A 56,227-nucleotide genomic window follows, 5' to 3' on the forward strand; every position below is an offset into this window, starting at 1 on the left:
CGGAGAGAACTGCATCATCGCGGGCTTCATCGGGGACAATTGCGTCATAGGCACCGGATCCAGCGTCTTCGGTTCGCTTGTGCACCGCTATGATCATCCCGGTCCCGAAAAGTGGGATGTCACCGATGAGCAAGGCCCCACCTTGGGAAGGAATGTCATCATCGGTTGGGGCGCGGTCATTGTTGGGCCGATCAGTTTAGGTGATGGTGCGCGCGTATTTCCCAACGCTGTACTGACGCGCAATTTGGGCGAGGGCGAAGTCTATGGGGGTGGGTGAACAGCTTACGACCTACGAAGTGTTGAAGGACGAGGTGCGGGCTCAGTCGTCGTCCCATATCTTTATGCTTGTGGACTTGGCTGACTCAACCTCATTCAAGACCAAACATCAGGAGATAGAATGGCTCGCGCGCCTGAAGCGCTTCTATGATACCGTCTCGGAATTGACAGCCTCACTCGGCCGACGGAAGCTTCTCGGGGACGGCGTACTTATCTCTGTCATCAACAAGGAGTCGTCGCCTTCTGAAGTTATCTCCATCGCACAAGGCATCATCGATCGCCTGCATGAGACGAGCACCAAGTTGTTTCGGGGAGATCACAAACTTGTCGCCCGTATTATCCTAAATTATGGCCCGGCATTTTTTTTTGAAGAAGACGATCCGCAAGGCACCGTCATCGACAAGCTCTTCCGGATGGAGAAATTCGTCCCTAACGGCTGCATCGGCGCGACCGAAGAATTCGCAGAGTTTGCGAACCGCAAGGAACGGCCAGTCGCCCGGTTTCCCTTGAAAGGTCTGCCCGACCCACCCCATCACGGACTTATACTGCTACCCCCGGTTCCGGAGCAGCGCAAAATTGCAGATCTGGAGGTCAAGTCACTGGCGAGCTTGTTGTGGTCGTTTCCGGATATTGAGCCTTTGAACCTTGTCGGCGGCTATATCCGGACTGAGGATTTTCATCACGTTCATGTCGGCGACATGAATGCGAAAATCAATGCACTGCACGCCGTTGCGCATAATTCGGTAACCAATTCGAGTAATGTGTGCATTTGCGATAGTTCGGAATTTCGTGACGCGGCCTATCGCCAGAATATCATCTCGATAGGCGGACCATGCTTCAACGAAATCACCGGCAGGCTCATGGATGGCCTTCGGCTAACATTCCTAGACACGTCCGATGAATTGGACCTAACCCCGTTGCTTGATGAGAGGGAGAACCGTCAGTTTTGCGCCGAGCGGACCGCTGGCGCCTTGACCAAGGATTGGGGATTATTTATGTCCCGACAGAATCCGGCAAATCCGAATTGCCGAATTGTCGTGGCGTGCGGGATCGAAAGCCCAGCGGTGGATGGCATCGTGAGGGCATTTTCTCCCATTACGAACCCCAATTTCCTCGATCTTATGAAGGGCGTTGTTTCCGGTAGAGGAGACGTTGGTGATCGATTGCCAGACTTTTATTGTGTTATGCCCTTCTCGGTCGAGGCGAATGGTCATGCGCAGCTGCCTTCCATGCGCGAACAGACAAACTACATACGGCCGCTTTGACAGGAGCCGCCATTGATCTCGATAGTCACCTGCATCTACGACCAAGATATCGACCTGTTCTCTGCGTGCGCCAAATCTGTGGCGGCTCAGACGGGGAAATTCGAGTGGATCATCGTAGATGACGGTTCACGGAAGCCCAAGATCGATGAATACCGTGATGTGTTGGCGCAATTGTCGCTGTGGCGATCGACTGAGATAATTGAACTCGACGTCAATGTGGGCCTATCCTTGGCACGGAATGTTGGAATCCCAAGAGCTCGCGGGTCCTGGATTGTAGTGCTGGACTCAGATGACGAGTTGGGAAAAGCGACAGTGGAAACGCTTTCCTCGCTTCCTTCCGCCAGCAGGCTGGCTTGTTTCGACGTCGATTACGTGAGGTCGAACGGAGGCGTAGAGAAACGACGCATGCGCCGATGGTCAGAGCTGTATCGACAGTATGGAAGAACGGTCGCGGACCCATTCCTGTGGTTTGATTTTTACTATCACGGAATGATCGCTCGGCGGGATGTCTTCAACAGTATTGGTTTGTATGACGGATCTTTCCGCGTGGGAGAAGATCAGGACGTTCTCTTCAAGGCATGTGAGCTCATCGAAATGGACCAATTGCAATTCATCGAGGAGGTGGGTTACATCTATATGGAAAATCCGAAGGGTGTGTGTGCTACAGAATGGGCTCGTGTCGAAGCCAATTATGCAAAGTCGATGCTGGATGCGATGCGCAGAAGGGGAACACCATTCGAAACGTGTCGATTGGTGGGCGCCAAAGACATCGAGGGTGCCTTCATCGACGAATACGAGTATTCGGTTGATGGTCAATGGATAAGCTGGGAGAGTATAAGTGCGGGACTTTAGCGATATCAAATCGGACTATGATAATGCCCGGTCTGCTGCTGAAAGAATGGATGCTATCACAAGTCTTTTGGAGGTCCGCGCTGCGGAGTTCTCGAAGCCGACGACATTTTTAATGAACGTCCTGCGCGATGATCGCGATCCGATCGTCAGACATGAGGCCGCCTTTGTGTTGGGCGACTGGCGGGCGAAGCAGTTGATCGCCGACGAGCCGGCCGCATCCAGCCTATGCAAAGTGGTCGAGGGCGATCCATCAGCGGTCGCGCGCCACGAGGCTGCGGAAGCGCTGCGCTGGTTTGGCGGTGCCAATGTGGACCGCGCGCTCGACGCGGCCGCGAATGATCCGGTTGAAGATGTGCGCCTTACGGTTGCAATGACAATTGCAAAGAGGGATCGCTTGTACCAAACCTATGGTTAGACGGCGATCGGCGTAGCGGCCGAAAGCCGAGGAGAGGATCGCGTTGCCGCGCGCGCCGGCTCGGCAACTCGCACTGACGGTTTTCATCTTCCCGCCTGATCAAATCAGCTCCGCGACCGGTCATCTCGATATTGGCCTTTGGCCTGATCAGGTCCGACGCTCGCGATGACATCTTCTTGTCTTGAAAATCCGCGAGTTCGGATGGATAGTTGGATCAAGTCCTTGGCCATCATTATTCCGAGGAAGACGATCATGGCGATCCAGATCGTGATGGACAGTACTGGCGACAGCCGTCACTTTTTCAATCCAGACGATGCACGAGAGCTCGCAAAGGCGCAGCGGCGGTTCTACGAACTGACCGACGCCGGCTTCACCGCGGCGGTCCGGACGGGTCCGGCTCAAGTATCGCAAATGCGATCGTTCGCCCCCAACGCGGAAGAAACCGTCTTCCTCCCCAGGCTGGTCGGCGGGTGATCGGCTCGCGCATGTTCGGCTTCAGATCACCTCACTCGCGTGAACGCCGGCGCGCGAGAGCTATTCGGGTTCTCTTCATCAGACACGGCGCCGAGAGGGGGCCTGACAAGAAGGTCAGTACTGCCGTTAGCAACGCTAAGCCAGAGGCACAGAGCTTGCGCGGTTGCGGCGACGGCTTGCTGCGACCAGCACTCCCATCATTCGCATGCAAGCGAGATGAAGCACAACGAACGTTAATCCGTGTAACGGCTGTATCAACGAGAGCAGCAACACGGAGGTGGTCACGCCCGCTACAGACCAGTGGGCGATTCCGGCGCAGCTGCCAAGACAGCCGCGCCACGCACGCCAAATCTGTCCAGGAGTGCTGGACCGGCGAGCATGAACACCAACACTTGAGCAAACACCGCTTCCGACTACAGGAAGCTAATCGTGGAAGTGCTGATGTCCGCATTGCTCCACCTGATAACTGCAAATGCATCGTGCTCTGCATGACTGCCATAAATCAGGGCTGATGCGATAATCATGTCGAAACTGCGACATGCTGATCAGCGCTTTCATCTTTGACAAGCAAAGGACGGCGACCTCTGCGATCGGGCTTGCCCAGGTAGCAATGCAGTGGCGCCAGTGGCGGCGATCAGGAAAGCAGCGTTCATCCAAATAACCGGCGTGAGATCGCCTGGGCTTACGAGTTGTCCGGCGATCAGTATTCCCAAGACGAAAGCCGCGGATGCAGCCCTCGTATCCAACCGTACTCAAATGGCCTTCCGGCGAACCGAGGCCTCACTGTATTGACCGATAACGCATCGGCGATCGAGGTGGTGGGGGCGAGAGCGGCAGCCTGAACCAACGTGACATGAAGCAACACCCAGAATGTATCAGCCCAGAGCAATGCGACGGCTGCTGGGGCCGACACGGCAGCACAGCCTGCGAGCACGAGGCGCAAATGACCCGAGCCAATCCGCCAGCATAGCGACTAACGGTCCGGAAACGAGCCGCGTCAGCATTGCGGCAGCGAGGATCAGACCGATCTGCTAGCGACGCTAGAGCTCGCGTTTCGAAAAATTGTTGCCAGAACCGAGATGCGGCGCCGAACGCGGCGTCGAGGGCAACGTACAGGACTATATAGGCGATTGGTGCGGGAATGCGCACAGGGGCCCTACATCGTTACTGTATTGCCTGCACGCCCTTGGGGACGGTTTCAGGCTAGGGACGCAAACGAATCGGAGAACCGGCTGCGAAAGCGAAGTCTGGCCGTATCGCACCAGGCGGATCAAGTCGATCCGCGCTGCTCGGTTCGCCAAGTGACGGGCGCCTTCTCAGTTGTACCAGCACTCCGGACGACGCCCAAAAAAACGAGTCCTGTAAGTCAGTTATGCCGACCAACGCCGATTACGGTCCGCTCAGCGAGTGAGGACATACCTTGAGTCGCTGACCTCGAGGATCACGTCGCGGTCACCCGAAAAAATTATACCGCATCTTGCCGAAATGTAATTGGGCGAACCGGCTCTTGAATGGAGGCGATCATGGAGAGTTCTGCGTTCTCCGCGTTCCCACGCGGCATAATTCCGCGCTGTCCAATCCCGCTCTTGCCGCCAATCCTCCAAGTCGGCTTCCGTCCGCTTGGACAAGAAAACTGCCCACTCCGCCGTGAACGCGGTGCGTGCGCCCTCGAAACTCGCAGCGGTGCCGGAGGTGCATTCGCCGGGGCCTGATCCGGGATAGAAGCCGCAGCGCCATTGCCATGGATCGCTCTCGGTCGGATTGCCAGCGCGCAGGCCACGTACACGACAGCCGAACCCGTCGAGCTGGGCTAGGCACTGACGGGAGCGCAACGACGTTCGTGGTGAGCTCTTAGCCAGTGTTTCTGACCGCCTCAGCCAGAATGGCGTGAAGCTGCTGCTTGCTGAATTCCTTAGGCTGCTGCCTCTCTGCTGGCGCGACTGGACGGGCGCAGGCTGCCGACGACGGCCTCAGCTTCGGGGCCGATCTTATCTTGGGCCGTGCTGTGGGCGGCTTGTGGCCGCGCTTCAGATTCAGACGGGTCAGCATGCCGCAGACCGCGTTACGACTGCACCCGAGACGGTGTGCAATCTGCGCCGCGCTCTGTCCTGCGGACCAGAGCTTTTTGAGAAGCGCTATGTCTTTCCCATCCCAGCCCATGGCAGATATTTATAGCGCCGACTGCCAGGCACGGGCTAGTCTAGTCTTCGTCCGGCTCGCGCACGACCGCCGGTTCGTCAGCAGCATCTTCCTCATCGTCGTCTTCGTCCTCCTCGTCTTCATCGGGATCCCGGGGCGGCATCGCGGTGCCCATAAGCATGAGCGGTGTCCAGCCGACAGCTGTGGTGGAAAATGCTTCGGAGGTGTGTTGCTTCATGTCGTTTCTGCTCCTCGAAAAGCACGCGCAGTCGAATATTCCTGACGGGCGGCACGCGCATGTCCAGGGCGCGATGGTTGCAAAAGCGAGTTGACATCAGGTCGATTACAGAGCGAGCGGCGGCACCCGCCACGCCACTGGTGACGTTTGCCGCTACTTCATGCCTGAAGACCCACTAGGCTCTATGTTCACCAAAACCTCGCCGGTGGTGACTTCGGGTATCCCAAGATCGAGGTCATGTAGACTCGCCTGAATAAACGCCAGTATCTTGGCGTTCGCTGCGTTGGCGCTTTCGCGGTCGTCAAATATCATCACGGCGATACCGACACCGTCGCCCGCATCCAGCACATGGTAAGATCTGAATCCCTGCGATTGCCTTAGGATCTCACCGACGCCGCTCTTGGCGCGACGAGCGGCGTCCGCTACCGAACGAACCTTAGTGTACTTGCGAATAACCATGTACATGGGGCTACCACGCGCCACACGCCCTCTCGCATCAAAGCATATCGGCCCCTGTCGGACTAGGGCCAACTCGCGAGATGGGCCACAGTGTCCGGTTGGGCGGACCGCGCAACGCGCATTTTCCAATGAGCCATCCTCGCCCCGCAAGTGGGCGAGGTGCTGAGGCTCAGGAGCCCTCGAACTTGAACGATACGTTGAGCTTGGCGCGATAGGCCTCGACTTTTCCCTTGTCATCCAATTGCATATCGAGCTTGACGACCTCTGCAACGCGAAGATCTCGGAGCGAGTTTGCAGCTTGCTCGACCGAATTGGCGGCCGCCTGCTCCCATGAATCGGTGCTGGTACCGACCAGTTCAATGACCTTATAGACGCTATCGGGCATGTCGGCCTCCTATTCGGTAGGAGCAGGAAATCTAGCATCACGATCTCGACGCTGATACGTCTCGGAATGCCACCGAAAGGGTCCGATTGGCTGTCGCTTTCCTGTTTGACCAAAAGAAGAACTCGGGCGGCGCCCTCCGGGGGGATTCGTTCGCATTTCAGCCCCCAGGGACGCTCACATGGAATCTCCTTCCCGCCAGTTGGCTTCAGCATATATTTTTGCCGGCCACGGTCGTCTTGCCGCTGTTCTGACCCATGAAGCGCTGGCATCACATCGGCATCAGCAGCATGGTTATCGCCATGGGTCTGGTATGTGCCGATGCCTGGTGGTCAATCAATCGCGCGTGCCGTCAGAAGCCATAGCGTCATCGTAATACGTACTCCGGAGCTTATGGAACATGGCCACGAGAACGTTGAAAGCGTGCAAGGCGTCGGCGGTGGAGCGTCAGCGCTGCGCCGACTCGCGCAAGCGCGAGCTGACCGCGAGCCGCTTTCATAGAAGACTTCTAGCTCGTGCTCTTGCAGGCTTTCGGCGAGCGCCTTCGTGAGCTCACGCCTTTCCCCGGCGAAGGACAAGGCGACGTCACACTTCGAGCGGAACTCGATGGAAATGAAGCCGACCTTCTTAACGAATTTGCTCCATAGCAAATTTCGCATGAAGTACATGAACTTCGGATCCTCAACCGCGAAGACACGTGTGTAGGGATCGCAGTGAAAAAAATTCTGTAGGTCTTTGTCTTCTTCCCTCAAGAATGGCTCTAGATACTCCTTATCGATGACCTGGCCGAGCGAACCGCGGATTTTGGAGTTACTCGCGATCACGTCGTCAACCTTGCACGTCCACTCGTTGACGTAGCTAGGTAGCGGAGTAAGTGGAGGTAAGGTGCGCGGCCTTCGCGCCGAAACCGCTTGCCTCGTGCGAAGCTTGGCTAGATTGCACGGGGAAATTGAGCACGTGGGCCCGCGAACTGCGGCGAGTGACAACACGAATGGATGGCATGCCTCTTCGTCGCACGCCTACGGCGTCGAGATCAACCCACGACCTGTTGCAACTATCCAGCGGTTGCCCCAACGCACGATAGAATCGATTCGCCCGATGCCGGGGATCACGTCCCCCCGTGCTGCCATTCGAATCCCATCGGGCCCTTCGAGCACTGCCGTTCCGCCGCGAACGTCAAGGACTGCCCACCCGCCAATAGTTGTTGGTCTTGTCTCCGGGACCGACAGGAGCGGCCCCGCAGCCTCGAGCGAGCCGGTCACGGACATGTCCGCCTCCAAAACCGAAGAAGCTGGGTTCGAAGCTTCCGCCGATTGCGCCCCACCCGACGCTTTGGCCAGAGGCTTCGGAGCAAGGCTCGCGCTGACTGTGGAGGGCTGACCTAAACCGGGCGGTGTTCGCGAGCTTGCTGCTGATGCTATCTTTCGGGTGCTTTCGGCCTTACCGCCTGACTTTGTGTCCGGCATGCGGCGCGAAGCCGGTTCTATCCGAGCATTTGGATTGAGAGCCGAGATGGTTGCAGGAGCATACCAGGCACCAGCCCATCCCAATCCAAAACCTCCAGCCAATGCGACCGCGACGAGCCAAATAGTGGGTTTTGAATGACCGCTTGGCGCCAATAGCGCCAGGACCTCATCTCGGTTGGAGGGCGAGAAATCCGATCGGCCGAGCGTGACGGGCCACGTCGCGACCTCGCCACTACCCTGATCCGCGACCGTCTCGATTATTTCCAAGGTATTGGCATGGTGCAATTGCATGCTCGGGTCCCTTGTGGTCCCCAATGATCATGCCGGGAACTAAACCAACCCTTAACGACCGATGCACCTCAGCACGAATAAGACAGCGGTTGATCGCGCAGAAAAACCCAAGGAGTGATGTCCGGCGGCCGCCGCGACTCGACCACATGACGGTGGGGCTGTGTTTGCAACCTTGAGCGGCTGGACCGGATTTGTATTCGGACCCGTGGCGCACGTCAGGAGCACAATGAATCCATGGCCCCGCCAGATTTGAGCCGCATGGCCGCCTATGTCGATACGAAGGGTCATGCCGGGCGGGGCGCAACACCGGGAGTTTTCGATGTCCGGTTATTTGCGAATGTGCTTCGTCAGTTTGGTTCTAGTTGAAACTCTTTCGATGGGGCCTGCGTCTTCCAATCCTCTTGCGGATATCTTCAATGCTGCTGCACCCCAACCTACGGTGACCTCTCCACCGCAAGCGGAATGCTTGGGGCGCCCCGGCAACTCGACCCCCGATAGCCAGCATTGGGTCTACCGAATGGACGGGCACCACAAATGCTGGTTCCTGACCGAGGGTGTGGCGAAGGTGAAGAAGACCGTTCGTCGGCGCGTGGCGAAAGATACCACCGCCAGTTTGGACGAGAACGGGACCGTGCGGTCGAGGCAGACCGGGGTCGTTGACGCGCGCGCAGAGTTGCTGAGCTCCGCACCGGCCGAGCCGTCTCAGCCGCCTCACGCCGAAGTCAAGGTAGCTGATGCTGCTTCCGATCTCGATACGGGCACCACTCTGATGTCGGCGGCCCTCATCGCTGAGCACGGCCGCTGGCCCACGCACTCCGTGCCGAGCCAAGTCGATGTTGAGCAACTTCTCGCGGCCGCGCCGGCCAACGATATGGTGACTTCGTCCGAACCTCCGACTATCCCGATCGGCGTGCTCGTGCTCACTGCAGAGGCTCGTAACGAGGCGCCGAGCCGGACGGCAACTTGGCTTGGCGTCCTACTGATGATGCTGGGGATGCTCTCCATCTTAAGCTCGAGCCGCTCGCTTCGGCACGCGATGAGATTGCGCCACTGAAGCGCACCTGTTTACCTGATCCGTCGTCGCGCCGTCGATGAGGTCTGGCGAGCTGGTATAGCGGAATTGCCACACGTACAAAGGTTCCGCGCGCATGCATTGAAGTTTGGCGCGGCGTTAGACGGACATTCGAGTACGGTCACGGTCCCCCTTTGGGATGGGACTGCATCATGCGGTACAAAATGTTCGTGGTGGACAGCAGCCGGCACGTGATTTGCGCCGCAAAGCTCGACTGCATTGACGAGCAGGCGGCGAGACGTCGAGCCGAACAAATGTCTGGCGAGCACGATGTTGAGCTTTGGGAAGGTGATCGCCTCGTTGCTGTATTTCGAGGTGCAACGTCGGACGAACAATCGAGGCGACCGCTCCGTCCTACATAGATGGCCGGTCTCACCGCCGGGTAGTTCGAACATTAGCCATGCCGGTCTAGCAGGTTGCCGACATGTCGCATCGAAGCTCGATGAGCTAAAGCCGCAGCCGCCAGATGCTCCCGGTACCCTGCCTCTGCGGGCAGTTTCCAATGCTGCTTACTAGGATCTTGTTGAGCGTTTAAGCGCATCTTCCCACCATGGCGCGCGTGTCCAGGAGCGTGCGGAAGACAACGCATTCATGCGCAGCTCGGAAGCAGGCGTCCCAATGTCGGAATCCGAACCGACCGAGCGCGAGCACTCTTCTCTAATTGGTGGTTGCTGAGAACCGAACCATATTGGCGATCAGCCCGGCGCCAAGGCCCAGCTTGTTCGTCGCGCTCAGTGCTGCTTCCCGTTCAATTCTCTCAGTAAGGCATGCAGGAAGTCGCTGGCATGATCGTATTCGACGCGGCCATCGGCACGCGAGCGCGGGGACATAGGACATTGCCAACAATCTCGGGATCGAGCGTGTTGACGCGCTCAGACCACAGCTCAAGTAGACCGTCAGGTATGTCGTCGCTGGATCTGAACAGCTTCGTGAGGCAATGCTCGCCGTCGTGCCTCTGATCGTGGTGCGCTTTGGCAGCATAAAAGGCGAACAGACCGCGGAATGCTTCGCGGGAAACAGCGATCCTGGCCATTATTTCCCCTAAATCACTGAAGTGTCGCTACATTCTAGCAATCTAAGAAAGTAACCTAAAATAACACAAGGCCGGATCGGGAAAAATAGGAAAGTGCGTCAGCAAAGTTGCCGCAAGGTGGTAGCTCGCCCATTCGCGTAGATGGAAAGTCGGAGTTAGCGGGGCACTTCCCCTTCTTTCTTGGGCTGGGACGGCGCTTGAGAAACAGCTCCGTCACATCCCCCGCTGATAGCGTGCTCTAGGAGTGAGTGAGCTCTGAAGCGAGACCGTTGATGCTACCCACAGCGGTTCTGACGGCTTGGTTTCCTGTGCCGTTACGGGCGAACGTATCGCACGGAACGAAGCGCAGATGGATCACCGTCCTCCCGATCGCGACCCTTGGAAAAGGTCTCCGCTGAGGGCACCAAGGCCTCTATCGCTGTGGGGCAGATTGCTCCGCCCCCCGGAATGGTCATTAAACGTGAAGCGACCTCGTCCCGTCTGGCGCGCATGCGTAGTCCTTTCTCCAGTTCTGCTATTTGCTCCGACAGGGCCGCCGTATGCTTCATGAGATTCTGGCAAAGGGTCCGGGCAGACGTCATATCCTGTCCCGGCCCCATAGCAGCCAACACAATGGGGTGCTTTCCGTGCCGTTCTCGGAAAGCACCGCTCGGAGCGGAACGAACGCGATGGCGATCGTCGGTCCGCGCCGATCAGCTCCGGCCGTAAACTTCGGCACCGCCGCCGCGCGCAGGGCCGGCGGTAGGATCGACGCCTTCAGGAAGATCGACGACGAGCGAATGGGTCGTCAGGATCAGCTTGGCCACCGACACCGCATTCTCGAGAGCGGCGCAGGTAACCTTGACGGGATCAATCACGCCGGCTTCGAACATGTCGGTAAATCTGCCGCTCCTGGCATCGAAGCCCGTGCCGGGTTGCTCGGCGGCGACCCGTGTCACGATCATAACGCCATCCTGTCCGGCATTGCCGGCGATGATCGCCAATGGGCGCTTGATCGCGTCGCGGACCAGCATCGCACCGGCTTGCGCGCCATCAACCTCCTGATCCACCAACGGATCGAGCCGCGCTGCGACCTGCGCGAGGGCGGTACCGCCACCGGCCACCACACCTTCGCCACGGGCAGCCCGGGCTGCGTTAAGGCCATCTTCGAGCAGTTGCGCCGTGCGTTTTTGCTCGACCGGCGTGGCGCCGCCTGCGAGCAGGACTGCGGTCCCGCGGGTGAGCTTTGCTAGGCGATCGGCCAGCTTGTCGCGCTCGATATTCTGCGGTGCCTCGTCCCACAGCTTCTGGACCAGTTGCCGCCGCCCGTCGATGGCCGCTTTGTCGCCATTGCCGCCCAGGATCACGGTCGCGGATGCGGATACCCTCGCGCGCGTCGCATTGCCCAGATCGGCGATCGTCGCCTCCTCGATCCGGGCACCCAGGTCGCGCGCGATCACCCGGCCACCCGTCATGATCGCGAGATCCTCCATCATCGCCTTGCGCCAATGGCCGAATTCCGGCGGATTGATCGCGACGACGGTGCCACGTCCCTGAAGCCGAGCCTGCATCACGGCCGCGATGACCTCAGGCGCGATCTCGTCCGCTACCAGCAGCAGCTGACGCCCGCTTTCCTTGAGCTGGTCGAGGATACGCAGGATCGGCTCGGCCGATGGCACTTTGTGGTCGGTCAGCAGGATCGCCGGATTGTCGAGTTCGGCGGCCAGGCTCGAACTGTCGGTCGCCATATGATGCGATACGAATCCGCGATCGAGCACGAGCCCTTCGTCGACCTCCAGCCGCGTCGGTGAGCCCGGCAACGCATATTCGACATGGACGACACCTTCGATGCCGACCCGCTCAAGCGCTTCCGCTATAAGCTCTCCCAGTGACGTCTCGGTGGCCGCGACGCTTGCAACCATGCGCAATTCGCCCTGACGCAGCGGCCGAGAGCCCTCTCGCAGTGCTTTGATGACCAGATCGCGGGCGTGGTCCATGCCGGCGACAACGTCGACCGCCTTGTGCTCGTGCTCGACCAGTTTCACGCCATCCTGCACCAGCGCATTGGCGAGCGCTGTCGCGGTCGTGGTGCCGTCACCGGCGATCTCATTGGTCTGGGCGGACACCTCGCGAACAACCTGCGCGCCCAGATTCTCGAACCGGCAGGGTAACTCGATCTCGGCCGCGATGCTGACACCATCGCGCGACACCAACGGCGTCCCGATCGGGCGATCCATGATGACGTTGGTTCCCTTCGGGCCGAGCGTACCGACGACAGCGCGGGCAAGCTGGTCCACGCCGCGCGCAAGCGCCGCCCTAGCTTCAGCATCGTAGAGCATGATCTTGGCCATCTATCGTCTCCTGAGCGCGCCGCCATCCGTTGGGCGTAGCCTTGTCATTCCGGTCTGGCTAGTAGGATGGCACGCGCCGGCGGCGCGGCCAACAGCGCGTGATCGTGTCATTCGTATTGGAGCGCCTCGTCCATGTCCCCGAAGAGGATCACGGTGTTCTCGTCGATCATCACCATCCGGCCGTAATGGGTGGCGGTGGAAATCTCGAAGATGTGCGGTGTCATCTCGCGGCCGAGCGCCTCGCTGATCTCGGCCATGTCGAAGACGATCTTACCCTCGCCGTCCACACGGATCATCGCCGGCAGGTAGGTGACCTTGACTCCTGGACGCTGTTCCATGATCTCTGCGATGCAGCGTGCCTCGACGCTGTCGTTCATCGTCACCCCGCATTGATGCGAGATGGTGCGTTCCTGGGTGATGTCCTTGAGCGGCGTGAAGAGCTGCTGCTCGGTGGTAACGGCCATGGTGTCGGTTCCTTTCGTGGCGCGATTATTCGACGGGCTCGGCGACCTGCAGCTCCGGCATCGGAATTTGCGTCGAGAAGACGCCGATCTCCGACACGATCGCCTGCAGGCGGTTGATCGCCGACGCATAAGATTCGGCGAACTGCGCGGATTTCACCCGCGGCTGTAACCAGATGGGTTGCAGATCGAGCGCCGCCTGGGTCGCGATCGGCGAATATTTGTCGAACCAATCGTGCAGCAGGCGCCGATTGTCCTCACCATGCGCGGGATCGCGCACGAGGGTCGCAAACAGCTCAACCGTATTGGCAAGGTTGCGCTCGTAATCCGCTTCCGCCGCTGAGATGACGACGGGCGACGAATAGTCGCTCTGTGTCGCCGCGACCTGCATGACGAAACCAGAGCGGAACAACTCGCCTACCAGTGGCTCGAATAGCACGTTGACGATGAAATACTGCTCCAGGAAATCCTCGGCGCCGCGTGCAGATTCCACGAGTTCGCGAGCCTTCTGCCAGATCGAGTTCTCCAGCCAATTTCGCTTGCCGGCGTCGACGTCGAAGCCTTCGATGTCGAGCGCGATCTCGGCGAGATAGAGCGTTAGATCCTGCGCCAGCCGCAGCTTGTAGGACGAGTTGGTCAGGATCGCGTTGTTGACCATTTGGGTATAGCCGTAGCGCTGCGCGCGCATCAGCGCGGTGCCCAGGCCATATTCGGCATGCTTGAAGGCACCCAGATGATCTTGCAGTATTTTCACCCACGCCTTGTCGAAGCGCCTCGGTGCGCCGGCGCGCCGCGCGTTGTCGATTACGTTCTTGATCATGCCGCAGATGGTCGACTGGCGTTGATAGTGCGTCCGTTCCCATTCCTGGTCGGGCGCGCGATAGAGGTGCCAGTCGCTGCTCTTCAGCGCGGTCCACTCCTTCGAGTATGTCGGCGTGCCGTCCCCGAAGGAAATGATCCAATTCTGGAGGAGGTAGCGTTCGGGGTCCGGCTGGACGTCAACGGTGACGTCCTCGTAATGCGTCGCCCGACGCCCCTTCGGCTCGAAATAATTATAGGCTCGGCTATCCGATCCCGGAAAGGTCTTGGCGCCCGCCGCTGCGGACCTCTGCTCCTGCTCCATCGCTCGTCCAGACATCGTCTTCTCCCTCTCTCTCTTGGGCATTCGGCCTCATGCTTGGGTGGCTTGCGTGAACTTGTCGAAATACATCCTGGCCGGGTCGATATCGGCCATTTGCAGGATCGGCAGTGCGGCATCGATCATCGGCGGTGGACCGCAGCTATAGGCGTCCGCTTCCTCGGTATTCTCCATGTCGAGCAGGTGGCGGCGCAGCACGTCGTGGATGAATCCGGTTTCGCCGTTCCACTCCGAATCCGCTTCGACATGTGACAAGGCGGGAATGAACTTGAAGTCGGGCATCCGCGCTTCAAGGTCGGCGAAGATGTCGAGCGCGAACAGATCCTGCGTTGTCCGGGCGCCGTAGAAGAAGCGAACCGGGCGCGTCTCGCCGCTTGCCGCCTGGTCGAGCAGGATCGACAGCAACGGTGCCATGCCCGATCCGCTGCCGACCAGGATCATCGGCCCGTCGCGCTGCTCGCGACGGAAGCAAGAGCCATAAGGCCCCTTCACCGTGATCGGATCACCGATCTTCGCCTCGCCGATCGCGGTCGAGAAGGCACCGCCGGGATAACGCTTGATGATGAACGCCAGGCGATCGGGCTCACTCGGTGGATTGCCCATCGAATAGGAGCGCGTGATCTCCGCGCCATGGAGCGTCAGGTCCGCAAACTGTCCGGCCCAGAACTTCATCGGTTCGTCTAGGTCGATCGCGATGCGAACGATGTCGTGCGTCAGCGGCTCGACGCTCGCCAGCTTTCCGTTGAACGCCTTGACTGCGATCGAGCGCGACAGCAGGTCCTCGTCATAGTTGAGCAGCTCGACCTCGACGTCGCTATAGACGAGCGTCCGGCACAGCAGGACCTGACCGCTTTCCTTCTCCGGGTCGGAGAGCGCGAAGGTCGAATATTTGAGCATCTCGACATCTCCTTCGTTGAGGATGCATTTGCACGCGGAGCACTGCCCTTCCTTGCAGCCGTGCGGCAGGGTGACGCCCTGGCGGAAGGCTGCGTCGAGGACGGTCTCACCTTCCTCCACTTCCATCTCGACCCCGACCGGCTCGAGGCGCACCTTGTGCACCGCCGGCCTGCGCTGAGGCATTTCCTGTCCCATGACCATTCTCCGTGAGGCAGTCGCAGCGGATGCCGGGGGAGGCGGCGACACCACCTCCCCGGCCGCCGGTGGGGGGTCAGATCCGGCGGATCTTGAAACCCTTGCGATAGTCCTCGACATGTTTGGCCCGCGCCTCGGGCTTCAGTTCGCGCAGCGCGAGCAGCGGGCTGCGGATGGTGTGGCCTCGGACATGGTCAAGCGTCCACATGTCCTTCTCCTCGAACGACACGTGCGGCTGAGCGATCAGCGTCTTGCCGTCAGGACGCACGAAGCCCATGTCAACGATGGCGTCGGCGACATCCCAGCCGTCATAGACCTCTTCCCACTGGCGGCGGCCCGAGAAGCGGCCCATCGCCGGGGTCGGACGGCCCTGATATTCGGCGGCGAACGCTTCCTTGTGGGTCCAACGGTCGACCTCGCTGGCATAGGTGAACAGCTCGCCGTCCACCTCGTCGACGCAGAAGTCCTCGCGGACGACGCATGGCACCAGGCTCGACCAGCAGCGATGCGGATAAACGTAGCCGGTGTCGGCGAAGGTGATGATCTCGCTGCCGGGTTTGGAGAGTTTCTCGTAATTCTCCCACCAGGCGCCGAACTCGTCGTACCAGCCCGGATACTTGGCCTCGAACCATTCGAAGTCGCGCTCGGTCTGCGCCTCGATCCGCCAGAAATTCGCCCACCAGCCGGCCGAGATGGCCTGCGCGACCTTGTGGACATAGCCCTTCTTGACGATCGAATCGAACGCCTCATGGACGTCGTCGTGGTGGATCTTGATGCCGTATTGTTCGAGCGGCAGCATATAAGTGCGATAATAGTCCTCGAAGATCCAGCGGTGCCACAGCTCCGCGTAGCTCTCCTTATTCTTGTCGCGATTCTTGGTGCCATATTCGATGATCGTACCGATCATCGCGTCAACGAACATGTGGTTCTGCCAGAAGGAATAACGAATATCGCGTTCCAACAGCAGATGATTATCTGGCTCCTTCAGGACCGACATCAGCATCGAATGGCCGTTGCCGATATGGCGGCTTTCGTCGCTTTGGACCGAGAGGAACACGGTCGGCAACGCGTAGTCGCCGTTGCGTGCGGCCTCCGACGGCATCGCCACAAATAGCGTGTTGGTGAACGCCGTCTCGGCGGCGACTTGGAGATAGATATTCGATGCGGTGATCGCATCACCGGTCAGGAAGGCCTCGCCAAACTGCCGCCCGATCGTCGTCGCAGCGCATTTGCCGAACGCCTTCTCAGTGATGTCGAACCCGGCCGGATCGATATAATTCTCCATGTACCACTTCTTGAGGTTCATCTGGATGGTCGAGTGCCGGAACTCGTCCACCATCTGCATCGTGAAGCCGGTGCGCAGATGATCGCCGGGGGCGAGCTGCCCGAGCGGCGCCATTGCTCGGGCGGCCGAGATCTCGGGGAAGGGGATGATCGCCAGGAACAGCTTCATCCATTCAATCCAGCGCGGCTCGACGTTGCGGAACATGTCGCCGCGCAAGGCTGCGTCGAGCGCGCCATAGACGCGATTGTCCTTCTCTTCCTGCATGGGGAAATAGGAACGCAGCACCTGCTTCATCGGGTCGCGCGGCGACTTGCTGATCTTGTAGTCGGTCGGGAACGCCATCGCGTCCTGCACATAGGACGGCGTCCAGCCCAGGTCGGCGATGAGGCGCGTCGCCTCCCCGATACTGATGCCCTTCTGGCTTGTGATCTTGTTGAGTGTGAGTGCCTCAGTCATCGCTCATCTCCTTTCCCTGGCGCGGCGGGGCTTTTTGCGGTTTGGCTGTGACGACATGGCCCGATCATCAGGCACGGCCACCGCTTGAGTCCGCTCAGCAACATACGTGCCAAGGGGAGAAGTGTTGGATTTCTTGGAATAGGCGGAGCGGGGTGCGTCATCAATGCGACACGGCGCGCAACACTATTGTCCCGTCGGTCCGGAAGCTGAGCGCGGTCTACGGTCAGGCGCAGAAATGAGTAGTGGAGGGTGGATGGTTCCAGATGAAGGCGTTCACCGCTCGCCAATGCTTCTGCGCCAGAGAGCGCTCCACGCCGCCGGGACCGGAATAGCCGCTGCGGTAACGCGCAGCCATCTCGCCATTTGTTGCTGATCGACGGATCTGAAACTTCCGGGCTCGACGGCAATACCCATTGCCATATCGCGTCGTTCACCTGGTCTCGCGGGGGCGCATGAGGTATATCAAAGCGGTGCGTGGCGTTGAGTCTCGCTGCGATAAATGTGCCTGAGACCCCAGCCCGACGCTCAAATTCGGCGTTAGACGGAACCTTTCAGCGGATTTCACCACAACGATTGTGTCAAGTTGCGCCGTACGCTTAGCAGTTTCAACGGCGGACCTCCTACATGGAAAGTCAGCATCTGAGCGAGTTGGGGATTGCAGCTTATCGAGTTGACATCCTGCGGTTGGCCGGCGGAGCCGACTAACCGAAATAGTTCCTTGAACTCCGCCAATGCGGAACAATCTAAGGATGGGAGCTCCTGGATCCGATGGCGCCGAAGTTGCCCGAGCGAACAAAGCGGCTCGGAAAAGGGCCGGACGCAGGTCAGGGTGTACTCAGGCAATTCGCGTGGGAGATCAGATCTATCAATGTGTGTCTGGACGACCTTCGCTGCTTCCAGGCGAATGCGCTCGGTATCACTGGACCGCAAATGATGATTTTGATGGCTCTGACCGACTTGGAACGCGATGAAGGCGTTCCGGTCAATGTCGTTGCAAAATTGATGAAGATCGGCTCGTCCTTCATCACGAAACATTCGAAGGAGCTTGAGACCAAACGATTCCTGCGGCGCACTCCAGGCGCGAAGGATGCCCGTTTCGTACATTTGTCTCTAACAGAGAATGCTCGCAAACGTCTTGCGAGCATCGCGGCCCAGCAGGAAGAGCTCGATCAGTTTGTTTTTGACTATCTTGGTATTCAGGAATTCGCGAGATTGGCTGGCTGCCTTAGGGGAGTTAGGCATAGGTTAGAAAAAGCTCGCCTGCACGCCGAACTAAAATCTTGAGATGAACTGAGTCATCAGGATGGCGATCTCGCTTCCTGAAGCGATTCCCGTCTTCAGCGTCGTTGGAGAGGGAAGCATTGCGGAGGAGGATTCGATCGCGGAGCGCGTCGGCCTGTATCCGCTCGACCACTTTCGCGCATTCCAGTCACTCGGTGACGTCGGCGCGAGCGAAGAGGACATCGCCGCACGGATTTCGTCGCGCCCGCAATTGTCAAGCAGCGTCTGCGCCTTGCCCTCGCGGCGCGAACATCTCATTTGAACTGCGATTTGCTTTCCTTGAGCAATCGCGCGTCGCGCGATCCGAAATCCAGAACCTGGCCCGCCTTACTGAGTAACGACAGACTGGATGGAGGTGTTTTGGATGCTTGAGGCGCAAGGATATATCGCAATTTCGGCCATCTACTTGGTCGTCGCCTGGGTTCACTGGCGGTTTTCAAACAAAGCTGACGTTGCGACCGGCCAATCGACGGCGAACGAGTCGAATGAGCAAGGAGCCAGAGAATGAACAAGGAGACCCTGATCATCTGCGCGAGTTACGCTGCCATCGCGCTGATCTACTTCGCGATGGCGATTGCTCATGCGCTGGGCATCTAGAAGAAGCCGGCGAGTGAGAGTGCACTCGCCGGCTTGATTGCTAGCTCTCAGGGCTGGATTTTTTCGGTATTGGTTGGCGTTGGCGAGCACCGAACACTGCTCATATAACCGAGTTTCTCGAGGTCGATGGACGAGTTAACATCGCGATTCAATCGTGACATCTCGATGACCTTCGATGTGGATGGCATTGCATGAGCCAAAGACAATGTCGGATCCTTCATTCCAGAGGCTTGAGTCTCTTGGGGTGCCGGAAGGGAGAACATGACATGTCCTTCCCGATTGGCAAAGGAAGCCCGCGCTGACTTGATCTGTAGGGCCATTTCGGAAATCTCATCTTGCCTGTTCTTGAGCTCTGCTGTGACTTCCTTTTGCTGCCTCACAACCGAGGCGACGACAGCCGCGAGCGATTCCGGGCGCGCAGCCTGAAGGGACTGATTGATCAAGTGCATTTCGGCAACTTCAGATCGCAACTCGAGCGAGAATTCGATCATCGTCATCGTGCTTACAACCAGAGCGACGCCAGCTATTCCAAACCCTAGACGCAAGCACCATCGGGTCGTGAATATGCGTGCAACGGAGTTTGCAGCAGCGCCGAACCGCCCGCGTGGGTGAAGCTCTTCCCGAGGCTTCAGACCGCCCTGAGACTTTCCCGTCAGCTCGCGCAATGCCGGCGGCATTTCGGGGCGCAGTCCCGCTGCTCGCAGTTCCTCTCGAATGACGGCGGCCGGATAATCAAGAACATCCGTATGATCTTCCGGCGGGTTTGCGTCGAGGCGAGCCAAGATCGTTTCGATCAGCGGTTTATCCATGTTTACTCCTCCAATTCAGCGATCTTGGTGCCAGACGGCGGCTTACGCTTGAGGCGCAAGTCGTTCCGTTCAAGCGCCAGAATGATGCGGCGCAAATTCTTCTTGAGCGCGTCCACTTTTTGAGGAGAAACACTCATGGCCTCGGCGATTTCACGCGAGGTTCTCAGTCCTGCGAGCATATGCATCGCCACTTGGTTGGCCCCTGGGTCCTGTTGTTCGATGAGTTGCGAAAGACCCGCAATCGACAGCGCGTCGTCTTGAGTGGGACGCGCGGGGAAGCGGATCACCGCTTCATCATCGAAATCGAACAACCTTGCGCCTGGTGATCTCATCTGATCGCTGCGAATGCTTCGCATGATGCCGACGAGATAGACGAAGAGTTCGTATTTTTTTAAATCAACCGTCCTGGTTGTGAAGCTCCGCGTAATGGCTTCTTGCGCAAGTTGTTCGGCTTCGTGCCGCCTGTTCGCTCGGCCGACACTCATCCGATAGGCGACAGCGAGGACTCTTGGATAGAGGTCGTCCCAATCGATGTCGTCCACCCAGTCCGGTCGTTTTTGCATCCTTCACCGCCTTGATCGAGGCATTCTAATGCTCGCCGCCGATCGGGTTGGCGAACAGCTGAATCTCATTGGGGTAGGCGAGCCTGCGGCAGGTTTTCATCCCACTCGATCAAATAAATTCAACAACATAAAATCTTTGCAAAAACAGCGGCCTGTTCTTTTGGCATGAGACTTCCGGCGCAACGGGCCGGCGATCTGCAAGCTCGGCTTCAAGGTGTTCAGCTATGGGCACTTCGCGAAGGGCCCGTCAAGGAGACGCTCGGGACGATCAATCAGCCGATCGTCATCGGCGTGTTGCCGTCCAGCCGGGCGACATCGTCAGCGCGGATGATGACGGCGTGATGGTCGTGCCGACGGCGACCAGCCGCGGTCGTGAAAATCGCAGCCGCATGTGACGGGAAGCAAGCGGGAGTCATGAAGGCACTCCTGGACGGCGATAGTCTCGAGCTTTCCGGGATGACGGGTGCTTTCCGCCAACAATTGCACTCGGGACTGACGCCGGGCGCCGCTTTTCGCGCCGGCGGGCACCGGCAAGCGAGAATTGGCGGTGATGAAGGCGATCACACGGTTTCCTCCAGTGGCAAGAGCATCGCGCACATCCTGCATCACCTGATCGGCTTCGGTTCGCAAAATTCGCCGGCCACGTCATCCTGTTGGACGGCGAGCGTGCTGTCGAAAGCGAGCGAGACGGAAAGCCGTCCCCGCTCTCCTACTGAGCGGGGGCAGGAACTGTCTGGATCAGATCATCCAGCAGACCAGGTTCACTGCGGAAGACCAAACTTGATGCATGGGATCGGAGGCATCGAAGGGCGCTTCAATTCCATGAGTTGCGGTCTTGGAAAATGCAGGCCGCTACGGGCGCAGCCGGAAGATCGACCGAGCGCCAGGGCCTGGTAACCTGGCCGATTGCCCAAGGGTGAATGGCGCTTCGGGTCTTCTCACCAGCCCCGGGGTCCAAGGCCGAGCTCGTTTCCATCAGCCTTCCCGGGGGCCACCAGGGAACAGAGGACCTTGGCTCTCCCGGCCAGCAAAAGACTCGTTTACGATTCATTCGTGATCCGGAAGATACGGAAACATATCAGATTGACGAGACCGTGATGATCTGTATACATATCATTTAGCTCGTTAATGATCTGAAAACGTATCATGTCCTCTACATCGGATCCGCTCCTGAAGGACCTTGGCCTGCGCTTTCGCAAGGCGCGCTTGGCCGCTCGCTTGTCGCAGCAGCAAATCGCCCAGCGGGCCAATATCAGCAGGCCTCGCTATCGGGACATCGAAACGGGGGCTGCCGCCGCCCGTGCAACCACGCTTGTCAACGTCGCACGCGCACTTGGCATGGAGATGATGCTGATCCCCCAGGCGATGGTGCCCGCTGTTCAGTCGATGCTCCAGCCTGCGGATAGTGATGATGATCGTCCTGCGTTCACGTCGGATGTCGAAGACGAGGAAGGATCATGAGCGCGACACCCCACGCCGCGGAGCGTATCCAGTCGCTCGATATCTCGTTGAACAATCTTCCGGTCGGCACCCTCGTCCGGACGCCCGGCGACTACAACGCGTTCAACCTCTTGCCTTCTTATCGGAGCTTGAACAACCCGCCGATCTTCAGCCTGTCGCTTCGATCGATCGATGGCGGCCTTCGCAGGGACCCGAAACCGATCCGCGGCGCACTTCCACCGTTCTTTGCAAACCTTTTGCCCGAAGAGAAGCTGCGCGAGGCGATGGAAAAACACCACGCGGCGTCAGTCAGGCCGGGCAACGATTTCGATCTGCTCACAGCTCTGGGAACCAATCTGCCCGGCGCGGTGCGCGCGCTGCCAAGTGACGGCATCCCCGTTCCCATTGGTCCGGAAGCGGAGGGCAACAAGAAGGCGCGCTTTTCGCTCGCCGGCGTGCAGATGAAACTGTCGGTCATGAAAAACACGGGAAAGGAAGGCGGGATCACGCTCGCCGTGGACGATGAACAAGGGCAGTACATCGCGAAATTTCCCTCCCTCACGCACATCGGCCTATCGGAGAACGAATTCGCAATCCTCGCCCTTGCGGAAGCGCTGGGGATGGACGTGCCCGCCCGTGAACTCGTCGACAGATCAGAGTTTGCCGGCATCCCGGAAGAATTCAACACCATGTCCACGGGCAAGGTCCTGCTTGTCCGCCGTTTCGACCGCGAGACTAGCGGGGCGCGCGTGCACATGGAGGATTTCGCGCAAGTGTTTGGCCGATATCCGTCCGAGAAATACACCGGCGCAGCCTATCACAACATCGCGGCAGCGCTGAACAGCGGCGTCTCCTTCGATGCAGCCATCGAATTTGTGCGACGCCTCGCCCTCACAGCGCTCACCGGCAACGGTGACATGCACCTCAAGAATTGGTCGCTGCTGTATCCCGGAGATGGCCGGACACCAACATTGTCGCCTATCTATGACGTGCTTTCAACGATTCCCTACATCCCAAAGGACGGCATGGCGCTCAGCCTTGCCGGCGAAAAGTCGTTCAAGGCGCTGACCCAGGAGCGCTGGCGCAATTTTGCAAACCGCAGCCGTCTTCCGGAAGGGGCCGTGGTGACAGCAGTCGCTGAGACTGCGGCGGTTGCGCGCGACAAGTGGTTGGCTCTTCCGGAACGCGATGTAGTGCCTGCGCAGGTCCTCGAGCGGATCGATGCGCATGTCGATGAAATGGCAGCCATCCTCGACCTTTAAGGCAGGTCTTGGAAGCGCACATCCCCCGATCCTGCCATCGCATAAGGGATGTTGCCGAATGCACTCGCTCACAAATTTTCCGGCCAGGCTTCCGGGCGTCATGCAAATCAAGAGGCGACGGTCCGTTCTCGAAGGCGATCTTCCTTCTGCGGCTGAAGGCGAAGACATTCGCCCGCGCATCAGCTCTTGCCCGACCTCGTCATCGAGGTCAGCCCGGATGCGGCTGCGACAATCCTCGTCGCAACGAAGCGAGAAATTGCCGCGTGGATCGACAGGGAGCCGCGCATCCGATTGACGGCGATAAGAACACCGCGATGCGACCAGCGAGCCGGGTGGAGACCGGCACTCGCGGCGTTCCCTGCGGCGCAAGCCGGCCGGTCCAGTTCGGAACGGCCGTATGCAGAAACCCGCCGAGCATCGCTGCGAGGTACCCGAACTGCATTTCTTCGAAGGGTCTCCAGCAAATACGCCAGCCACAGTGGGATCACCGCGCCGGCATAGATTAACCCCAGCAGGAAGAACGCGGAAGCTGTAGGCCGTCGCGGGACCTTGGTCGTTGTGAAGGCGCGGGACCGACATACGGGGCTTCCCCTACTTGGAGTGGGGGCTTGACGGCTTCCATTTTCTCGAACAGCGTCGCAAACATCTGCTTTGGCCTTGCCGGCCTGCGGCACCGCCTTGGCTGGCTTGATGTTGGTCGGCGTGCCGACCACGATCATCGCCACGTGACTATGGCGTAATGCGGCAGCCACTTCACGCCATAGGCGCCGGCCTGATCGGATTTCACACTCATGTCTTCGCCATTCTTGCCGACGAAGGAAGCCGCGCCGTCCGGCAGCATGCCCTGATGCTTGCGGCATTGTGTCCCCTGTCGGCGGCAACGAATTTGACGGTGTCGCCGGGTTCGATTTTCACCGGCGCCGGCTCGAACACCATGAGGCCGCCATCTGAATCTTTGTTCAGCATCTTGACCTCGATTTCGGCCGCAGCAGCGAAGCTCGTCACGGTCAGCATCGCTGCGGCATCCAGAAGCAGCGCATTGTGCATTGTGATCTCCTGTCGTCTCGCGTTGACGGAGTTCGACGATATCCAGGATGTCAAAGTGACCGAGGAGCACGGATGGAGGGGTAACGCGAGTCCTTGCCGGGAAAAACTCGCGCCGCCCCTTGAAACCTTTTCCGGGCTTCTTAATCTTTTCGGCGTCGCGACCGCGGCGATCGGGATGCTCTCGGGGCCCGCGAATGAGTCGGGCGCCGGACGGTGTCCAAAGCCTGCTCGTACCCATCTTGCTCCAGGGAGGATTTGGCGATGAGGTATGATTGGACTCCCCTCGGGAGATCCGCCATCGGCTTCGACCGTCTTTTCGACGTTCTCGACGAGGTGCAGCGGACTGCCGAGGAGAGCTATCCCCCTTACAACATCGAACGTCTCGACGAGAACCGTTTCCAGATCTCGGTGGCGCTGGCCGGATTCACGCCGGACGCGGTCGCGCTGACGGTCGAGCAGAACGTCCTGACCCTCGAGGGCCACAAGAGCGAGAAGGAAGAGAAACCTACCTGCATCGCGGCATCTCGGCGCGCAATGTCAAGCGCCAGTTCACGCTCGCCGAGCATGTCGAGGTCAAGGGCGCCCGCTTCGAGAACGGTCTGCTCATCGTCGACCTGCAGCGGGAGATCGCCGAGGCGACGAAGCCGCGCCGCATCGCGATCGACGGCATCGCTGCGAGCAACGTCACACAGATCGGATCCCGGTTCGCCTGATCGGTCCCGAAATCTGAAAAATCCGAAATTGCCGCCGCGAGGACCTGCGCGGCGGATGCTGCAACTCGTCCTGGATCAGGAGGCGACCATGCGGCCGACGACCGCGCCTGACGACAACATTGTCGATTTCAACTCTTTCCTTCATCCCGGCGCCCGTTCGAGCACCCGCGGGGTGTAGTCTCACGCCCAGGCCTCAGCTTTTCCGGGAAGCGCGCCATCCTGGCCTCATGGGCGTCGGATGCGACCGCGATCGCGTCGTGCCCGCCGCTCAGGGCTCCCGAAGGGCTCAAGGCGCCGGTGACCATCGACGAGATCCTGGAAGCGCTCTGCGTGCTGGATGGCGGCCCGCGGCAATTGCATGCCGGCGTCGCTATCACTGTCCCGCGTTTGGGCGCCTTCTTCCATGACCGCTCGAAGCTGCCGTCCGATCCTCGCTAGCAAGACGCCGCCGGTGACATCCATCGGCATCGCGCAGGATAATGATCGACCCACATCGCCGGCGCCCTGATCAGACATTCCCGCCCGCCGAAGCCAGGCGGCTCGGACTTCCACGACACCTCCAAGGGTGCGAGCTGGCTCAACATGATTGAGATCGAGATCGAACATCTTGCGGGGAAAATGCCTCTATCGCTGGATCGATGATCTAACCGATTGCGCCGCGCGATCACCGCTTGAGAACGGCCGAGGGATGCCGGGATGCTCCCGCATCAAATGGATGTTCGCTACTGACAAGGCCCGCGCCAAAATCGGTCGAAGCCGATCCCAGACCCTTCCAAAGAGTCATGATCGCTATGCAGAGGCACGCGTGCGGTCGGAGGCGGGTAGCGGCGCCTCCAAGCCGCTTATGTCCGAAAGCAAACGCACGGCTTGTCCGAAGCTCGCCAAGCTATCGCCAACGCGACATTGGGCGCGACAAGCCAGAGGCCATGAAGGCCGGTTTGGCACTGGCCTCAATCCTGCAATCGCGAAGGCTGCGTGTGTAAAGCGGCGTCACAGCATCAGCAACGCAACGATTTTGGACTGCGGTCAGACCCTCTGCCCGTCGCAGGGTGAGCTTCGACGCATTTCCATCTCGGTGTGTCGCTGATGCATGCGCTGCGGCGACATGCGTGAAACAGATGTCGTACCCGGTCCACCGAAGGACGGGTGCAAATTTCTGTGCGTGATCAGCCTTCGTTCGATGATGACGCACATTATGGGGTGATGATGCGATTTGAAGTTCTTACCTGGGGTGCCGCAACAGCTGCGCTCGTTGCGAGCGGAGCGGTCAATTCAACAGATCTTAGGCCGACAGCAAAAGTCCCGCCGAGACCGTGGAGCTGGAGCGGAGGATATATCGGCGGACACGTCGCCGGGGGCTACGGCCGGACGTCGTTCAGTGATCCCTATGGCCCGTCAATCTACGGGGACGTCGTTGACACGCCTGCATTCCTGGCTGGCGGACAGCTTGGCTACAACTGGCAGAGTGACCGCTGGGTGTTCGGCGTCGAACTGGAGGCGAGCCGTACTGTCTCGGACGGCACAAACACCTGTCTTGCCTTCTCCAGCGTTGCTGTGATCGCAACCTGCAACGCGGGTCCAAGCGTCCTTGCCACGGCAACCGGTCGTGTGGGTTACGCTTTCGGCCCGCACGGCCACACGCTGGCCTACGTCAAAGGCGGCGCCGCTTGGCAAAACAATCGCGGTGCGATCGCCAATCACAACGAATTCCGGGACGGGAACTTTGCCGGCTTCCCGCGGCATACGACGCAGTTCGATGACGGTCGCTTCGGCGGGACTGTCGGCGTCGGCATCGAGCAGCAGCTCACACCCGCCTGGTCCGTCAAATTTGAGTACGACTATATGGGGTTTGCCGGCCCTCGTGTGGCGACCCCTCCAACCGTGCAGCGTCCGCCCCTTGCGATCATTCCTGCCAGCACCAGCAGCCTATCCAGCGATTATCACGTTGGTAAAGTGGGCTTGAATTATCACTTTGGCGTCGATCCGAGGGCGGAATGGGCCGATGCGCCGCTGCACCCCGCAACAGCGACCGCCGAAGCCAAGCCTGTTCTATCGACAGGCGACTGGTCGCTCGAAGGCGGCTCACGGGTCTGGCTCAGCCGGGGAGCTTTCCAGTGGGACTACACAATTCCGCCCCGGTTTCCAGGAGATGAGAGCGTTCCCAGTTCCAGGCTCACCTATCAGGGGCTCGACGGCGTGTCCGGCGAGTTGTTCGGACGCCTTGACAGCCCCTTTGGGATATTCCTGAAGGGCAATATCGGCCTCGGACGCTTCAACAAAGGAAAGATGAACGACGAGGATTCGAGCATCTTGAACCGTGCCTATTCCAACACGTTATCAGGTCAGGCGAACGGACGGTTCGTGTACTACACGGCGGACGCCGGCTACGATTTTCTGCGCGGCAGCACCTACAAGCTGGGCGCATTTATCGGATGGACCTCCTACGGCCAGAAGTCTGATTCGATAGGTTGCGTGCGGATCGCCTCGTCCTCGCCGGCCCGGGCATGCGCGGGGCAGCGGCAGATCATCGGCAGTCAAGACACCAATTGGAATGCGCCGCGCATCGGCCTCAGCGCCGAGGCTTTGGTGCTTGAACGCTGGCGCGTGAGCGCCGACGTAGCTTACCTGCCATGGACCGATTTCACTGGTCGCGACAACCATCTCCTCCGCCCAGCGACAACTTTCTACGATCAGCGCGGAGACGGTGGTGGAGGCCTTCAGGTGGAAGGGGTGCTTTCCTACTTTCTCACCAAGAATGTCAGCATCGGAGTTGGTGGCCGATATTGGTCAATGTGGACCAGGAAGGACAGCGATGTGACCTACAACGCCAATTTAGAGAATACCCGCGTCCAAGGGCCTGCTCTTGCGAAATACCGCATGGAACGATGGGGCACGTTCATCCAGGCCTCCTACAAATTTGACTGACAAGCCAGGTGGCTCTGCACGGTGTTTTGACCGGTTGCGTGCGGCGGCGGTCAGATGTCGTGCGCGACAAGTGATCGCCCTTCCAGAACGCGATGTCGTTCTACGGGACCCTGATAATTGCGCGAAGGCGCGCGACCGACATACGGGAGCTCTCCTACTTGGAGGGAGTCTTGGCGGCTTCCAGTTTCTCGAACAGCGTCGCAAACATCTGCTTGGCTTTGCCGACCTGCGGCACCGCCTTGGCCTGCTCGATGTTGGTCGGCGTGCCGACCACGATCATCGCCACCATGCCCAAGGCGTAATGCGGCACGCACTTCACGCCATAGACGCCCGCCTGATCGAATTTCACGCTCATGTCTTCGCCATTCTTGCCGACGAAGGGAGCCGCGCCGTCCGGCAGCATGCCCTTGATGCTCGCGGCATTGTGTCCCTTGTCGGAGGCAACGAATTTTACGGTGTCGCCGGGCGCGATTTTCACAAGCGCCGGCTCGAACACCATTACGCTGCCGTCAGAACCCTTGTTCAGCATCTTGATCTCGATTTCGGCCGCGGCAGCGAAGCTCGTCATCGTCAGCATCACTGCGGCGGCCAGAAGTAGCGCCTTGTGCATTGCAATTTCCTGTCGTCGCGAGTTGACGGGCCACTAACTAGAGCCGGAAGGCCGGTCGAGATTTGAGCTGACGCAATCTTTCCGAAGAATCTCCCTTTTGTGATCACTCTGGAGCTGCCGCGGAGAGAAAATGCCGGCAATCGACCGTTCGGTCGAGATCCCGCTGTTTACCTGACTTTCACCTGGAGAACTCGAAACTTCGCGTCAGGCGCGCTCCGTCCGCTATGAGAAGGACACCGCTGTCGTCGAGCGGGGCCCGATGCGAAGTTGTTTCTCGTGCTGTTGCACGGCCATTTGCGCGTTGACAACACGACGCCGTGCTGTCCGTCGGTAGCGCGGCAACGGCTGGCGGCGAAATTTGCGGTGCTTGCGGTGAATGCGCTACAGACCGTCGGCCGCCGGCTGCAGGACACCCAGACGCGGGTGCTGGAAATGTCGCGCCAGCCGGTCGAGCAGCGGGTTTCGCATGCTGTTACGCCTTTCCGAGCAGGTCGGCGGCAAGACCGACCCGGGGATCGATATCCTGCATCCGGTCAGCCAAATCCTCGGTGTATGGCGCAACGGGAGTTGGTTGAAGGCGGTCGCCAGTGGATCGTTCTGCGCAACCTCATGAGTCGTTCGGGCTTGCCGAGGCCAGCCGAGGCGGTTTCGGCCAACCTCAACGTAATTTGCGCGGGCTCGCGCAGCCGTTCCAGAAATTTCTCGAGATCGATCCTGTGTTCGCGGTAGGCCTCGTCGACCGCGTGGAAGGTCGCGATCAGGCCGCCGGCGAAATGCATGTTGAAATCGAGGGAGATTCGGATGCTCGAAGGCGAACGCTGTATGATTGTGTCGACAATCAGCTCGATGGTCGGGAACGCGATCTCTATCATGGTGCCGGTCTGCGCGTCTGGCGTTGCCGCCTGTTGTGTTAATGCAAGCAGCACGGCGATGACCGCTTCGCCGGATTGACGGACAACGGCTGCGCGTCGTTCTTGACCTGCGTCAATGCCCCGGCGGCAAGCGTTGCTAGTGTGCACTCTTTGTAGAAGTCTCGCCAAGGCGCTGGATGCGCGACCGTTGCATGCTCCTCAGGCGGGCGAGGGTACCCTGCGAGATGGAAGCAATGGACGAGCGAGCAATGTGGGAGGGGATTTCGACGGCCCCGTACGAGCGAGCGCTCGAGCTCGCTGTGATCGAAGGCAATCGCGTGCATCCGCTGATCTTCGCCTGCCGTCGCACTCCGAGCGGCTGGGTCAATGATACGACCCGTGAGCGGGTTGTCGTCCATCCGACGCACTGGCGTCCATGGCCTTCGAAAGACTAGTTTGCTCCAGCTCCCCTCTTGCCGAAGAGACGGCCAGTCGTGCTATGAGGCGATCACCGTCCCAGTCTCGCAAAGGCGCGTTCGTTTCTGCATCGGGCTACTGAATGACAGCACAAGGCCGATTTTGGCTTCGCTACGGGGCGGCGGCCGCTGCCGTCGCTGCCATATTTTGCGTGCGCCTTGCCTTGCATCATTATTTCGAGGATCGGACCTTCACCGTGATCTATGTTCCGGTCGTGGTCTTTGCGGCATTTGCTGGCGGCCGCGGGCCTGCAATCTTCGCCACTCTGTTGTGTCTTGCGAGCGCCAGCTACTTCCTGGGACCGAGCCTTTACAGCAACCCGGCGAACCTGATCGATGTCTCGTTCTTCGCAGTCATGGGGCTCATCCTCGGCGTGATGGGCGACCGGCTGTTGCGGGAGACGGAAGACGCCCGATATCGGCAGGCGCAGCTCCAGTCGATCCTGGATACCGTCCCGGAAGCCATGGTTCTGATCGATGAGCGGGGCATCATGCGATCCTTCAGCGTCACAGCCGAGCACCTCTTCGGCTGGTCGGCCGCGGAGGCGATCGGAAAGAATGTCTCGATCCTCATGCCCGCGCCGTACCGGCAGGAGCACGATAGCTATCTCGATCGCTACCGCTCTACGGGCGAGCGTCGCATCATCGGGATCGGGCGGATCGTGGTCGGCGAGCGCAAGGATGGCTCGACGTTTCCGATGGAGCTCGCAGTGGGCGAGGCCAAGGCCGGCGCCGAGCGATACTTTACCGGCTTTGTCCGCGACCTGACCGAACGGAGAACCCAGGAGCGCCGGATGCAGGAATTGCAGTCCGAGCTGGTGCACGTGTCGCGGCTGACCGCCATGGGCGAGATGGCGTCCTCGCTCGCGCACGAACTCAATCAGCCATTGTCCGCGATCACAAGTTATCTGCGCGGTGCCGCGACCTTGCTGAAGGCAGGTGAGGTCGACAAGGAGCGCGTGCGCGAGGCCATGGACCGCAGCGCCGACCAGGCGTTGCGCGCCGGCGACATCATCAAGCGCCTGCGGGAGTTCGTCGCCAAAGGCGAGACCGAGCACACCATCGAGAACCCGGCGACGCTGCTCGAGGAGGCGGCGGCGCTGGCCCTAGTCGGCGCCAGGGAACAGGGGGTGCGCGTTTCGCTGCGCTGTGACCACAATCTTCCCGATATCGTCGTCGACAAGGTGCAGATTCAGCAAGTCGCGCTCAACCTCATCAGGAACGGCATCGAGGCGATGGAAACGAGTAGCCGGCGCGAGCTGACCATCGGTGTCATCCGCCAGAACAGGTTCGCATTCTTCTCCGTCACTGATACCGGCGTGGGCATCGCGCCGGAGATCGACGAGAAGCTGTTTCAACCCTTCGTCACCAGCAAGGCAAACGGCATGGGTGTCGGTCTTTCAATCTGCCGAACCATCATCGAAGCACATGGCGGCCGCGTCGCGGCGCGCCCCAATGACGGCGGCGGCACAATTTTTGAGTTTACGCTGCCCTTCGCCGAAACGGAGGCGGGCGATGAACGATAAGACGGTCATTCACGTCATCGACGATGACGCTGCGATGCGGGATTCGCTGGCGTTCCTGCTCGACGTCAATGGATACAAGTCGCAGGTCTACGAGACGGCCGACGCTTTTCTGGCTGGCGCCTGCGCCGGGACGTTGAGCTGCGTCGTCTCCGACATTCGCATGCCGGGCATAAGCGGCATCGAGCTGGTGAGGAAGCTGAAACGCCAAGGAACATCCAGCGCGGTCATCCTGATCACGGGTCACGGCGACGTCGCGCTCGCCGTGGAGGCGATGAAGGCGGGTGCCGCGGATTTCATCGAAAAGCCGTTCGACGATGCCGCGCTGCTGGGGGCAATCCGCTCTGCCCTGGAGGCGCGGCCCGCGGCAGGAAGCGAGAGCTCGGCGAAGAAGGAGGCTGAAGCGCGGCTTGCCGATCTGTCACCGCGCGAGCGGGATGTCCTGCAGGGGCTTGTGGCAGGCAAAATCAATAAGGTCATTGCGCATGACCTCAGCATCAGTCCGCGCACCGTTGAGGTCTATCGTGCCAACCTCATGGCGAAGACGGGGGCGCGCAGCATGTCCGAACTGATGCGTCTCGCGCTCGCTGCGGGTCTGTGAGGGCTGGGCAACCACGCAATAGCTTCACAGAGATGCCGCTGAGTGCGCCCTGATCCGGGACCTTGCGACCGACAAGGCCAAGCGATCTGTTTGATCGGCTAGCGAGCCATCTGACGGGTCTTGCGGAACACGTTGAGATGGCGATGCTCGAACGGAACAACGGAACGGAAAAGTAGGGCCGTCTCAGTTGGCGGCCTCCGCCAGTGACACAGCGACATCATTCCGCTTTTCCATCAGCTGCAGCACGCGCTGCAATCTCCTCGGACCCTCATGATGTGGTGCAACATGATCTCGTCGATGGCCGTACCCATCATGTCACGTCGTGCGGCAGGATGCCGCTTGACTGGGAACAAAGCCTTCAATGCATCGGCTTTCGAGACGATCCCGCCTAGTGGCTCTGCACAGTGATTTTGACAGGTTGGGTCCGGCGGTCAGATTAGCTCCGGCAGGAGTTCCGGATCAATGAGGACCTCGATGCTGCGAGGCGTCCTTGGCTGCCGTCTGATGAGGCCGACGCGTTCCAGCGTCAGCACCATCTGGTGAACCGAAGGCGGGCTGACGCGGAAATATTCCTGCATGTCGGTCTCGGCCGGGGACCTGCGATGCAGCCGGGTATAGAGGTGGATAAAAGCCAGATACTGCCCCTGCGTGGGCGTGAAGGGTTTTGACGAAGGACTCAAGCCGGCCATCCGATTCAGTTGTTCGTGCGTGCCTCGAACGAGGTCGGCACGCCATGAATGTACGCTATCGGGTCGAACTCAGCCAAATCGAGCGCACCGAACTGAGGGCGCTGCTCAGCGGCGGCAAGCAGGCGTCCCGCAACCTCAAGCGAGCGCAGATTTTGCTGGCCGCCGATGCCGGGACCAGCGACGAGGAGGTCGCAAGGAGCGTTGGCGTAAGCGGCTCGACCGGATATCGGACCAAGCGACGCTTCGTGGAAGGCAATCTGGAGCGGGCGCTGAGCGAAGAGCCGTGCCCCGGAGCGAAGCGCAAACTCACCGGCAAGGAAGAAGCCTTGCTGGTGGCGACCGCCTGTGCCAGTCCCCCAAAGGGCCGTGCGCGCTGGACGCTCAAGCTGCTGGCAGGCGCGAAGGTCAAACTCACCGACAGTGACGGATCCAGGACAGGGGATGTGGGAAAGTTCACGACCCGATCGTGAACTGACGGAACCGTTGAGACTGACGCTGCGATTTGAACGCGTCATGATCCGATCGCGTCGCCAGGCCGGCTGATGAGAATTCTCGGACCCCGATTGTTGAGAGAGTTGTGCTGCGGACGTAAAAGGTGATTTTCGCCCCTGCAGAGCTTCTTCATGAGCCGCTGCGCCGCGCGCGAATCTCGTCGGCGCTTGATCACGACGTCGAGAACGAGGCCATTCTGGTCGACAGCGCGCCAGAACCAATGTTGTTCGCCGGAATCGAGATAAGGACTTCGTCGAGATGTCTTTTGTGGCTGCGAGCGGAGCTAGCGAATCCAATCGGAGTGGATAACGCAAGTACGTTAGATGCCCGACAATATCGGACGAGTGAAATAGCAGTATTAGGGCTAGCATATTGACAGAGAACGATTTCTCCTTCGGCACGGTACGTGCTTAGCCTCCTCTATAAAGGCGCATTAACTGAGGAGAAGTCGTCCGATTCCTACGGAGAAAACGCCGCCGGGGCATGAGCTCACGACAACCCGACGATGTGCCAAGTGCCAGCGGTGGAGGCCGGGCGCTCCGAAACCCCGGCCATCTCCGTACCCAGCCTCCTCCTCAACCCTAGCCGGGAGCAAAATAGATGAGGCAACCCATCACACTCGGGAGCATCGATATGTGCGGCAATACGCAGTGTCGCTTTGATCGTCGCGCCGCACGTGGAGGGCATCAGCTCGGATGGACGGCGGCCGGCACGTCCGAATGGGGACCTGGCGATTTTGATAGGTTGTGTCGCCGAGCGTCACATGTGAGAGTTCACACTGACGGGGTCGGCCACAACATCAGCCATTGCTTCCGCAGAACGTGTCCGGACGACATGCGCACTAGCGTCTCAAATCCTTGTTAAAGGGAGTATCACATGACTAACGCCAAAGCGCTCCTTCAGGAGCGGTCCCGGCCCATGCCAGCGGACCTTCCACTTCCGGCAGTGGCACCTCCGACTATTAAGTGGCCCAAGGGCTCTCTCCCGAATGACAGCGCTTATGCCGGCTATCTCACCTGAGTCTATCGGATTATGCCTACTTGGCGCCGCCCCTCAGACGAGGGGCGGACGAGTTATAAAACAATGCTCAAGGCCTGCCTGAGGATACGCGACCTTGAACTCTTTGATCCTGTGGCCAATGGCTCTTCAATATCAATTGGCGACAGCTATATTCACCCTTTCCATCATCAGAGTCTCGAGAGCTTTCTCCTCAAGACGTCTGAACAATGGTTCGTCGTCACGCGAGAGCGCCTGCGATCGGAAGCTCACTTGAGCGCCCCGATTGCTGTCGCCGCTAACGTCTCTGCCGATCACTTTCGCCAGTGCTATCAGGAGAGCCTGAATTGGCCTCTCGACTTCATTATCGTCGAGGCGGCCCGCAGCGGCGGCCGGCTCCGTGTGCGAGCTGGCCAATTGGGGAGCCTGCCGATCTATTTCACCGTTGAGGAACGCATTCGCTCGGTGACGCTTTCCTGGGACTTTGCTGATTTCTTGCGTGAATCGCGCGCGCTTGACACCGAAGTGATCGCGCATCATCTGGCGATGAGAACGTTCTACTCTGCACGGCAAGCCTGCCTCGGCGTTAACCTACTAACAGTTGGCGCGAGCTTATACGTCGACACGTCGGACACACTGTTTGATTGCGGCCCAAGACGATCACTACCTGATGCGCACGCTGGGTTAACGACCACCGATGCGATTCGTGAGTTTCATCAATTGCTGCATGAGGTTGTCGTTTCTCGACCAACCAACTGTGGTGCAAGTGCGGTGGAATTGAGCGGAGGAATGGATTCCGCTTCCGTCGCGATCGCTGTCGGCGAGGGCGTCGGATCGTTAACATGTGGGGGCATACTACTGGGTGATGAGAGTAGCCCCAACCAGACTGATAGACGAAATAGTATTGTGGCCGCACTGAATTGCCGCGACTACGCGATCGAAATGAACGCCCACATGCCGGCGATTGATCTGAATCTCGACTTAATCCACCATCTGCCACTTGTTTCGGAATATTACCTTGAGGCGTTCGACGCACTTTGGGGTAGGTTTCGTGACGCGGGTTGCGAGATAATCTGGTCCGGTATAGGAGGAGATGAGCTCTTCTTTCGCTACTCTGGCGAGGATGGTGAAGCAAGGTCTCCGTCGTCACGTTGCTTCGATATCGCCGTTGGACATGCGGAAGCCTTGCTAACGAGACGCGGCCTTGATGCCGCGCGTTCGTCTTTCCTATTTAGCGCGCCTCCTGGCGTCATCGCGTCAACGACTCTTATAGGGAAACTGTGTCATGCTCGACCTCTCGCGATGCGAGGACTTTGGCCAGTGACCCCGCTAGGCGATCCGCGATTGATCAACTTTTCAGCGATCCTACCGCTCGAACTTCGAGCAAACAAGCAGATGCTCCGTCTTTGCATGCGTGTCCGTAACGGCCTTGAGATGTTTCCGCGAGACTATAAGAAGGAGAGTTTCGAGCTTGTATTGCCAAGGGCGATTTCCGCGCGGGCGGACTCACTTGCATGCCAGCTAAAGTCTTGCGCATTGGCGGACTTAGGCTTGGTTTCGCCAGATTCGGTTATGACGCTTCTGAACAAAGTAATAGCAACGCGCGAATTTTCTGCGACGAGTGCCTTGGTGCGTTTTCTGTGGGCGGAGCGTTTCGCCCGGCAACTTGGTTGATGGTGTCCGTCCGACGCAGCGGCTGAATTCTGAGGCTTAATCGTCCAAAAGAATATCTAAGAATATCAATGACATGGAGCGTGGAGTCATACTCCTCGTAGGTGCCAAGCATAATTTGGCGGAGTGCCAAATTGTGCACGGGATCGATGACCGAGGGCGATTCGTAAGTTGGTGAAATGGACCCAGCAAACAGTACTTCTTCGTCCCGCTCGTCACGTCGGAACGTTCGGTCCGCGCACCATTTGACAAGTTGCGTGCGGCGGGCCGCAAGCCGCTGTTCGGCTAGACCGCCTGCAGGCGTTCGATCACTTCATGAGCGAATGGCGACTGCATCGTCTTGTACACCTCGACGAACTTGCGTCGGTGCGCCAGACAAAAAGCCAGCTGGATCGCGCCGCCATGATTGCGCGCCAGCGCCTTGTAGGCGGCATAGCCGTCGACCTGCAGAATGCCGGAAAAGCCGTCAATTGCACGGCAATCTTGTCGGTGCCGCGGCCGTCGGCGAACACATAGGCGACCGCCGGCGGCGACGGGCCGCCCCGTGGGCGATCATCGATCGCATGCGCCCAGAACTGGCAGATGCGGGTGCGATGTCGCCCAGGATCAAGCACCGGGCATCGGCGTCTCGTCGCAGAACAGCCGCGGCGAGGCCTGGATCGTCTTGAGTTGCAACTGATAGAGGCTCTCGAGCCACCATGCGGCACGCTTCACCCAGCCGGCGAGCGTCGCGCGGTCGAGATGAATGCCCTGGCCGGCCAGCATCTGCACCTGCCGATACAGCGGCAGATACCAGGCGAACTTCGACACCACCACGTGGGTCACCAGCGCCGTCGAGGCCATGCCGCCCTCGATCAGCCGCGGCAGCACCTTCGCCTGTACCACGCCGTCGGTGCAGCCGCGGCAGGCATATTTGGGACGGATCGTGCGCAGCACCCGCAGAGCGCCGGGATCACGTCCAGCACCTCGCTCACGTCTTCGCCGATCTTGTGCAGACCGCCGTCGCAGCACGGGCACGCCGTCGCGTCCGGCTCGAGCACCTGCTCGTAGCGCGGCAAGTGCTTGGGCAGCGCGCCGATGTTGCGCCTCGCCTTCCTGCGCGGCTTGCCGAGCGGCTTCGTCGCAGGGGCATCGTCGTTCGCAGACAGAGGCGGCGTGGCGGCGGTCGCGAGATCGTCCAGCTCGAGCGCGAGTTGCTCGGCGACGATCGCCGCAAGCCGCTCCGAGCGCTTGCCGAAGATCATCTCCTTGAGCGTCGGCATCGCTACGCGCCGCATCTCATTCTCGGCGTCGAGCGCGAGCACCATCTCGGTCAGACCCGCTGCGTCAGTCGGGAGAGCTTCGGGACGAATCGCCATGACAAAACGATACATGCGTTCGCCATCGGCTCCAGCGAAATCCTCACCTCTCAGCCGACAACGGCCGGCCGCGGCACAGGGCTTGGGTGAAACACGCGTCCATGCTGAACCGTCTCCTTGAGACATTCGTACAAGACAGCCTCTTCGCGGTGGCGGGTTTGATTGCGCGATCATCCAGCGATGGCGCGACCGCTCCTTGAACTGGATCAAGTGATAGCGACAGTTGATTGAGATCAACGCGCGCACCGTTCCCCCGGGCTAAGGATCTCTTAGCGAAACCGGAGGCGGGACATGCCCCAAATATTGGAAGTGGTACACGCCGTCGTCGGCTTTGCCGCGATTGCCTAAGAATGGACCTTGCGTTCGAAGGCCTGGGTCTTACGGCCTTTATCGCCGCCAATCGGCTGGCGACCGCGCCCTTTCTCTTTTGCTCGCCTTATTGCGTCTTCGGGCGGTCCACCTATGGACGGCTGGATGGTTCGGTCGGAGGCATCCGAGACGTGAAGACAAGCCGCGTCGTGCCTTCAGCGTCTCGGCCGATCGCGTCCGTCATGCAACACAGTGAACGAGTTGGACCCGGAGCTGGCTGCAGTCGACAGGCGAGGTGGGGCCATGGTTTAACCCGCAAGCTTTCTGGGCGGTTCCCCGACGCTTGATGCTGGGTTATCAGTTGCAAATGACGGCTGGGGTCTTGGTCCCGTTGTGAGTTTCGTTGCTGTCATCCTGATCATCGGCTTTGCCGTTGTTGCGGTGGGATGGGCGATCGGGCGCGATGTCTGATTGATCTTGCTCAAGGATTTCGCTCCGGTTCTGAGCAACATGTCGGCAAATAGGAGAACACAATGCCCTTATTTGAGGTGCGCTTCATCAAGACCGTCTGCGACGACACTGGGCACGAGCATCGCGCTTGCCAGGCGGCGTTCACCATCGAAGCTCCGTCCCTGACGGAAGCGGTGCGACGATCGGAAGCCGACTTCTGCCGGCAGAGGCACGTCCACGACTGGACGATCTTCGCGGATGCCGTCGAATTCCGGGCGCCGACCGCGCTGGAGCGGCCCGGGGCCTCCTAGCAAGGTCGATGTGTCTTGACCCCCGTCGTGCGCCGCTATGCGGGCTACAATGTGCCGCGCTATACGTCTTATCCGACCGCCGCCGATTTCTCGCCTGAGGTTGGCGCGAAAGACCACGAGACTTGGCTCGCCGGCCTCAACGCGCGTCAGGCCGTCTCGGTCTATCTTCACGTGCCTTATTGCCGAAAGATATGCCTCTACTGCGGCTGCAACACCAAGATGGCGGTACGTGACGATGTGATCGATGGCTATCGCCGCGCGCTTGAAGCCGAGATCGATCTTGTTGCGAGCCTGGTCGGGGCGAGGCCTGAAATTGCCAGGCTGCACTGGGGCGGCGGCACGCCCGGCATTCTCGGACCTCACGGCTTGCGATCCGTCGTCGCCGCACTCCGCCGTCAATTCCCGTTCGCGGACGGCCTCGAGCACGCGATCGAACTGGATCCACGTCACGTGACTGTCGCCTCCGTGGACACCATGGCGGAACTCGGCGTCGGCCGTGCAAGTCTGGGCGTTCAGGACGTCAATCCTTTAGTCCAGGCCGCGATCGGCCGCCAGCAGCCGCGCGTTATCATCGAGGCGGCCATCGAGCGATTGCGGTCGGCCGGAATCAGAAATCTGAACGTCGATCTGATGTATGGGCTGCCGCTGCAGACCGCCGACTCGGTTCGAAAGACCTGTGCCTCGGTTGCGGCGATGGGGCCGGACCGCATCGCCTGTTTCGGCTATGCGCATCTGCCGCGGTTCAAGGCCAACCAGCGGCGGATCGACGAAGCCGGGCTGCCGTCGCAGGATCAGCGCATCGAGCAGGCCGAGGTCATGTCCGAGGAGCTGATTTCCGCAGGCTATGTGAGAATCGGCATCGATCATTTTGCCAGGCCTAGCGATACGCTCGCAAGGGCTGCGGCAGGCGGGAAGCTGCATCGCAATTTCCAGGGTTATACCGAGGATGCCAGCGGCGTCCTTCTTGGGCTCGGCGCCTCCTCAATATCGACTTTCGCGGACGGCTTCGTGCAGAACGTCGCGGATGTTCCAAGGTATGTCGGCGCCATCGCTGCCGGCTCACTCGCCTCTGCCAGGGGGTGCCGGCGCGATGAAAACGACCGACAGCGCGCGCGAATCATCGAGCGGCTGATGTGCGATTTCGCCGTCGATCTCGATGACGTCGCGCCAAATGCCGATCTTCGCGATGAACTGGCGAGGCTGACACCGATGCAATCGGAGGGGCTGGTCGAGATCGAGGGCGCGAAATTGACAATAACGCAAGCCGGCCGGGCCGTCGTTCGCGTCATCGCCGCAACTTTCGATATCTATAGATGCTCTCGGGCCACACAGTTCAGCAAGGCAATTTGATCTGCATCAACGACAAAGCCCCTTGCTGCATTTAAGACGTCACCGGAAAAAAGGGACCCAAATCGTCAAATGTTGATCGAAGCGGCCGGCAAGGCGTGCAGCACACTGTTCGGCAATCTCCGTGACCGCTTGAAAAGCGTCATGGACCGCAGGAACGAGTTGCAGCGGCTGGACCCGCGGGAGATCGAGGTTATCGCGCGCGAGCTGAATCTTTCCAGGACGGAGCTCGCTGCGCTGATCTTCAAGCCTTCGGGGTCGCTTCAGTCCCTGAGCAGACGCCTCTCCCATGCGGGCCTTGCCGAGGACGACGTGGAAGCATCTCACGGTGACGTGCTCCGCGATCTGCGACGCGTGTGCAGCCAATGCTCGTCCAAGGCGCGCTGCGCCCGGGACTTGAATCACGAGCGGCAAGCGAGCCCAGCAAAATACTGCCCAAATGAGCAGACGCTGCGGGCGTTGGCGGACGATGTGCAGCGGTGCGCCCCACCGGTTCTGCCGGCCCCCGCCGCCCGCAATTGATGTCGATCAACCCGGGCGCCGCGCGTGCCTCCCTGATCCACTTATCGAGGATGTCGCACCATGACGAACGTCTCCGCTGGCGCAAAATCGATGACGATCGGAGAAACGGTGTTGTGGCCGCTGTTTGCGGTGCTCGCATTCCTTTGCCTGATCGGTGCGGGATTCGCGCATGACGCCCCGTTCGCCTTTCACGCGTCGCTTGGATGCGCCGCCAGCATCGCGGCTGCGTTTGCGATCCTCAACCGCTACTATGATCGCCCGGCCAAACTGCCGTCGCAGGAGATCAACGGGCGTCCCAACTACAACATGGGTCCGATCAAGTTTGCATCTGTGGCGGCGATGTTCTGGGGCATTGCGGGCTTTGCCGTCGGGCTGATCATCGCCTCGCAACTGGCATGGCCCGCGCTTAATCTCGATCTCCCCTGGACCACCTTCGGCCGTCTGCGTCCGCTGCACACGTCGGCCGTGATCTTCGCGTTCGGCGGCAACGTCCTGATCGCGACCTCGTTCTACGTCGTGCAAAAGACCTGCCGCACGCGCCTTGCCGGCGATCTCGCGCCCTGGTTCGTCGTGCTCGGTTACAACTTCTTTATCCTGATCGCCGGCACCGGCTATCTGCTCGGCGTCACCCAGTCCAAGGAATATGCGGAGCCCGAGTGGTACGCCGATCTGTGGCTGACAATCGTTTGGGTGACTTATCTGCTGGTGTTCCTGATGACGCTGGTCAAGCGCAAGGAACCGCACATCTTCGTCGCCAACTGGTTCTACCTGGCGTTCATCGTCACAATTGCCGTGCTCCATCTCGGCAATAATCCGGCGCTGCCCGTATCTGTCTTCGGCTCGAAGTCCTACATTGCCTGGGGTGGCGTGCAGGATGCGATGTTCCAATGGTGGTACGGGCACAATGCGGTCGGCTTCTTCCTCACCGCCGGCTTCCTTGCGATCATGTACTATTTCATCCCGAAGCGCGCCGAGCGGCCGATCTATTCCTATCGGCTTTCCATCATCCATTTCTGGGCGCTGATCTTCCTCTACATCTGGGCTGGCCCGCACCATCTGCACTATACCGCGCTGCCTGACTGGGCGCAGACGCTGGGCATGACCTTTTCGATCATGCTGTGGATGCCCTCCTGGGGCGGCATGATTAACGGGCTCATGACCTTGTCCGGCGCCTGGGACAAGCTGCGCACCGATCCGGTGCTGCGCATGCTCGTCGTCTCCGTCGCCTTTTACGGCATGTCGACGTTCGAAGGCCCGATGATGGCGATCAAGGTCGTCAACTCGCTCAGCCACTACACCGACTGGACCATCGGCCACGTGCATTCCGGCGCGCTCGGCTGGGTCGGCTTCGTCTCCTTCGGCGCGCTCTACTGCCTGGTGCCGTGGGCATGGGGGCGCAAGGGTCTCTACAGCCTCAGGCTGGTCAACTGGCACTTCTGGATCGCCACCCTCGGCATCGTTCTCTACATCTCTGCGATGTGGGTGTCGGGAATCCTGCAGGGCCTGATGTGGCGCGCTTACACCTCGCTCGGCTTCCTTGAATACTCCTTCATCGAAACCGTCGAGGCCATGCATCCCTTCTACATCATCCGTGCAGCCGGCGGCGCATTGTTTCTGATCGGCGCGCTGATCATGGCCTTCAATCTGTGGATGACGGTCAAGGCCGGCGAAGCCGAGGAGACGCAAGCCGCCGGACGGCTCCAGCCTGCCGAGTAGGTCATCCCATGTCCTTCTGGAATCGACACAAGATCTTCGAGAAGAACGCGACCATCCTGATCGGTGGAATCCTCGTGGTCATCGCGATCGGCGGTCTCGTCGAAATCACGCCGCTGTTCTATCTCAAGAGCACGATCGAGGTGGTCGACGGCGTACGTCCCTACACGCCGCTCGAGCTTGCCGGGCGCAACATCTATGTCCGTGAGGGTTGCTATCTCTGCCATTCGCAGATGATCCGCCCATTGCGCGACGAAGTGGAGCGCTACGGCCACTACTCGCTGGCCGCCGAGAGCATGTACGATCACCCCTTCCAGTGGGGATCGAAGCGGACGGGTCCCGATCTCGCCCGCGTCGGCGCCAAATATTCCGATGATTGGCATGTCCGGCACCTGATCAATCCGCGGGCGATCGTGCCGCAGTCGGTGATGCCGGGGTATCCATCGCTGGCTGCGACCGAACTCGAGCTCGAGGACGTCGCCGCGCATCTGCGGACCAGCCGCGCGATCGGCGTACCCTATACCGACGACCAGATCGCCAATGCCAAAGCCGACCTCAAGGCTCAGCTCGATCCCGATGGTGCGGACGCCGAAGCGTTCCAGAAGCGCTATCCAAATGCGGTTGTCCGCAACTTCGACGGCAAGGCGGGCGAACCCACCGAACTCGATGCGCTGGTCGCTTACCTGCAGATGCTGGGGACGCTGGTCGACTTCAAGCTCTATGACGAAAAAGCCAATCTGCGGTGAAGGTGATTTGTGATGAAGGCGATTGTCTCCGTTGACAACCTGGTGTCGCAGTTTGTGCTCAATTTCTGGACGCCGATCTTCGTCGGCATCTTCCTTGCCATCGTCTTTCACGCGCTGCGTCCCCGTAACAAGGCGCCGTTCGATGCCGCAGCGAAAATGCCGCTGCGGGAGGATTGACAGATGAGCGCGCACAACGACATCGACCGCGTGTCAGGCCGGTCGACCACGGGCCACGAATGGGACGGCATCAAGGAGCTGAACACGCCGCTTCCCCGCTGGTGGGTGCTGACTTTCTACGCCACCATCATCTGGGCCTTCGGCTATTGGGTGGTCTATCCGGCCTGGCCGCTGGTGAGCGGCTATACGGCCGGCGTCCTGCACACCACCAATCGCGCCGCCGTTACCGCGAATCTCGCCCAACTCGAAGCTTTGCGCGGCGAAAAGATGAAGGCGCTTGGCACCGCGTCTCTTGCCGACATCGAGAAGGACCCAGCCCTCCTGACCTTGGCGCGGGCGCGGGGCAAGGCGGTGTTCGGCGACAATTGTGCGCCCTGTCACGGTAGCGGCGCCGCCGGCGCGAAGGGCTATCCAAATCTGAACGACGACGACTGGCTCTGGGGCGGCACGCTCGACCAGATCATGCAGACCATCCAGTTCGGCGCGCGATCCGGGAACGCGAAGGCGCATGAAGGCCAGATGCTCGCTTTCGGGCGCGATGGCATCTTGAAGAAGGACGAGATCGTCACGGTTGCCAATTACGTGCGCTCGCTCTCGGGACTTTCGACGGCGGCCGGCTATGACCCGGCCGCCGGCAAGACGATCTTTGCCGAGAACTGCGTGAGCTGTCACGGCGAGGATGGCAAGGGCAATCAGGAGTTCGGCGCGCCGAACCTGACCGACCAGATCTGGCTCTATGGCTCGGACGAGTCCACCCTTGTGGAGACGATCACCAAGGGCCGCGCCGGCGTCATGCCCGCCTGGAGCGGACGGCTGGACCTGGTCACGACCAGGGCGCTCGCAGTCTACGTCCACTCGCTGGGCGGCGGCAAATAGCAATCCCGGGCGAGGTTTGAGCGGTCCACCCAGGTGGAGCCGTTCCGCCTAAGGGGTAATGGAGCCTTATCGGAGGATTTTGATGGGCCTTCCGATCAACAAGAACGTCACGCCGAAGGTGCTGATGGGCGGCGATGATGATCTGCCGCTCTATGCACCACAGAAGAAAATCTATCCCCAGCGGGTTTCCGGCACCTTCCGGCGTCTCAAATGGGGGCTGATGGCGCTCTGCCTCGGCGTCTATTACCTGCTGCCGTTGCTGCGCTGGGATCGCGGCCTCGGCGCGCCCGACCAGGCCGTGCTGATCGATTTTCCAAACCAGCGCTTCTATTTCTTCTTCATCGAGCTGTGGCCGCAGGAGATCTACTACTTCACCGGGCTGTTGATCCTCGCCGCCTTCACCTTGTTCCTGATGAATGCGCTCGGCGGCCGCATCTGGTGCGGCTACCTCTGTCCGCAAACGGTGTGGACCGACCTGTTCTACGCGGTGGAGCGCTGGACCGAGGGCGACCGCCGCGAGCGAATCAAGGCCGACGCCGGTCCGCTGACTGCCAACCGCCTGGCGCAGCGCGCGTTGAAGCACGCGATCTGGATCACGATCGCGTGGTGGACCGGCGGCGCCTGGGTCCTGTATTTTTCGGATGCACCGACACTGGTGAGGGATCTCGCCACGTTCCAGGCGCCGGCGATCGCCTACATCTGGATCGGCATTCTGACGGCGTCGACCTATCTCCTGGCCGGCCACGCGCGGGAGCAGGTCTGTCTCTACATGTGCCCATGGCCGCGCATCCAGGCCGCGCTCACCGATGAGTGGGCGCTCAACGTCACCTACAAATACGACCGCGGCGAGCCGCGTTGTTCGATGAAGAAGGGAAGAGACCTGCGCGCGCTGGGCGAGAAGATCGGTGAGTGCATCGATTGCAAGCAGTGCGTCGCGGTCTGCCCGACCGGCATCGATGTCCGCAACGGCGCGCAGCTCGGCTGCATCCAGTGCGGCCTCTGCATCGATGCCTGCGATAACGTGATGAAGAGGATCGGCCGGCCGATGCGGCTGATCGGCTACGACAACGACATCAATGTTCAGCGCCGGACATCCGGCAAGACGGAGATCTTCAAGCCGATCAGTGCGCGGACGGTGGTCTATGCGTCGCTGATCATCATGGTTTGCGCGGTGATGCTGGATGCGCTGCTGACGCGGTCGCTGCTGGATGTCAACGTGCTGCACGACCGCAACCCCGTGGCGGTCAAGCTCAGCGATGGCGCGATCCGCAACGGCTATACGCTGCGCTTTCTCAACAAGCGCGGTTTTGATCGCGTGATTGCCGTCGATATCGACGGGCCCCCCAATGCGCAGATCCACATCGTCGGCGTCGATTCCGTCACGCCGGACCGGCCGATGATTGTCCTCGCGCGCGATGCCACCACCGAGTTGCGCGTGCTGGTGACCGCACCCTTCGACGAGAAAGTGGAGAAGAGCCAGCCGGTCAAATTCCGCGTCACTGATATCGGGCTTGGCGAGGTTGCCTCCGCTACCGATCATTTTGTGACGCCCTGAGATCAGAGGAAACCGGACATGACAATTTCTTCATCTGCCATACGACCAATTACCGGACGCTTCGTCCTGATCGCCGTGGTTTCCTTCTTTGCCGTCGTGATCGGCGTCAACGTGGTGATGATGCGTTTTGCCATCACCACGCTGCCGGGAACCGACGTCGATAGCGCCTATAGTGCGAGCCTGGCCTATCAAAAGGAAATCCAGGCTGCGCATCAGCAGAATAGGCGCGATTGGAAAGTCGATGCGCATATCGAGCGCCAGGCCGGCGGGACGGCGCGGCTGCATCTGGACGCTAAGGCGCAGGACGGCGCGCCGCTTGCCGGATTGTCGGTCTTCGGCCGGCTCGAGCGGCCGACCGACCGCAGAGCCGACCAGCTGCTCGAGATGATCGAGGGCGGCGGCGGCAGCTACCGCGGCATCGCGCACGGCGTTGCAGCGGGACAATGGGACCTGGTGATCGAGGCCGACCGGGACGGAAAGCGCCTGTTCCTATCGCGCAATCGTGTGGTCCTGAACTGACGGAGCGCTGCAATGCAGTCGACGATCGATTTTTCGCACTTCCTGAAGAAGTCCGGCTCGAATCTCCTGCGCCTCGATCTCGCAGTCGACGGCATCCGTTGCGCCGCCTGCATGGCCAAAATCGAGCGCAACTTATCGCAGATCCCGGATGTCACCTTGGCGCGAGTCAATCTGACCGATCGGCGCCTGGCGCTGGAGTGGAAGGCGGGCGCGGTGGATCCCGCGCTCTTCGTCGTTCGTCTCGCCGAGCTCGGCTATAGGGCCTATCCGTTCGAGCCGGCGGACGCAGAGACACGCGAAGCCGATCTCGCAAGTGCGCTGCTGCGGCGCCTGGGCGTCGCCGCCTTCGCGGCGATGAACGTGATGATGCTGTCGGTGCCGGTCTGGTCCGGAAATCTCAGTGACATGCTGGGCGAGCAGCGCGACTTCTTTCACTGGCTCTCGGCGCTGATCGTGTTGCCGGCCGCGGCCTATTCGGCCCAGCCGTTCTTTTCCTCGGCCTGGGCGGCGCTCCGCGCCCGCAATGTCAACATGGACGTGCCGATCTCGGTCGGCATCGTCCTGGCGCTGGCGATGTCGCTGTTCGAAACGGCCATGCATGCCGAGCACGCCTATTTCGACGCGGCGATCATGCTGATCGCGTTCCTGCTGGCCGGTCGCTATCTCGACCAGAACATGCGACGGCGCACCCGCGCCTTTGCCGGCAATCTTGCCGCGCTGAAGGCGGAGACCGCGACCAAGTTCGTCAGCGAAGAGGAGATCCGCACGGTCCCCGTCGCCGCGATCCGCCCCGGCGACATCGTGCTGCTCCGTCCTGGCGAGCGTTCGGCCGTCGACGGCAACGTCATCAGCGGCCGCTCCCAGATCGACCAAAGCCTGATCACCGGCGAGACAGTGCCGACGACGGTAATAGCGGGAAGCGCGGTCTATGCGGGAACGCTGGTGCGGTCGGGCGCGTTGCGTGTCCGCGTATCGGCGGCCTCCGAAGCAACGCTTCTGTCTGAAATATCGCGCCTGCTCGAGAATGCCGTGCAGTCGCGCTCGCGCTACCTGCGTCTGGCCGAACGTGCCTCGAGGCTCTATGCCCCGCTCGTCCACGCCACGGCACTGCTGACCATGATCGGCTGGCTCATCGCAGGCGCCACGCTCCACGATTCGATCGTGACGGCGATTGCGGTCCTCATTATCACCTGTCCCTGCGCGCTCGGCCTCGCCATTCCGGCCGTGCAGACGGTCGCTTCCGGCGCCTTGTTTGGCTCGGGCGTATTGCTCAATGCGGGTGACGCGATCGAGCGGATCGCCGAGGTCGATCGCGTGATCTTCGATAAGACCGGCACGCTGACTCTGCCTGAACTCGACGTCGCAAATGCCGGGTCAATCCCTGCCGATGTGTTCGATTTGGCCGGCCGCCTGGCGCTCTCGAGCCGGCACCCGGTCGCCGCCGCGGTTGCGCGCGCGGCAGGCGCAAAAGCGCCGCTGCCGGGCATCGCGGAGGTACCGGGGCAGGGCGTTTCCGGCGTGGTCGATGGTGTCGACATCAGGCTGGGGCGGCCGTCCTGGTGCGGCGCCGATGAGGCGGCTAACCAGATTCTCCAGAACGATCCCGAGGCATCTGTCGTCGCGTTTCGACATGGTTTGATGCGCCATGTCTTTGCAGTCCGGCAGCGGATCCGTCCTGATGCGGCGAACACCGTCTCTGCGCTGCAGCGGGTCGGCTTGACTGTCGAGATGCTGTCCGGCGACCGGGAGCCGGCCGTCAGGGCCGCTGCCGAGACGCTCGGCATTTATCATTGGCGTGCCGAGGTGACCCCGGTCGACAAGATCGCCCGCATCGACGAGCTCGCGCGCCATGGCCACAAGGTGCTGATGGTCGGAGACGGTCTGAACGATGCGCCGGCGCTGGCCGGCGCTCACGCCTCGATGTCGCCGGTCACCGCAACGCACCTCAGTCAGTCGGTGGCGCATGCGGTGTTTCTCGGCGAGCGGCTTGCACCCGTGCAAGCCGCAATCGCCATTTCACGCCAGGCGCTGCGGCTGATGCGACAGAACCTCTGGCTCGCGGTGATCTACAACGCGCTCGCCGTTCCGGTCGCCATGGCCGGCCTGGTGACCCCGCTGATCGCCGCGGCCGCGATGTCCACCTCATCGCTGCTCGTGATGCTCAATGCCTTGCGCGCGCGCCGGTAGAGGGAAACTGCCTGATGGAAGTCCTGCTCTATCTGGTGCCCCTTGCGATCACGCTTGGCGGGCTCGGCCTTGCGGCCTTTCTCTGGTCGCTCAACAACGGCCAGTATGACGATCTCGATGGCGCCGCCTGGCGGGCCATCGCCGACGATGAGCCGCCTGAGACATCCTCCACCTCGGTGGGCCCAGCGATCGCCTAGCATCAGCAACGCGATCGCAATCCTGGCGAAGACCATCAGCACCGTCCATCAGGACGCCTGCGCGGCGAACCGAGCGGGGTTCGGTAAACCGGACGGTCGCCACCGCTCAGCGATTGCCGCCCACCTATCAACAGCAGCTGGGGAAATTGGTCAGCTTATGGGAGGCGCAAGAAGATGTCGGCTTCAGCTGTGAACATGCGGTAGATCGTGAATTTGTCAGATCGATGATGCGTAACACCGTAATCAAAACGACCCGCAAACCCGACTTAAACTACAACCTCACCCCCCCTCTTTGCAGAGAAAGATATTCTCATGGCCTCAAGAGCATGGCCTAGCCTCTCCACAATCGTTTCCGAAGTTTCTCGATTAGTTGTGCTCGTCGTAAGACGCGAGCGTCGCCACTACGAACCAATTCGACGAGCTTGGATAACGATTTTAAACCCCAGTCAAATCTTGTTTGCACAAATGCTTGCGTATCGATGAAGACGTAAGGTGTCTCTAAGTCGTTGTCTGCTTCCATCATGGAACTAAGGTCACCTGACACCGCCAGTTCAGAAACGTTAGGGTCTCACGAGGCTATATAAGGACACGCCAAAGCTTGTCGTTGAACCCAAATGACAGTAAGGCCGCGCTTTGGTCGGCCAGCGCCTTTTCCATCTTCGATGCGAGATAGCTCTTTCCGAAGTCCGTTCCTTCAATTTCTTTGAGTTCGACCCCTTTGGCTTGAACCTCAGCGGAGGAACTTCCCCAAACAAGGCCGATCGGACCATCTGTTGCGGGCGACTGTGCGTGCGTAGGCAAGGCGAGGCACGATGCTGCGAATGCAATCAGGCCAAGAGCATACTTCATAACGCGTCACGATCCTTTACGACTTTGCCAGGTGGTTGAGTAGGCTTGCTCGAATTCTCGGTGAGAGTCGGAAACGGCAGTGGAATTCCATGCTTTGCGGAGTAAAATTTCAATCGGAGTTGAGATACACTCAACTCGTCAGTTTCTGCCTTTAGAAGAGACATCGCCTGAGCCAGCCCGCCGGAGTGCCTCGCGGCCTCAAGCTTAGAGGCGGCAGCCTTCTTCTCTGCCTGCGAGAGCTCTTCAAGGATCATATTTAGTTCTTGGTCGGATGCGTCGTGAACCGGCCGACCGTCAAGCCGATAGTCCAGCGTGATACGTCTGACAAAAGAAGCTCGTTTTTGGTCGAGCATGGCCAGCGTATTTCGCGCGATTGCGAGCCGAACCTCGATTAGAGATTTGAGAAGTCCCGGTCCATACTTTTCGCTCTCCTCTTGCGTGGTCGATATCTGTGAGGTGAGAGCGGCCCTGTCTCGATCGATTTCAATTGTTGAGACCTGGGGCTCTTGAAGTACGGCCCCAAGGGTCACGCTCAAGGCGACGCTTAGGATTGTCAAAATGGCTACTAAGAATTTTTGCACTCTCGCCCCCAAGGCGGCGGATCATTTCGCAACTTAGGGGGGTGCACAAGCAAAAAAGACCGAAGGCTAGACTTTGGTCGGGCATTTCTCGTGCCGCGCGCGGCGGATTCTTAGTTGCACCGCGACCACTGCACCGGAATTCGCTAAAGATGGGGGATGCAACCGTCGATTTTGCCCAAGGGTCGTTCGATCCGCCACGCAACCCAAAGATTGCGATTGCCTCCGGATTTATACTTAGGGGAATGACACGAGTTTCGAAACCTGGAGAAGCGGGCAGACTGCCCCCATCAACGATCGAAACCGGAGTTTCTGCCATGCTCACCGCCGCAACCGCCGGGTCTTCAATCCACGCGCGTTCGGCCGCTGCGGTTCGGTCAAACTCCCTGCCCGAAGGCCCGCTGGGCTTGATCGGCGCTTCGACGCGGTTTGCGCGCAATGCTGAAATTTACGGCGAAGACGATCCGGCTGAATACCTCTACCAGGTCATCTCCGGCGCGGTGCGAACCTGTCGCACGCTGGATGACGGCCGTCGCCAGATCGGAAGCTTCTATCTGCCCGGCGACATCTTTGACGTCGAAGCCACCGAGGTGCATCTTGCCTCGGCGGAAGCGATCAGGGAGGCGCATGTCGTGGTCGCCAAACGCAGCGCCGTGATGGCCCGGGCCGAGTACGAAAAGAATTTTGCCAGACAGCTCTGGACGCTTGCGGTTCGCGAGCTGCAGCGTATGCACGAGCATTCAATGGTGCTGATGAAGAGCGCGGAAGAACGGGTGGCCGGGTTTCTGCTGGAAATGGCGGGCCGCAATGCCGCCGCTCCGTCGATCGAACTGCCGATGACGCGTCAGGACATCGCCGACTATCTCGGCTTGACGATCGAAACGGTGTCGCGGACGCTCAGTCAGCTGGCGCAGTCCGGAACCATCGCCCTGGAAACCTCGCGCCGCATCGTCCTCCGCAACCGCGTGGCGCTGAGCCGGATCAATGCCTGACAATCGAATCTCCTTTCGCGCTTTGTGACCAGCCCTTTCGCCTTTGAAGGGCCTGTATCCAATCCGATCTCATCCCCCGAACCAGGTGGGTTGGTTTGTAATTTTGCAGGTTTATAAAATTTGGATTGATTTCAAAGGATATTTTCAAACTGACAGCGAATCGAAGTTCTGCAGTTTAGGAGCAAATCAAGATCTAAGTGAGCTGGCGCGATTTGCGCGACTCGCGGTATGCCGTTGTCGTCAATCTCCTCACTGCGCAAAAGGTATAAGATGGTTGCAGCTGCCCGTGAATTGCCAGCTTCAGGATATGCGCTCGAAGTAGATGGCCGACTCAAGGCCGAATTTGCGACCAGGGACGGAGCCAAAACGGGTGCCGAAGAGCTGAAGAAGCGCTTTCCCATGCTTCGAATCAGAATCTATGACGCGCAGACAAAGATTCGAGAAGAGGTCTAGGTCCAGGCGCCTGGTCGTTCCATCCGCATTGGATTTGCCGTGCGTCTCCCTGCGGGGACCGGGCTGTCGGCTGCGCTGAAACCCCGGCTTTGGCCGGGTTTTCACCCATTCGGGCGTCCATCCCTGACGCGAAGGCCGGCGCTCAGCTGAGGATCTGGCACCGGCACGTTGCTCCTGCAACAGACATAACGCGTCTGCAACAAGCATTGAGAGTGAGAGGGCTGGCCGGGTTCGGCCGCGACGGGTTGGAGCTGCGAGAGAGGCTTGCAGCGCCCGTCGCGAAAGATCCGCGATGTCCAGACATCCTTGCACGCGCACCGGCCAGGACCGGGCCACCCTTTATGACGAAATCACCGACAAGATCATCGCCGAGCTCGAGGCCGGCCGCGTGCCGTGGGTTCAACCCTGGGGGACGGAGGCTGCAAAGGCGCCGCTGTCGATGCCAAGGAACGCAGCGACGACCCGGCCCTACAGCGGCATCAACGTTCTCATCCTCTGGGGGGCGGTGATCGAGCGCGGTTTTGCCGGCCAAAGCTGGCTGACCTTCCGCCAGGCGCTTACGCTCGGCGGTCATGTCCGCAAGGGCGAGCGCGGCATTGCCGTGGTCTATGCCGACCGCTTCGTGCCGGCCGACGAACGGCGCCGTGCGCGTGAGACAGGCGAAGAGGCGCAGGCCGTTCCATTCCTGAAGCGGTTCACCGTCTTCAACACCGATCAATGCGACGGACTGTCCGCCGACATCGCGGCCACCGCGCCAATGCCGCCGCCGGGCATGATCGAGCCGCAGGTCGAGTCCCTGATTAAGGCAACCGGCATCGACTTCCGCATCGGCGGCAATCGCGCCTTCTATATGCCGGCAGAAGATTACGTGCAGGTGCCGCCGCCGGCGGCTTATTTCGAACCGATCAATTGGCACCGGACCGCGCTGCATGAGCTCGGCCACGCCAGCGGTCATCCTTCGCGCCTCAACCGCGATCTCGGCGGTTCCTACGGCACAAAAAAATACGCGTTCGAGGAATTGATCGCCTTATCTTGACAGTCTGCACCGACTCTCAGTGTCTTGCTGACGTCGATGCAACAGGACTGACGGAGGCGGTGGTTCGTGTCCCTACTTGTGGTGTAGCTCGGTAGAGCAAAGCCGTCCGCACGCGCGCCATCCAATAGCGCCGTAGCGGGCGGACGGCTTTGCGGTAGTCACCGCCGGCCGCAGCGCTCCCGCATCGCTGGCGGCGGCCGGCCTGGATAGCGCCGGGCAAGTTGAACGCCTTCGTTGATGCTGGCTCGCCGTATGGGGGCCGGGGGAAGGTTGAACTTGTGGACAAGGTAACGCCGGCTTCGAACATCACTATTCAGGAGCGCCGATCAGCAGACGGGCTTGATGCACACGTCCCTATGATCCTCCGGGACGGGGTGCTCTACGATCCTGATCTGGAGCGTTTCTTCCGTGATCTTCCTCTCAATGGCGTTCGCTCACGGCACTCCCTTCGTGCATACGGCTATGATGTCCTCGTCTGGGTCCGCTTTCTTTCGGAAGCCTGCGGCAAGTCCGTATGGCAAGGTGACCGTCGCGACATCCTCGCCTACCATCGAGTTCGTCGCCGGGCCGAGGCCGGGCAACGCATCTCTGCGGCGTCCTGGAATCGAGCTGTCGCCTGTCTCGATCGCCTCTATCGCTGGGGTGTTCACGAAGGCCTGGTCTCCGAAACGCCGTTCACGCACCGCTCCGTTTGGAGGCGAGGATACGGCGGCCGGCGAGCACAGATTACGGCACGCAACGACGCCTATGAGCCGGCTGCACGTCGAGCGGATGTCAGCTTTGTCACGCTCGACGACTACCGCATATTTCGGGATGTCGGCCTGAGAGGGTTGCTGCCGGATGGCGGAACGCGTCCCGGCGCCCGCGACCGCAACGGCATTCGCAATGCGTTGTTTTCCGATCTCCTTGTCACGACAGGTCTTCGGCTGGAGGAAGCCTCCTTTCTGTTTGCATCCGACCTTGCTGCCGTCGATCGGCGAACAGCTCGACAGGTGTGGCTCGATCTGCCGGACGCGATGACCAAGGGTGATCGTGGTCGCCAGATCCTTCTTTCCGGTCGACTGCTTGAACAGGCGCGGGCCTACATTGCGGTTGAACGTGCTCATGCGGTCACGAAGTTCCGGCGACGCTCCGGCTGGCGATCGTTCGAACGCCCGATCTTCGTTCACGGGGAGCGGTCAGCCTCCCGATTGCGATTGCTTGACCGGAGCGACATCGCCCTTGATCTGCTCAGCCCTGAAGAGCGCAGCAAGATCATCGTCTGCGATGACGACGGTACACCGAGCGAGCCGGCAGTGCTGTGGCTCACAGAAGTCGGATTGCCGGTTCAACCGAATTCTTGGGAAGTCATCTTCGCTCGGGCATCCGAGCGGTGCAGGTCTCTCGGCTTTTCGATCAACATCACCCCGCACCAACTCCGCCATACCTTTGCCGTGCATATGCTCGCGATGCTGATCCAGCACCGGCTTCGCGATGCAGCTTTGCCCGCCGGATCGATGGAAGGATATCGGCATATTCTCGGCGATCCCTTGCAACAGGTCCAGCGCCTCCTTGGCCACGCCAGCCTCGCAACGACCTACATCTATCTCGATCATATCGCTTCGCGCGCCGATGCCGTCGATGCCGCCGTCGAGGAGTTACTGGCGCTGCTTCCGTCGGAGCACTCGTTATGAGGCGGCGGCCGCGGAAGGGAACTCCAGTTCGTTTTGCGCCCGCAGATGGTGGTGTCCCAACTCATGCCGGTGACCAAGTACTCGGTCTGCGCTTCAACATTGAGGCGCGCTATGGTGGGATCGTCGAAGTCGATCTCACGAACCTGCGCCCGCGAGCACTTGCTATAGCCTTTGCCGGCGCTGTTCGCCGACAGGCCGAACTCGGCGGCTCGTTGGGAGCGCGGAGCACCATCAAGCAGCACATCGCGGCGTATCATCGGTTTTTCGCGTATCTGCGAGACAACTCTCATGCCACGAAGCCTGCCGATCTTCGTGCGCAGGATATTGACGGATACGAAGCCTCCCTTGAGGCCGCCGGCATGACGCCGATCCATCGGCACATGGTCCTCGCGAAGGTGGTTCTTGCGTTGCGCTCTATAGATGCCGATCAAGCTGGCCTTCTCGATGAGGGGCTCCGCTGTCGCCTAAGTTACACGAGCGCGCAGTCCGCCGGGCGATCGCAGCCCCGCGACGCATATAGTCCGTTCGTCGCCCGTCAGCTACGTGACGCGGCTCGTGCCGATATCAGTAAGATGTTCAGGCGTATCGGCCGTCCGCTCGACGAGACGGGTGACGCCAGCCTCCGCAGTGCGGTCGCCGATGTTGAAGCCACGATTGCTGCCGAAGGCAAGATCGATCACTCGGACCGCGCCTTCAAACGCCTGTACTTCATGCGCCTGCGCCGTGGCTTGCCGGTTTCCAACCTTTGCGAGGATCGCCATAGCCGCCATCATTTGCTCGCATCCGATCTGCCGCCATTGCTGACCTTCCTGTCATTGGAGACGGGGCTCGAGATCGAATGCTGCAAGACGCTGACGATCGACTGTTTGCAGAACCCCGGACCCGGTACGGTCGAGATCAGCTACATAAAGCGTCGCGCGCGCGGTGCCGAACAGAAGCGCCTGCGAGTTCGTGATGGCGGCCTCGGCACACCTGGCGGATTGATCCGTAAGCTGATCGAAGTGACGGGCTTTACCAGGCGCTTCCTTCCGGTCGAGTCTCTCTGGGTCTATCACTATAAAGGGCGCGGACAGTTCCGGTCCGGCATCGACCACCCGCATCAGTTGGTGGACAACTGGGTCGCTGGACACGGCATCGTTGACGACGATCGCCGTCCTCTTCATCTCACTCTCGCCCGGCTGCGCAAGACGCATAAGGCACTCTGGTATCTCAAGACCGAAGGGCACATGGCGCGCTTTGCCGTCGGCCACACGCCGGAGATCGCCGCTCGCCACTATGCCGATATTCCTTCACTGCGCCCATTGCATGAAGCTACCGTTGCCGAGGCGCTTACGGAAGTTGTCGTGGCTGCAGGCCCGATCGTGTTGTCACCCGACAGCGAGGTGCGTTGGCGCCAGGGTGATGTTCCCATGCATACCAATAGCGTCTCGGCGCTCCTGGATGGAGATCAGGACGTTTGGCTCGCGGCGTGCTCAGGTTTCCAGAACAGTCCCTTTGCTGAAGCAGGCTCGCCCTGTCCGCAGCCATTCTGGGGTTGCCTGGAATGCCGCAACGCAGTCATCACCGCTCGCAAGCTGCCCGCGATCCTCGCGTTTCTGAACTTTATCGAGGGCGAGCGGCCCGGGCTCTCTGCTGCCGACTGGAGCATCAAGTTCGGTCGTGCGCATGCGCGCATCACCCAGCAGATTCTGCCCGTCTTCTCCGAAGGTGTGATCGCCCAAGCTCGCAGCCAGGCTACCCAACAATCTCTTTATCTTCCGCCGGAGGTGCGACCATGAGCAAAGTGGCCCTCGCTCCAAGCCTACAGGAACTGGATGACCGCCCGGTCCTTACTTCCGCCCCGCTGAAGAAGGACTTCGATCGGAGCTGCCTGTCTCGCTATGGCGACACAAGCTGGGATCTCGGTCCGGCCGTATTCCGCGAGAACGCCCGTCGCTGCCATGTCACCGTACATTTCGGGGCCGTCGAAGACACCGGTACGCGCGAAGCGATCCGGGAGTTCCTCTATGCCCGGCTCAACGTCGACCTTCCTGGTCATCGCAAGAAGCTCCCACCTGCCTGTGTCCGGCAGATATTCAACAGGGCGCGCCGTTTCTTCGAGTTCATCCGCGGCGAACTCGGCGCTGTCGATCTCTCGCGGGTCGATCAGCAATTGCTCGACCGCTATGCCCGCCATCTTCAGACCGATCGCAGCCGTCGGCCTGTCATTGTTGGCCAACTCCTGGAAGTGCCGATCGACCTGCATGCCTATCGTCATCATCTTCCTTCCCGAGGGCTGTCGTTCCAGCCGTGGAGCGGACGCGCTCCAGCCCGTGTCGCTGGTTATCGTCACGTCCGCGAGAACCGCACCCCACGGATGCCGGAAGAGGTCATCGCGCCACTGTTGACGTGGTCGATCCGCTACGTCACCGAGTTTGCGCCCGATATCTTCGCCGCCCGTGAGGAGTCGGATCGATTGGAGGCCCATTGCGCCAAGCTTATTCGATCAGACCAGGTCCTCGACCGCAAACAGCGCCGCGGCCGACAGCGCCGGCGTCTCACGGACTACTTTGAGCGGCGCCGGCGTGAAGAGCGCGGTGTGCCGATCTGGGGGACTGCTCACAATGGCACCGTTTTGCAGCATCCAGAGACAGGTGACGTATTGCCTCCTGTCAACTCGCACCTGCTTCATCTTCATATCGGGATCAATGCCCGCGCAGAGTCCAGGAT

At 60.3% G+C, this 56,227-nt stretch carries 54 protein-coding genes and 6 pseudogenes (2 of these 60 cut by a window edge); 35 read left to right on the forward strand and 25 right to left on the reverse strand.

The window, feature by feature from the left end; all coding sequences use genetic code 11:
• The 5 genes from RAD15_RS08790 to RAD15_RS08810 all read left to right on the forward strand — a co-directional run.
• On the forward strand, positions 1-277 hold the end of the coding sequence (locus RAD15_RS08790) for a DapH/DapD/GlmU-related protein (RefSeq protein ID WP_458176426.1). It extends 332 nt beyond the left edge of the window; only the last 277 of its 609 coding nucleotides appear in the window; the start codon falls outside the window, past its left edge; the stop codon is at positions 275-277.
• On the forward strand, positions 270-1,541 hold the full coding sequence (locus RAD15_RS08795; RefSeq protein ID WP_458176428.1) for a hypothetical protein: 1,272 nt from the start codon (positions 270-272) through the stop codon (positions 1,539-1,541). The genes RAD15_RS08790 and RAD15_RS08795 overlap by 8 nt, the downstream gene beginning before the upstream one ends.
• A gap of 12 nt (positions 1,542-1,553) precedes the next feature.
• Positions 1,554-2,393, forward strand: a complete 840-nt coding sequence (locus RAD15_RS08800; protein ID WP_458176430.1) for a glycosyltransferase family 2 protein — start codon at positions 1,554-1,556, stop codon at positions 2,391-2,393.
• On the forward strand, positions 2,380-2,808 hold the full coding sequence (locus RAD15_RS08805) for a HEAT repeat domain-containing protein (protein ID WP_458176432.1): 429 nt from the start codon (positions 2,380-2,382) through the stop codon (positions 2,806-2,808). The genes RAD15_RS08800 and RAD15_RS08805 overlap by 14 nt, the downstream gene beginning before the upstream one ends.
• Before the next feature lie 252 nt (positions 2,809-3,060).
• The gene (locus RAD15_RS08810; RefSeq protein ID WP_458176434.1) at positions 3,061-3,282 is read left to right on the forward strand and encodes a hypothetical protein; all 222 of its coding nucleotides are present in this window, start codon (positions 3,061-3,063) and stop codon (positions 3,280-3,282) included.
• 1,851 nt (positions 3,283-5,133) lie between these two features.
• On the opposite strand, the gene RAD15_RS08815 is transcribed toward RAD15_RS08810, so the two are convergent.
• The 5 genes from RAD15_RS08815 to RAD15_RS08835 all read right to left on the reverse strand — a co-directional run bounded on the left by RAD15_RS08815 (position 5,134) and on the right by RAD15_RS08835 (position 7,324).
• A complete protein-coding gene (locus RAD15_RS08815) occupies positions 5,134-5,442 on the reverse strand; it encodes a GcrA family cell cycle regulator (protein ID WP_458176436.1) in 309 nt (102 codons plus the stop codon).
• 40 nt (positions 5,443-5,482) lie between these two features.
• Entirely contained in the window at positions 5,483-5,659 is a 177-nt protein-coding gene (locus RAD15_RS08820; RefSeq protein WP_458176438.1) for a hypothetical protein, read from the reverse strand.
• Positions 5,660-5,812: 153 nt separating this feature from the next.
• Positions 5,813-6,124: a hypothetical protein gene (locus RAD15_RS08825; protein WP_375865303.1), complete on the reverse strand. Its 312-nt coding sequence runs from the start codon at positions 6,122-6,124 to the stop codon at positions 5,813-5,815.
• Positions 6,125-6,287: 163 nt separating this feature from the next.
• Positions 6,288-6,503 (reverse strand): dodecin family protein, encoded by a 216-nt coding sequence (locus tag RAD15_RS08830; protein ID WP_458176440.1) that lies wholly within the window; start codon positions 6,501-6,503, stop codon positions 6,288-6,290.
• A 329-nt stretch (positions 6,504-6,832) separates the two neighbouring features.
• A complete protein-coding gene (locus RAD15_RS08835) occupies positions 6,833-7,324 on the reverse strand; it encodes a hypothetical protein (protein ID WP_458176442.1) in 492 nt (163 codons plus the stop codon).
• Positions 7,325-8,576: 1,252 nt separating this feature from the next.
• On the opposite strand from RAD15_RS08835, the gene RAD15_RS08840 reads away from it, so the two are divergent.
• Entirely contained in the window at positions 8,577-9,311 is a 735-nt protein-coding gene (locus tag RAD15_RS08840) for a hypothetical protein (RefSeq protein WP_458176444.1), read from the forward strand.
• Positions 9,312-10,086: 775 nt separating this feature from the next.
• On the opposite strand, the gene RAD15_RS08845 is transcribed toward RAD15_RS08840, so the two are convergent.
• From RAD15_RS08845 to RAD15_RS08870, 6 genes are all read right to left on the reverse strand, one after another.
• Positions 10,087-10,362, reverse strand: a complete 276-nt coding sequence (locus RAD15_RS08845) for a hypothetical protein (RefSeq protein ID WP_458176446.1) — start codon at positions 10,360-10,362, stop codon at positions 10,087-10,089.
• A gap of 692 nt (positions 10,363-11,054) precedes the next feature.
• Complete coding sequence (gene groEL / locus RAD15_RS08850) at positions 11,055-12,692, reverse strand: chaperonin GroEL (RefSeq protein ID WP_458176448.1); 1,638 nt, start codon at positions 12,690-12,692, stop codon at positions 11,055-11,057.
• A gap of 107 nt (positions 12,693-12,799) precedes the next feature.
• Positions 12,800-13,156: an MmoB/DmpM family protein gene (locus RAD15_RS08855; RefSeq protein ID WP_270163388.1), complete on the reverse strand. Its 357-nt coding sequence runs from the start codon at positions 13,154-13,156 to the stop codon at positions 12,800-12,802.
• Positions 13,157-13,181: 25 nt separating this feature from the next.
• The gene (locus tag RAD15_RS08860) at positions 13,182-14,291 is read right to left on the reverse strand and encodes an aromatic/alkene monooxygenase hydroxylase subunit beta (RefSeq protein ID WP_458176450.1); all 1,110 of its coding nucleotides are present in this window, start codon (positions 14,289-14,291) and stop codon (positions 13,182-13,184) included.
• A gap of 33 nt (positions 14,292-14,324) precedes the next feature.
• Positions 14,325-15,383: a 2Fe-2S iron-sulfur cluster-binding protein gene (locus RAD15_RS08865; protein WP_458176452.1), complete on the reverse strand. Its 1,059-nt coding sequence runs from the start codon at positions 15,381-15,383 to the stop codon at positions 14,325-14,327.
• A 76-nt stretch (positions 15,384-15,459) separates the two neighbouring features.
• Positions 15,460-17,124, reverse strand: a complete 1,665-nt coding sequence (locus RAD15_RS08870; protein ID WP_458176454.1) for a methane monooxygenase — start codon at positions 17,122-17,124, stop codon at positions 15,460-15,462.
• A gap of 768 nt (positions 17,125-17,892) precedes the next feature.
• Between RAD15_RS08870 and RAD15_RS08875 the strand changes: the two genes are divergently transcribed.
• Both RAD15_RS08875 and RAD15_RS08880 read left to right on the forward strand, forming a co-directional pair.
• Positions 17,893-18,408, forward strand: coding sequence for a MarR family winged helix-turn-helix transcriptional regulator (locus RAD15_RS08875; RefSeq protein ID WP_375848157.1), 516 nt, complete (start codon positions 17,893-17,895; stop codon positions 18,406-18,408).
• A 19-nt stretch (positions 18,409-18,427) separates the two neighbouring features.
• Positions 18,428-18,667, forward strand: coding sequence for a hypothetical protein (locus tag RAD15_RS08880; protein ID WP_458176456.1), 240 nt, complete (start codon positions 18,428-18,430; stop codon positions 18,665-18,667).
• A gap of 382 nt (positions 18,668-19,049) precedes the next feature.
• Here the strand turns inward: RAD15_RS08880 and RAD15_RS08885 are convergent, their stop codons facing one another.
• From RAD15_RS08885 to RAD15_RS08895, 3 genes are all read right to left on the reverse strand, one after another.
• On the reverse strand, positions 19,050-19,811 hold the full coding sequence (locus tag RAD15_RS08885) for a hypothetical protein (RefSeq protein ID WP_458176458.1): 762 nt from the start codon (positions 19,809-19,811) through the stop codon (positions 19,050-19,052).
• A gap of 2 nt (positions 19,812-19,813) precedes the next feature.
• On the reverse strand, positions 19,814-20,374 hold the full coding sequence (locus tag RAD15_RS08890; protein WP_458176460.1) for an RNA polymerase sigma factor: 561 nt from the start codon (positions 20,372-20,374) through the stop codon (positions 19,814-19,816).
• Positions 20,375-20,646: 272 nt separating this feature from the next.
• Positions 20,647-20,790 carry a hypothetical protein gene (locus tag RAD15_RS08895; protein ID WP_458176462.1) on the reverse strand — a complete coding sequence of 48 codons (144 nt, stop codon included), beginning with the start codon at positions 20,788-20,790 and terminating at the stop codon, positions 20,647-20,649.
• Between RAD15_RS08895 and RAD15_RS08900 the strand changes: the two genes are divergently transcribed.
• The 3 genes from RAD15_RS08900 to RAD15_RS08910 all read left to right on the forward strand — a co-directional run bounded on the left by RAD15_RS08900 (position 20,789) and on the right by RAD15_RS08910 (position 23,076).
• Positions 20,789-21,271, forward strand: a complete 483-nt coding sequence (locus tag RAD15_RS08900; RefSeq protein ID WP_458176464.1) for a hypothetical protein — start codon at positions 20,789-20,791, stop codon at positions 21,269-21,271. The genes RAD15_RS08895 and RAD15_RS08900 overlap by 2 nt on opposite strands.
• Before the next feature lie 249 nt (positions 21,272-21,520).
• Positions 21,521-21,835 (forward strand): helix-turn-helix domain-containing protein, encoded by a 315-nt coding sequence (locus RAD15_RS08905; protein ID WP_375848163.1) that lies wholly within the window; start codon positions 21,521-21,523, stop codon positions 21,833-21,835.
• Positions 21,832-23,076, forward strand: coding sequence for a type II toxin-antitoxin system HipA family toxin (locus RAD15_RS08910; RefSeq protein WP_375848164.1), 1,245 nt, complete (start codon positions 21,832-21,834; stop codon positions 23,074-23,076). Before RAD15_RS08905 ends, RAD15_RS08910 begins: the two co-directional genes overlap by 4 nt.
• Before the next feature lie 179 nt (positions 23,077-23,255).
• Here RAD15_RS08910 and RAD15_RS08915 read toward each other — a convergent pair whose 3' ends face one another.
• Both RAD15_RS08915 and RAD15_RS08920 read right to left on the reverse strand, forming a co-directional pair.
• Entirely contained in the window at positions 23,256-23,801 is a 546-nt protein-coding gene (locus RAD15_RS08915) for a hypothetical protein (RefSeq protein WP_458176466.1), read from the reverse strand.
• 64 nt (positions 23,802-23,865) lie between these two features.
• Positions 23,866-24,123, reverse strand: coding sequence for a plastocyanin/azurin family copper-binding protein (locus RAD15_RS08920; protein ID WP_458176468.1), 258 nt, complete (start codon positions 24,121-24,123; stop codon positions 23,866-23,868).
• 408 nt (positions 24,124-24,531) lie between these two features.
• Here RAD15_RS08920 and RAD15_RS08925 point away from each other — a divergent pair.
• From RAD15_RS08925 to RAD15_RS08935, 3 genes and pseudogenes are all read left to right on the forward strand, one after another.
• A pseudogene (locus tag RAD15_RS08925) lies at positions 24,532-24,836 on the forward strand (Hsp20 family protein).
• Positions 24,837-24,924: 88 nt separating this feature from the next.
• Positions 24,925-25,274, forward strand: a pseudogene (locus RAD15_RS08930) (hypothetical protein).
• 708 nt (positions 25,275-25,982) lie between these two features.
• Positions 25,983-27,761 (forward strand): outer membrane protein, encoded by a 1,779-nt coding sequence (locus RAD15_RS08935; protein ID WP_458176470.1) that lies wholly within the window; start codon positions 25,983-25,985, stop codon positions 27,759-27,761.
• Between the two features lie 154 nt (positions 27,762-27,915).
• Here RAD15_RS08935 and RAD15_RS08940 read toward each other — a convergent pair whose 3' ends face one another.
• The gene (locus RAD15_RS08940; RefSeq protein ID WP_270163375.1) at positions 27,916-28,371 is read right to left on the reverse strand and encodes a pseudoazurin; all 456 of its coding nucleotides are present in this window, start codon (positions 28,369-28,371) and stop codon (positions 27,916-27,918) included.
• A 533-nt stretch (positions 28,372-28,904) separates the two neighbouring features.
• Positions 28,905-29,297: a hypothetical protein gene (locus RAD15_RS08945; RefSeq protein ID WP_458176473.1), complete on the reverse strand. Its 393-nt coding sequence runs from the start codon at positions 29,295-29,297 to the stop codon at positions 28,905-28,907.
• 484 nt (positions 29,298-29,781) lie between these two features.
• Here RAD15_RS08945 and RAD15_RS08950 point away from each other — a divergent pair, with 484 nt between their 5' ends.
• Positions 29,782-31,224, forward strand: coding sequence for a PAS domain S-box protein (locus RAD15_RS08950; RefSeq protein WP_426409425.1), 1,443 nt, complete (start codon positions 29,782-29,784; stop codon positions 31,222-31,224).
• The gene (gene fixJ, locus RAD15_RS08955) at positions 31,214-31,822 is read left to right on the forward strand and encodes a response regulator FixJ (protein WP_270172969.1); all 609 of its coding nucleotides are present in this window, start codon (positions 31,214-31,216) and stop codon (positions 31,820-31,822) included. Before RAD15_RS08950 ends, fixJ begins: the two co-directional genes overlap by 11 nt.
• A gap of 431 nt (positions 31,823-32,253) precedes the next feature.
• Here fixJ and RAD15_RS08960 read toward each other — a convergent pair whose 3' ends face one another.
• Positions 32,254-32,511: a LexA family protein gene (locus RAD15_RS08960; protein ID WP_458176475.1), complete on the reverse strand. Its 258-nt coding sequence runs from the start codon at positions 32,509-32,511 to the stop codon at positions 32,254-32,256.
• A 44-nt stretch (positions 32,512-32,555) separates the two neighbouring features.
• On the opposite strand from RAD15_RS08960, the pseudogene RAD15_RS08965 reads away from it, so the two are divergent.
• Positions 32,556-32,930: pseudogene (locus RAD15_RS08965) on the forward strand (helix-turn-helix domain-containing protein); the annotation flags it as partial.
• Here the strand turns inward: RAD15_RS08965 and RAD15_RS08970 are convergent.
• Positions 32,931-33,279 (reverse strand): annotated as a pseudogene (locus RAD15_RS08970) (DDE-type integrase/transposase/recombinase); the annotation flags it as partial.
• An 807-nt stretch (positions 33,280-34,086) separates the two neighbouring features.
• On the opposite strand from RAD15_RS08970, the gene RAD15_RS08975 reads away from it, so the two are divergent.
• Positions 34,087-35,673, forward strand: a complete 1,587-nt coding sequence (locus tag RAD15_RS08975) for a hypothetical protein (protein WP_458176477.1) — start codon at positions 34,087-34,089, stop codon at positions 35,671-35,673.
• Between the two features lie 282 nt (positions 35,674-35,955).
• On the opposite strand, the pseudogene RAD15_RS08980 reads toward RAD15_RS08975, so the two are convergent.
• Positions 35,956-36,513 (reverse strand): annotated as a pseudogene (locus RAD15_RS08980) (IS66 family transposase).
• Positions 36,514-36,524: 11 nt separating this feature from the next.
• Entirely contained in the window at positions 36,525-36,977 is a 453-nt protein-coding gene (locus RAD15_RS08985; RefSeq protein ID WP_458176763.1) for an IS66 family transposase, read from the reverse strand.
• An 893-nt stretch (positions 36,978-37,870) separates the two neighbouring features.
• Between RAD15_RS08985 and RAD15_RS08990 the strand changes: the two genes are divergently transcribed.
• The 11 genes from RAD15_RS08990 to ccoS all read left to right on the forward strand — a co-directional run bounded on the left by RAD15_RS08990 (position 37,871) and on the right by ccoS (position 47,937).
• Positions 37,871-38,098 (forward strand): hypothetical protein, encoded by a 228-nt coding sequence (locus tag RAD15_RS08990; protein ID WP_458176479.1) that lies wholly within the window; start codon positions 37,871-37,873, stop codon positions 38,096-38,098.
• A gap of 15 nt (positions 38,099-38,113) precedes the next feature.
• Entirely contained in the window at positions 38,114-39,448 is a 1,335-nt protein-coding gene (hemN, locus tag RAD15_RS08995; RefSeq protein ID WP_458176481.1) for an oxygen-independent coproporphyrinogen III oxidase, read from the forward strand.
• A 69-nt stretch (positions 39,449-39,517) separates the two neighbouring features.
• Positions 39,518-39,967, forward strand: coding sequence for a DUF6455 family protein (locus RAD15_RS09000; RefSeq protein ID WP_458176483.1), 450 nt, complete (start codon positions 39,518-39,520; stop codon positions 39,965-39,967).
• A 90-nt stretch (positions 39,968-40,057) separates the two neighbouring features.
• On the forward strand, positions 40,058-41,683 hold the full coding sequence (ccoN, locus tag RAD15_RS09005; protein WP_458176765.1) for a cytochrome-c oxidase, cbb3-type subunit I: 1,626 nt from the start codon (positions 40,058-40,060) through the stop codon (positions 41,681-41,683).
• Positions 41,684-41,691: 8 nt separating this feature from the next.
• Entirely contained in the window at positions 41,692-42,426 is a 735-nt protein-coding gene (ccoO, locus tag RAD15_RS09010) for a cytochrome-c oxidase, cbb3-type subunit II (protein ID WP_270163363.1), read from the forward strand.
• A 12-nt stretch (positions 42,427-42,438) separates the two neighbouring features.
• Positions 42,439-42,603 carry a cbb3-type cytochrome c oxidase subunit 3 gene (locus RAD15_RS09015; protein WP_234685160.1) on the forward strand — a complete coding sequence of 55 codons (165 nt, stop codon included), beginning with the start codon at positions 42,439-42,441 and terminating at the stop codon, positions 42,601-42,603.
• A 3-nt stretch (positions 42,604-42,606) separates the two neighbouring features.
• Positions 42,607-43,479 (forward strand): cytochrome-c oxidase, cbb3-type subunit III, encoded by an 873-nt coding sequence (ccoP, locus tag RAD15_RS09020; protein WP_458176486.1) that lies wholly within the window; start codon positions 42,607-42,609, stop codon positions 43,477-43,479.
• A gap of 94 nt (positions 43,480-43,573) precedes the next feature.
• Positions 43,574-45,034, forward strand: a complete 1,461-nt coding sequence (gene ccoG, locus RAD15_RS09025) for a cytochrome c oxidase accessory protein CcoG (protein WP_458176767.1) — start codon at positions 43,574-43,576, stop codon at positions 45,032-45,034.
• A gap of 18 nt (positions 45,035-45,052) precedes the next feature.
• Complete coding sequence (locus RAD15_RS09030) at positions 45,053-45,553, forward strand: FixH family protein (protein ID WP_458176488.1); 501 nt, start codon at positions 45,053-45,055, stop codon at positions 45,551-45,553.
• Positions 45,554-45,565: 12 nt separating this feature from the next.
• Positions 45,566-47,740 (forward strand): heavy metal translocating P-type ATPase, encoded by a 2,175-nt coding sequence (locus RAD15_RS09035; RefSeq protein ID WP_458176490.1) that lies wholly within the window; start codon positions 45,566-45,568, stop codon positions 47,738-47,740.
• Between the two features lie 14 nt (positions 47,741-47,754).
• A complete protein-coding gene (ccoS, locus tag RAD15_RS09040) occupies positions 47,755-47,937 on the forward strand; it encodes a cbb3-type cytochrome oxidase assembly protein CcoS (protein WP_458176492.1) in 183 nt (60 codons plus the stop codon).
• A gap of 576 nt (positions 47,938-48,513) precedes the next feature.
• Here the strand turns inward: ccoS and RAD15_RS09045 are convergent.
• On the reverse strand, positions 48,514-48,786 hold the full coding sequence (locus RAD15_RS09045) for a hypothetical protein (protein WP_458176494.1): 273 nt from the start codon (positions 48,784-48,786) through the stop codon (positions 48,514-48,516).
• Positions 48,783-49,367 carry a hypothetical protein gene (locus RAD15_RS09050; RefSeq protein WP_458176496.1) on the reverse strand — a complete coding sequence of 195 codons (585 nt, stop codon included), beginning with the start codon at positions 49,365-49,367 and terminating at the stop codon, positions 48,783-48,785. Before RAD15_RS09050 ends, RAD15_RS09045 begins: the two co-directional genes overlap by 4 nt.
• A 314-nt stretch (positions 49,368-49,681) precedes the next feature.
• Between RAD15_RS09050 and RAD15_RS09055 the strand changes: the two genes are divergently transcribed.
• The 4 genes and pseudogenes from RAD15_RS09055 (at position 49,682) to RAD15_RS09070 (ending at position 53,518) form a co-directional block, all read left to right on the forward strand.
• The gene (locus tag RAD15_RS09055; protein ID WP_458176498.1) at positions 49,682-50,356 is read left to right on the forward strand and encodes a helix-turn-helix domain-containing protein; all 675 of its coding nucleotides are present in this window, start codon (positions 49,682-49,684) and stop codon (positions 50,354-50,356) included.
• A 270-nt stretch (positions 50,357-50,626) separates the two neighbouring features.
• Positions 50,627-50,809, forward strand: a complete 183-nt coding sequence (locus tag RAD15_RS09060; protein ID WP_027545378.1) for a hypothetical protein — start codon at positions 50,627-50,629, stop codon at positions 50,807-50,809.
• 292 nt (positions 50,810-51,101) lie between these two features.
• Positions 51,102-51,836: pseudogene (locus RAD15_RS09065) on the forward strand (ArdC family protein); the annotation flags it as partial.
• A 365-nt stretch (positions 51,837-52,201) separates the two neighbouring features.
• A complete protein-coding gene (locus tag RAD15_RS09070) occupies positions 52,202-53,518 on the forward strand; it encodes a tyrosine-type recombinase/integrase (protein WP_458176769.1) in 1,317 nt (438 codons plus the stop codon).
• Here the strand turns inward: RAD15_RS09070 and RAD15_RS09075 are convergent.
• Positions 53,437-53,949: a hypothetical protein gene (locus RAD15_RS09075; protein WP_458176500.1), complete on the reverse strand. Its 513-nt coding sequence runs from the start codon at positions 53,947-53,949 to the stop codon at positions 53,437-53,439. The two genes, RAD15_RS09070 and RAD15_RS09075, sit on opposite strands and share 82 nt — an antisense overlap.
• 141 nt (positions 53,950-54,090) lie before the next feature.
• Here RAD15_RS09075 and RAD15_RS09080 point away from each other — a divergent pair, with 141 nt between their 5' ends.
• The gene (locus RAD15_RS09080) at positions 54,091-55,296 is read left to right on the forward strand and encodes a hypothetical protein (protein ID WP_458176502.1); all 1,206 of its coding nucleotides are present in this window, start codon (positions 54,091-54,093) and stop codon (positions 55,294-55,296) included.
• A protein-coding gene (locus tag RAD15_RS09085) for an integrase (RefSeq protein ID WP_458176504.1) crosses the window boundary here: on the forward strand, positions 55,293-56,227 show its 5' portion. It continues 1,228 nt past the right edge of the window; only the first 935 of its 2,163 coding nucleotides appear in the window; it begins with the start codon at positions 55,293-55,295; the stop codon falls past the right edge of the window. Before RAD15_RS09080 ends, RAD15_RS09085 begins: the two co-directional genes overlap by 4 nt.

This window comes from Bradyrhizobium sp. 14AA (genome assembly GCF_054185205.1).

Bases quoted from the DNA above. Each gene is read 5' to 3' on its own strand.
- RAD15_RS08810 (WP_458176434.1), top strand. From the start codon at position 3,061: ATGGCGATCCAGATCGTGATGGACAGTACTGGCGACAGCCGTCACTTT.
- RAD15_RS08815 (WP_458176436.1), bottom strand. From the start codon at position 5,442: ATGGGCTGGGATGGGAAAGACATAGCGCTTCTCAAAAAGCTCTGGTCC.
- RAD15_RS08820 (WP_458176438.1), bottom strand. From the start codon at position 5,659: ATGAAGCAACACACCTCCGAAGCATTTTCCACCACAGCTGTCGGCTGG.
- RAD15_RS08825 (WP_375865303.1), bottom strand. From the start codon at position 6,124: ATGTACATGGTTATTCGCAAGTACACTAAGGTTCGTTCGGTAGCGGAC.
- RAD15_RS08830 (WP_458176440.1), bottom strand. From the start codon at position 6,503: ATGCCCGATAGCGTCTATAAGGTCATTGAACTGGTCGGTACCAGCACC.
- RAD15_RS08840 (WP_458176444.1), top strand. From the start codon at position 8,577: ATGTCCGGTTATTTGCGAATGTGCTTCGTCAGTTTGGTTCTAGTTGAA.
- RAD15_RS08845 (WP_458176446.1), bottom strand. From the start codon at position 10,362: ATGGCCAGGATCGCTGTTTCCCGCGAAGCATTCCGCGGTCTGTTCGCC.
- groEL (WP_458176448.1), bottom strand. From the start codon at position 12,692: ATGGCCAAGATCATGCTCTACGATGCTGAAGCTAGGGCGGCGCTTGCG.
- RAD15_RS08855 (WP_270163388.1), bottom strand. From the start codon at position 13,156: ATGGCCGTTACCACCGAGCAGCAGCTCTTCACGCCGCTCAAGGACATC.
- RAD15_RS08860 (WP_458176450.1), bottom strand. From the start codon at position 14,291: ATGTCTGGACGAGCGATGGAGCAGGAGCAGAGGTCCGCAGCGGCGGGC.
- RAD15_RS08865 (WP_458176452.1), bottom strand. From the start codon at position 15,383: ATGGGACAGGAAATGCCTCAGCGCAGGCCGGCGGTGCACAAGGTGCGC.
- RAD15_RS08870 (WP_458176454.1), bottom strand. From the start codon at position 17,124: ATGACTGAGGCACTCACACTCAACAAGATCACAAGCCAGAAGGGCATC.
- RAD15_RS08875 (WP_375848157.1), top strand. From the start codon at position 17,893: ATGGCGCCGAAGTTGCCCGAGCGAACAAAGCGGCTCGGAAAAGGGCCG.
- RAD15_RS08880 (WP_458176456.1), top strand. From the start codon at position 18,428: ATGGCGATCTCGCTTCCTGAAGCGATTCCCGTCTTCAGCGTCGTTGGA.
- RAD15_RS08885 (WP_458176458.1), bottom strand. From the start codon at position 19,811: ATGGATAAACCGCTGATCGAAACGATCTTGGCTCGCCTCGACGCAAAC.
- RAD15_RS08890 (WP_458176460.1), bottom strand. From the start codon at position 20,374: ATGCAAAAACGACCGGACTGGGTGGACGACATCGATTGGGACGACCTC.
- RAD15_RS08900 (WP_458176464.1), top strand. From the start codon at position 20,789: ATGAAGGCACTCCTGGACGGCGATAGTCTCGAGCTTTCCGGGATGACG.
- RAD15_RS08895 (WP_458176462.1), bottom strand. From the start codon at position 20,790: ATGACTCCCGCTTGCTTCCCGTCACATGCGGCTGCGATTTTCACGACC.
- RAD15_RS08905 (WP_375848163.1), top strand. From the start codon at position 21,521: ATGTCCTCTACATCGGATCCGCTCCTGAAGGACCTTGGCCTGCGCTTT.
- RAD15_RS08910 (WP_375848164.1), top strand. From the start codon at position 21,832: ATGAGCGCGACACCCCACGCCGCGGAGCGTATCCAGTCGCTCGATATC.
- RAD15_RS08920 (WP_458176468.1), bottom strand. From the start codon at position 24,123: ATGCACAATGCGCTGCTTCTGGATGCCGCAGCGATGCTGACCGTGACG.
- RAD15_RS08940 (WP_270163375.1), bottom strand. From the start codon at position 28,371: ATGCACAAGGCGCTACTTCTGGCCGCCGCAGTGATGCTGACGATGACG.
- RAD15_RS08950 (WP_426409425.1), top strand. From the start codon at position 29,782: ATGACAGCACAAGGCCGATTTTGGCTTCGCTACGGGGCGGCGGCCGCT.
- fixJ (WP_270172969.1), top strand. From the start codon at position 31,214: ATGAACGATAAGACGGTCATTCACGTCATCGACGATGACGCTGCGATG.
- RAD15_RS08960 (WP_458176475.1), bottom strand. From the start codon at position 32,511: ATGGCCGGCTTGAGTCCTTCGTCAAAACCCTTCACGCCCACGCAGGGG.
- RAD15_RS08975 (WP_458176477.1), top strand. From the start codon at position 34,087: ATGCTCAAGGCCTGCCTGAGGATACGCGACCTTGAACTCTTTGATCCT.
- RAD15_RS08985 (WP_458176763.1), bottom strand. From the start codon at position 36,977: ATGGTGCTCGCGCTCGACGCCGAGAATGAGATGCGGCGCGTAGCGATG.
- RAD15_RS08990 (WP_458176479.1), top strand. From the start codon at position 37,871: ATGCCCTTATTTGAGGTGCGCTTCATCAAGACCGTCTGCGACGACACT.
- RAD15_RS09000 (WP_458176483.1), top strand. From the start codon at position 39,518: ATGTTGATCGAAGCGGCCGGCAAGGCGTGCAGCACACTGTTCGGCAAT.
- ccoN (WP_458176765.1), top strand. From the start codon at position 40,058: ATGACGATCGGAGAAACGGTGTTGTGGCCGCTGTTTGCGGTGCTCGCA.
- ccoO (WP_270163363.1), top strand. From the start codon at position 41,692: ATGTCCTTCTGGAATCGACACAAGATCTTCGAGAAGAACGCGACCATC.
- RAD15_RS09015 (WP_234685160.1), top strand. From the start codon at position 42,439: ATGAAGGCGATTGTCTCCGTTGACAACCTGGTGTCGCAGTTTGTGCTC.
- ccoP (WP_458176486.1), top strand. From the start codon at position 42,607: ATGAGCGCGCACAACGACATCGACCGCGTGTCAGGCCGGTCGACCACG.
- RAD15_RS09030 (WP_458176488.1), top strand. From the start codon at position 45,053: ATGACAATTTCTTCATCTGCCATACGACCAATTACCGGACGCTTCGTC.
- RAD15_RS09035 (WP_458176490.1), top strand. From the start codon at position 45,566: ATGCAGTCGACGATCGATTTTTCGCACTTCCTGAAGAAGTCCGGCTCG.
- ccoS (WP_458176492.1), top strand. From the start codon at position 47,755: ATGGAAGTCCTGCTCTATCTGGTGCCCCTTGCGATCACGCTTGGCGGG.
- RAD15_RS09045 (WP_458176494.1), bottom strand. From the start codon at position 48,786: ATGAAGTATGCTCTTGGCCTGATTGCATTCGCAGCATCGTGCCTCGCC.
- RAD15_RS09055 (WP_458176498.1), top strand. From the start codon at position 49,682: ATGCTCACCGCCGCAACCGCCGGGTCTTCAATCCACGCGCGTTCGGCC.
- RAD15_RS09060 (WP_027545378.1), top strand. From the start codon at position 50,627: ATGGTTGCAGCTGCCCGTGAATTGCCAGCTTCAGGATATGCGCTCGAA.
- RAD15_RS09070 (WP_458176769.1), top strand. From the start codon at position 52,202: ATGATCCTCCGGGACGGGGTGCTCTACGATCCTGATCTGGAGCGTTTC.
- RAD15_RS09080 (WP_458176502.1), top strand. From the start codon at position 54,091: ATGTTCAGGCGTATCGGCCGTCCGCTCGACGAGACGGGTGACGCCAGC.